This is a genomic window from Mesorhizobium sp. M1217, from assembly GCF_040318275.1.
Lineage (GTDB): Bacteria > Pseudomonadota > Alphaproteobacteria > Rhizobiales > Rhizobiaceae > Mesorhizobium.
Map to the genome: position 1 here is coordinate 1 of NZ_JAMYMA010000012.1, position 55532 is coordinate 55532.

Annotated in this window: 53 protein-coding genes and 1 pseudogene (1 of these 54 running past the window's edge); 31 read left to right on the top strand and 23 right to left on the bottom strand. The window is 63.4% G+C overall.

Going from position 1 to position 55532, the window contains the following annotated elements:
* Positions 1-135 precede the first annotated feature (135 nt).
* Positions 136-540 carry a Fur family transcriptional regulator gene (locus tag NKH37_RS20380; RefSeq protein WP_023721937.1) on the bottom strand — a complete coding sequence of 135 codons (405 nt, stop codon included), beginning with the start codon at positions 538-540 and terminating at the stop codon, positions 136-138.
* Positions 541-751: 211 nt separating this feature from the next.
* Between NKH37_RS20380 and NKH37_RS20385 the strand changes: the two genes are divergently transcribed.
* The 3 genes from NKH37_RS20385 (at position 752) to NKH37_RS20395 (ending at position 4137) form a co-directional block, all read left to right on the top strand.
* Positions 752-2953: a caspase family protein gene (locus NKH37_RS20385; RefSeq protein WP_353005910.1), complete on the top strand. Its 2202-nt coding sequence runs from the start codon at positions 752-754 to the stop codon at positions 2951-2953.
* 111 nt (positions 2954-3064) lie between these two features.
* Positions 3065-3436, top strand: coding sequence for a hypothetical protein (locus NKH37_RS20390; RefSeq protein ID WP_352483640.1), 372 nt, complete (start codon positions 3065-3067; stop codon positions 3434-3436).
* Complete coding sequence (locus NKH37_RS20395; protein WP_353005911.1) at positions 3433-4137, top strand: DUF4760 domain-containing protein; 705 nt, start codon at positions 3433-3435, stop codon at positions 4135-4137. The genes NKH37_RS20390 and NKH37_RS20395 overlap by 4 nt, the downstream gene beginning before the upstream one ends.
* 151 nt (positions 4138-4288) lie before the next feature.
* Here NKH37_RS20395 and NKH37_RS20400 read toward each other — a convergent pair whose 3' ends face one another.
* Positions 4289-5371: a trypsin-like serine peptidase gene (locus tag NKH37_RS20400; RefSeq protein WP_031194911.1), complete on the bottom strand. Its 1083-nt coding sequence runs from the start codon at positions 5369-5371 to the stop codon at positions 4289-4291.
* 350 nt (positions 5372-5721) lie between these two features.
* On the opposite strand from NKH37_RS20400, the gene NKH37_RS20405 reads away from it, so the two are divergent.
* Positions 5722-6855: a S1 family serine peptidase gene (locus tag NKH37_RS20405; protein ID WP_245278721.1), complete on the top strand. Its 1134-nt coding sequence runs from the start codon at positions 5722-5724 to the stop codon at positions 6853-6855.
* A 73-nt stretch (positions 6856-6928) separates the two neighbouring features.
* Here the strand turns inward: NKH37_RS20405 and NKH37_RS20410 are convergent, their stop codons facing one another.
* A complete protein-coding gene (locus NKH37_RS20410; protein ID WP_023721943.1) occupies positions 6929-7279 on the bottom strand; it encodes a hypothetical protein in 351 nt (116 codons plus the stop codon).
* Positions 7280-7470: 191 nt separating this feature from the next.
* Between NKH37_RS20410 and NKH37_RS20415 the strand changes: the two genes are divergently transcribed.
* Positions 7471-7770 (top strand): DUF2934 domain-containing protein, encoded by a 300-nt coding sequence (locus NKH37_RS20415; RefSeq protein WP_023721944.1) that lies wholly within the window; start codon positions 7471-7473, stop codon positions 7768-7770.
* 81 nt (positions 7771-7851) lie between these two features.
* Here the strand turns inward: NKH37_RS20415 and mgrA are convergent, their stop codons facing one another.
* From mgrA to NKH37_RS20450, 7 genes are all read right to left on the bottom strand, one after another.
* Complete coding sequence (mgrA, locus tag NKH37_RS20420; RefSeq protein WP_352495501.1) at positions 7852-8898, bottom strand: L-glyceraldehyde 3-phosphate reductase; 1047 nt, start codon at positions 8896-8898, stop codon at positions 7852-7854.
* A 129-nt stretch (positions 8899-9027) separates the two neighbouring features.
* The gene (locus tag NKH37_RS20425; protein WP_352816858.1) at positions 9028-10176 is read right to left on the bottom strand and encodes a Gfo/Idh/MocA family protein; all 1149 of its coding nucleotides are present in this window, start codon (positions 10174-10176) and stop codon (positions 9028-9030) included.
* A 12-nt stretch (positions 10177-10188) separates the two neighbouring features.
* The gene (locus NKH37_RS20430; RefSeq protein ID WP_353005912.1) at positions 10189-10935 is read right to left on the bottom strand and encodes a sugar phosphate isomerase/epimerase family protein; all 747 of its coding nucleotides are present in this window, start codon (positions 10933-10935) and stop codon (positions 10189-10191) included.
* 86 nt (positions 10936-11021) lie between these two features.
* The gene (locus tag NKH37_RS20435; protein ID WP_051409752.1) at positions 11022-12152 is read right to left on the bottom strand and encodes an ABC transporter ATP-binding protein; all 1131 of its coding nucleotides are present in this window, start codon (positions 12150-12152) and stop codon (positions 11022-11024) included.
* A 5-nt stretch (positions 12153-12157) separates the two neighbouring features.
* Positions 12158-13093, bottom strand: a complete 936-nt coding sequence (locus NKH37_RS20440; RefSeq protein ID WP_352483609.1) for a carbohydrate ABC transporter permease — start codon at positions 13091-13093, stop codon at positions 12158-12160.
* A complete protein-coding gene (locus NKH37_RS20445) occupies positions 13086-13979 on the bottom strand; it encodes a carbohydrate ABC transporter permease (protein ID WP_353005913.1) in 894 nt (297 codons plus the stop codon). Before NKH37_RS20445 ends, NKH37_RS20440 begins: the two co-directional genes overlap by 8 nt.
* Before the next feature lie 107 nt (positions 13980-14086).
* Positions 14087-15325, bottom strand: a complete 1239-nt coding sequence (locus tag NKH37_RS20450) for an ABC transporter substrate-binding protein (RefSeq protein WP_353041303.1) — start codon at positions 15323-15325, stop codon at positions 14087-14089.
* Between the two features lie 394 nt (positions 15326-15719).
* On the opposite strand from NKH37_RS20450, the gene NKH37_RS20455 reads away from it, so the two are divergent.
* Positions 15720-16769 carry a LacI family transcriptional regulator gene (locus NKH37_RS20455; protein ID WP_254816774.1) on the top strand — a complete coding sequence of 350 codons (1050 nt, stop codon included), beginning with the start codon at positions 15720-15722 and terminating at the stop codon, positions 16767-16769.
* Positions 16770-17099: 330 nt separating this feature from the next.
* Here NKH37_RS20455 and NKH37_RS20460 read toward each other — a convergent pair.
* A pseudogene (locus tag NKH37_RS20460) lies at positions 17100-17285 on the bottom strand (tyrosine-type recombinase/integrase); the annotation flags it as partial.
* Positions 17286-17460: 175 nt separating this feature from the next.
* Between NKH37_RS20460 and NKH37_RS20465 the strand changes: the two are divergent.
* From NKH37_RS20465 to NKH37_RS20475, 3 genes are all read left to right on the top strand, one after another.
* Positions 17461-18543, top strand: coding sequence for a type 1 glutamine amidotransferase family protein (locus tag NKH37_RS20465; protein WP_353005914.1), 1083 nt, complete (start codon positions 17461-17463; stop codon positions 18541-18543).
* Positions 18544-18665: 122 nt separating this feature from the next.
* A complete protein-coding gene (locus NKH37_RS20470; protein ID WP_352592771.1) occupies positions 18666-19688 on the top strand; it encodes an AraC family transcriptional regulator in 1023 nt (340 codons plus the stop codon).
* Between the two features lie 108 nt (positions 19689-19796).
* Complete coding sequence (locus NKH37_RS20475) at positions 19797-20624, top strand: SDR family NAD(P)-dependent oxidoreductase (protein WP_352642661.1); 828 nt, start codon at positions 19797-19799, stop codon at positions 20622-20624.
* Positions 20625-20937: 313 nt separating this feature from the next.
* On the opposite strand, the gene gnd is transcribed toward NKH37_RS20475, so the two are convergent.
* From gnd to NKH37_RS20505, 6 genes are all read right to left on the bottom strand, one after another.
* Positions 20938-22362, bottom strand: a complete 1425-nt coding sequence (gene gnd / locus NKH37_RS20480) for an NADP-dependent phosphogluconate dehydrogenase (RefSeq protein WP_353005915.1) — start codon at positions 22360-22362, stop codon at positions 20938-20940.
* Between the two features lie 140 nt (positions 22363-22502).
* Complete coding sequence (locus NKH37_RS20485) at positions 22503-24140, bottom strand: copper resistance CopC/CopD family protein (protein ID WP_502895928.1); 1638 nt, start codon at positions 24138-24140, stop codon at positions 22503-22505.
* Positions 24141-24192: 52 nt separating this feature from the next.
* The gene (locus NKH37_RS20490) at positions 24193-24711 is read right to left on the bottom strand and encodes a YcnI family copper-binding membrane protein (protein ID WP_023721958.1); all 519 of its coding nucleotides are present in this window, start codon (positions 24709-24711) and stop codon (positions 24193-24195) included.
* Between the two features lie 25 nt (positions 24712-24736).
* Positions 24737-25273 (bottom strand): copper chaperone PCu(A)C, encoded by a 537-nt coding sequence (locus tag NKH37_RS20495; RefSeq protein WP_353005917.1) that lies wholly within the window; start codon positions 25271-25273, stop codon positions 24737-24739.
* 99 nt (positions 25274-25372) lie between these two features.
* A complete protein-coding gene (locus tag NKH37_RS20500) occupies positions 25373-25729 on the bottom strand; it encodes a DUF2946 family protein (RefSeq protein ID WP_352483618.1) in 357 nt (118 codons plus the stop codon).
* A 119-nt stretch (positions 25730-25848) separates the two neighbouring features.
* The gene (locus NKH37_RS20505) at positions 25849-26751 is read right to left on the bottom strand and encodes a GntR family transcriptional regulator (RefSeq protein ID WP_352483619.1); all 903 of its coding nucleotides are present in this window, start codon (positions 26749-26751) and stop codon (positions 25849-25851) included.
* Positions 26752-27005: 254 nt separating this feature from the next.
* Between NKH37_RS20505 and NKH37_RS20510 the strand changes: the two genes are divergently transcribed.
* From NKH37_RS20510 to NKH37_RS20530, 5 genes are all read left to right on the top strand, one after another.
* Complete coding sequence (locus tag NKH37_RS20510) at positions 27006-28511, top strand: UxaA family hydrolase (RefSeq protein ID WP_352642651.1); 1506 nt, start codon at positions 27006-27008, stop codon at positions 28509-28511.
* 332 nt (positions 28512-28843) lie between these two features.
* Positions 28844-29839 (top strand): ABC transporter substrate-binding protein, encoded by a 996-nt coding sequence (locus tag NKH37_RS20515; RefSeq protein WP_023721963.1) that lies wholly within the window; start codon positions 28844-28846, stop codon positions 29837-29839.
* 103 nt (positions 29840-29942) lie between these two features.
* A complete protein-coding gene (locus tag NKH37_RS20520; RefSeq protein ID WP_352592779.1) occupies positions 29943-31496 on the top strand; it encodes a sugar ABC transporter ATP-binding protein in 1554 nt (517 codons plus the stop codon).
* A complete protein-coding gene (locus tag NKH37_RS20525; RefSeq protein ID WP_352483622.1) occupies positions 31493-32458 on the top strand; it encodes an ABC transporter permease in 966 nt (321 codons plus the stop codon). Before NKH37_RS20520 ends, NKH37_RS20525 begins: the two co-directional genes overlap by 4 nt.
* A gap of 69 nt (positions 32459-32527) precedes the next feature.
* Positions 32528-33544: a zinc-binding alcohol dehydrogenase family protein gene (locus tag NKH37_RS20530; RefSeq protein WP_353005918.1), complete on the top strand. Its 1017-nt coding sequence runs from the start codon at positions 32528-32530 to the stop codon at positions 33542-33544.
* Positions 33545-33562: 18 nt separating this feature from the next.
* On the opposite strand, the gene phnF is transcribed toward NKH37_RS20530, so the two are convergent.
* The gene (gene phnF / locus NKH37_RS20535; RefSeq protein ID WP_352918481.1) at positions 33563-34306 is read right to left on the bottom strand and encodes a phosphonate metabolism transcriptional regulator PhnF; all 744 of its coding nucleotides are present in this window, start codon (positions 34304-34306) and stop codon (positions 33563-33565) included.
* 134 nt (positions 34307-34440) lie between these two features.
* Between phnF and phnG the strand changes: the two genes are divergently transcribed.
* The 11 genes from phnG to phnE (NKH37_RS20590) all read left to right on the top strand — a co-directional run bounded on the left by phnG (position 34441) and on the right by phnE (NKH37_RS20590) (position 44301).
* Positions 34441-34902, top strand: coding sequence for a phosphonate C-P lyase system protein PhnG (gene phnG / locus NKH37_RS20540; protein ID WP_352789293.1), 462 nt, complete (start codon positions 34441-34443; stop codon positions 34900-34902).
* Entirely contained in the window at positions 34902-35513 is a 612-nt protein-coding gene (gene phnH / locus NKH37_RS20545; protein ID WP_352592790.1) for a phosphonate C-P lyase system protein PhnH, read from the top strand. Before phnG ends, phnH begins: the two co-directional genes overlap by 1 nt.
* 1 nt (position 35514) lies before the next feature.
* Positions 35515-36627, top strand: a complete 1113-nt coding sequence (locus NKH37_RS20550; RefSeq protein ID WP_353041305.1) for a carbon-phosphorus lyase complex subunit — start codon at positions 35515-35517, stop codon at positions 36625-36627.
* Positions 36624-37535, top strand: coding sequence for an alpha-D-ribose 1-methylphosphonate 5-phosphate C-P-lyase PhnJ (locus tag NKH37_RS20555; protein WP_352549395.1), 912 nt, complete (start codon positions 36624-36626; stop codon positions 37533-37535). The genes NKH37_RS20550 and NKH37_RS20555 overlap by 4 nt, the downstream gene beginning before the upstream one ends.
* Entirely contained in the window at positions 37532-38308 is a 777-nt protein-coding gene (gene phnK / locus NKH37_RS20560; RefSeq protein ID WP_023721972.1) for a phosphonate C-P lyase system protein PhnK, read from the top strand. The genes NKH37_RS20555 and phnK overlap by 4 nt, the downstream gene beginning before the upstream one ends.
* Positions 38309-38534: 226 nt before the next feature.
* A complete protein-coding gene (phnL, locus tag NKH37_RS20565; RefSeq protein WP_023721973.1) occupies positions 38535-39242 on the top strand; it encodes a phosphonate C-P lyase system protein PhnL in 708 nt (235 codons plus the stop codon).
* Positions 39239-39856 carry a DapH/DapD/GlmU-related protein gene (locus NKH37_RS20570; RefSeq protein WP_023721974.1) on the top strand — a complete coding sequence of 206 codons (618 nt, stop codon included), beginning with the start codon at positions 39239-39241 and terminating at the stop codon, positions 39854-39856. The genes phnL and NKH37_RS20570 overlap by 4 nt, the downstream gene beginning before the upstream one ends.
* A 221-nt stretch (positions 39857-40077) precedes the next feature.
* Positions 40078-40926 carry a phosphonate ABC transporter ATP-binding protein gene (gene phnC / locus NKH37_RS20575; RefSeq protein ID WP_352816900.1) on the top strand — a complete coding sequence of 283 codons (849 nt, stop codon included), beginning with the start codon at positions 40078-40080 and terminating at the stop codon, positions 40924-40926.
* Between the two features lie 87 nt (positions 40927-41013).
* Positions 41014-41922: a phosphonate ABC transporter substrate-binding protein gene (gene phnD, locus NKH37_RS20580; protein ID WP_353005919.1), complete on the top strand. Its 909-nt coding sequence runs from the start codon at positions 41014-41016 to the stop codon at positions 41920-41922.
* Positions 41923-41974: 52 nt separating this feature from the next.
* Positions 41975-42931: a phosphonate ABC transporter, permease protein PhnE gene (phnE, locus tag NKH37_RS20585; RefSeq protein WP_353041306.1), complete on the top strand. Its 957-nt coding sequence runs from the start codon at positions 41975-41977 to the stop codon at positions 42929-42931.
* A gap of 2 nt (positions 42932-42933) precedes the next feature.
* Positions 42934-44301, top strand: coding sequence for a phosphonate ABC transporter, permease protein PhnE (gene phnE, locus NKH37_RS20590; RefSeq protein ID WP_352964084.1), 1368 nt, complete (start codon positions 42934-42936; stop codon positions 44299-44301).
* Positions 44302-44324: 23 nt separating this feature from the next.
* Here phnE (NKH37_RS20590) and NKH37_RS20595 read toward each other — a convergent pair whose 3' ends face one another.
* The 3 genes from NKH37_RS20595 to NKH37_RS20605 form a co-directional block, all read right to left on the bottom strand.
* On the bottom strand, positions 44325-45176 hold the full coding sequence (locus tag NKH37_RS20595) for a sugar phosphate isomerase/epimerase family protein (RefSeq protein WP_353005920.1): 852 nt from the start codon (positions 45174-45176) through the stop codon (positions 44325-44327).
* A gap of 223 nt (positions 45177-45399) precedes the next feature.
* A complete protein-coding gene (locus tag NKH37_RS20600) occupies positions 45400-46587 on the bottom strand; it encodes a Gfo/Idh/MocA family protein (RefSeq protein ID WP_352789279.1) in 1188 nt (395 codons plus the stop codon).
* A gap of 154 nt (positions 46588-46741) precedes the next feature.
* Positions 46742-47797, bottom strand: coding sequence for a sugar phosphate isomerase/epimerase family protein (locus NKH37_RS20605; protein ID WP_031194931.1), 1056 nt, complete (start codon positions 47795-47797; stop codon positions 46742-46744).
* Between the two features lie 394 nt (positions 47798-48191).
* Here NKH37_RS20605 and NKH37_RS20610 point away from each other — a divergent pair, with 394 nt between their 5' ends.
* From NKH37_RS20610 to NKH37_RS20630, 5 genes are read left to right on the top strand one after another with little or no spacing between them, the layout of a single operon-like run.
* A complete protein-coding gene (locus tag NKH37_RS20610) occupies positions 48192-49079 on the top strand; it encodes a sugar phosphate isomerase/epimerase family protein (protein WP_023721982.1) in 888 nt (295 codons plus the stop codon).
* Between the two features lie 55 nt (positions 49080-49134).
* Entirely contained in the window at positions 49135-50304 is a 1170-nt protein-coding gene (locus NKH37_RS20615) for a mandelate racemase/muconate lactonizing enzyme family protein (RefSeq protein ID WP_352495521.1), read from the top strand.
* A gap of 1 nt (position 50305) precedes the next feature.
* On the top strand, positions 50306-51022 hold the full coding sequence (locus NKH37_RS20620; protein ID WP_352483633.1) for a FadR/GntR family transcriptional regulator: 717 nt from the start codon (positions 50306-50308) through the stop codon (positions 51020-51022).
* A gap of 1 nt (position 51023) precedes the next feature.
* Positions 51024-52004 carry a hydroxyacid dehydrogenase gene (locus tag NKH37_RS20625; RefSeq protein ID WP_353005921.1) on the top strand — a complete coding sequence of 327 codons (981 nt, stop codon included), beginning with the start codon at positions 51024-51026 and terminating at the stop codon, positions 52002-52004.
* A gap of 49 nt (positions 52005-52053) precedes the next feature.
* Positions 52054-52437 carry a hypothetical protein gene (locus tag NKH37_RS20630; RefSeq protein ID WP_023721986.1) on the top strand — a complete coding sequence of 128 codons (384 nt, stop codon included), beginning with the start codon at positions 52054-52056 and terminating at the stop codon, positions 52435-52437.
* 14 nt (positions 52438-52451) lie between these two features.
* On the opposite strand, the gene NKH37_RS20635 is transcribed toward NKH37_RS20630, so the two are convergent.
* A complete protein-coding gene (locus NKH37_RS20635; protein ID WP_352483635.1) occupies positions 52452-53747 on the bottom strand; it encodes an amidase in 1296 nt (431 codons plus the stop codon).
* Positions 53748-53866: 119 nt separating this feature from the next.
* Here NKH37_RS20635 and NKH37_RS20640 point away from each other — a divergent pair, with 119 nt between their 5' ends.
* Complete coding sequence (locus NKH37_RS20640; RefSeq protein ID WP_353005922.1) at positions 53867-54214, top strand: GFA family protein; 348 nt, start codon at positions 53867-53869, stop codon at positions 54212-54214.
* A gap of 99 nt (positions 54215-54313) precedes the next feature.
* Here NKH37_RS20640 and NKH37_RS20645 read toward each other — a convergent pair whose 3' ends face one another.
* A protein-coding gene (locus tag NKH37_RS20645) for an MFS transporter (protein WP_352483637.1) crosses the window boundary here: on the bottom strand, positions 54314-55532 show its 3' portion. Its footprint extends 5 nt past the window's final position; 1219 of the gene's 1224 nt are visible here — the last part of the coding sequence; its start codon lies off the right edge, out of view; the stop codon is at positions 54314-54316.

The following is a 55532-nucleotide window of genomic DNA, read 5'->3' on the forward strand; positions in this document are numbered from 1 at the left end:
GAATCGGTGATTGCAACGTCACCACCGTGCCATGGCCGCTCGCCCTTCAGAGCAAGCGCCGTTCTCTCTCCAAAACTTTTTGCAGAACCTTCAGGACACTATCGTCCCGCCAGCATCTCGCGGCTTAGTAAGCCCTCAAGCCGCCTCAGCCAAACACTTCGCACAGGTGCCGCGGAACTCGATCACCGCCTTCTTGGCGGCGAAGCCGGTCGAGCGCACCCATTCGTCGAGCCGGTGGCCGACATCGTGGTCGGAGAACTCGGTCACCTGGCCGCAGCTGTCGCAGATGGCAAACGCCGTCATCGAATGGCTGTGGTCGTGCGGCTCGGCACAGGCGACGAAGGAATTGAGGCTTTCGAGCCTGTGCACGAAGCCGGACTTCACCAGCGTGTCGAGCGCCCGATAGACCTGCAGCGGTGCACGAAAACCGCGCTCGCGCAATTGGTCGAGCAACGTATAGGCGCTGAGCGGCCCGCTGGCGGCCTCGAGTTTCTCGAGAACGCAAAGCTGGTTCTTCGTCAGTACATCCCTTGCCGCCATGATCCCGTTCCAAGCCGCTCCGTGCCGATCACTGCCAGTTCGCATGCAATTCGACCTCTTGCACTGAGATAGCGACGAACTGCTATTTTTGCTACTGTTTCTATTCGCAGCCGGTGGTCGGCTGGCCGGCGGCGCCATATTCAAAATACTGACAAAATCGTCAGCCAGGCTGGCTGTGCTTGGAAATTCGATCGGGCTTGGGGAAGCAACCATGATCAAAGTGACGCGGCGGACGCTGCTTGCCGGCACGTCTGCGCTGGCCGCTGCCGGCCTGGTGCCGTTTCGGGCATTCGCAGCGGCGCGCACCTACCATGCGCTGCTTGTTGCCTGCACCGATTACCCGAACCTGCCGAAGAAAAACTGGCTGATCGGACCGAAAAACGATGCCGGCCTGGTGCGCGATTACCTCCTGGGGAACACGCCCGCGCCGGTAAAATTCCTGGCCGAAAACGTCACGCTGCTCGCCAAGGATGTCGAAGGCGCCAACGGACCGCCGACACATGCGGCGATCAAGGCAGCACTCGCCGACCTTGCCGCCAAGGTCCAGCGTGATGATTTCGTCTATCTGCATTTGTCCGGTCACGGCGCGCAACAGCCCGCGGCGACCAAGGGCGACGAGACCGACGGCCTCGACGAAATTTTCTTGCCGTCCGACATCGACAAATGGGTCAACCGCGAACAGGGCGTGCCCAATGCGCTGGTCGACAACGAGATCGGCACCGCGCTCGACGCCATTCGCGACAAGGGCGCCTTTATCTGGGCCGTGTTCGACTGCTGCCATTCCGGCACGGCGACGCGCGCCGCCGAGGTCGACGACGAGCTGGAACGCAAGGTCGAGTTCGCCGATCTGGTCGGCGGCGACGATGCTGCCAGGGCGGCTGCGGTGAAAGCCTATGACGGGATTGCGTCGGCCGCGCCGCGCGGCTTTGACGAGGACGGGCAGCGCAAGCCGGCCTTCAAGCTGGCGCCGACCGGCGCCGAGCCGACCACCAAGGGTAGATTGGTCGCCTTCTACGCGGCGCAGACGGTGGAGACGACGCCTGAGATGCCGCTGCCCAGGGGCACGGCCGATGCGCCGCGTTTCGGGCTGTTCACCTTCACCATCCTGTCGAAACTGGCCGAGAACCCCAACATCACCTACCGCCAGCTCGGCCAGGCCGTGCTGCAGCAATATTCGGCGGACGGCCGCACCCGGCCAACGCCGCTGTTCGAGGGAGAACTCGACGCACGCGTCTTCGGCACCGACAAGACCGATGCGGTCATGCAATGGCCGATCGTCGTCAAGGACGACAAAGCCACCATCGGCGCCGGACTGCTGCATCGCCTCACCCCCGGCAGCAAGCTGGCAATCTTGCCGTCGGCGCTGTCGCCGCTGTCCGAGGCGCTTGGTTATCTCCAGGTGCGATCGGCAAAGAACCTGGAGAGCCGGGTCCAGCCGGTCGAGTTCGGCGGCAAGCCGGCGCTCAAGCTGGCTGACATCCCCGCCAATGCCTATGCCCGGCTCGCCGAGCTCGCCGTCGACTACAAGCTCGTGGTCGCGCGGCCGGCAGCGGCCAAAGGCCTCGAGAAAGAGGCTGCGCTGGCGAACTCGGTTCTCGACGATTTGGCGGCCAGGGAGAACTCAGGGTTCCACATCGCGCTGGTCGAGCCGGGCAAGAGCGCAGATCTGCGTCTCGCCGTGCTGCGCGAGAATGCCATTGCCGGCGCCGCAGAAGACGCCACCGACGCGCCGGCGCTGTGGTTCCTGCCAGCTTCGGGCGACATGACGCTCAAGGATGGCAGCAAGCCGCCGCTGATCGTCATTCATCCGGACGGCCGCGAAAAGCTGATCGACGCCGCGGCCAGGAACCTGACGAAAATCTTCCGCGCCATCGGCCTGTCGAGGCTGGCCGCCGCTTCGGATTATCGGCCGGAAGAGGTCGACGTCGAGTTCCGGATCAAGCGTCTGGACAGTGACGCGCTGCAGCCTATCGAGCCGTCGACGGTGCCGCGTGTTTCGCCCGACGATCAGGTGCATGTGCTGGTCTGGAACGGCTCGACCAACCTGGTTGACATCAACGTGCTCTATGTCGGCTCCGACTATTCCATCCAGCATTTTCTTGCCGAGCGCCTGACCGAGGGCGCCGTGCTCGAGGAAGGCCTGTTCAAATTCACCGACACCAGCTTCGGCATGGAGCAGATGATCGCCGTCTTGACCGAGGCGCCGCCGCAGAGCGAGAAGCAGGACCTGAGCTTCCTGGCGCAAGCGGGGGTTGTCTCGGTAACGCGCGGACTGGGACAGCCAAGTTTCTCCGATATGCTGGCCGATATCGGCATGGCGCCGGCGACGCGGTCGGCCATGCGGCTCACCGACGACAAGGCATCGAAGGGCGCCGTGATGATCTTCCCGATGGAGACGGTGCCGCGCGCCTGAGGCGGGATCAAGCGCCCGGCCAGGCCTCTTGCCTGATCGGCTGATAATGAACATTCTTCGACCGCCGCTGTCGGCGGCCGAACGGAACGGATGAGGGCGTTCGTGAACAGGATGGTATTTTCGTGGCGCGCAACAACCGCCGGCCTTGTCGCCGGGCTGTTGCTGGCCGCCAATGCCTCGGCGGACGAGATCTGCGGCCTTTGCGCCAAGGAGGTCGTCATCAACTCCGAACTGGCGAGTTGCTTTCTCGATCAGTACGACCAGATCGCCAAAACCGGCAACACCGCCGTCGTCGTCGATCTCAGCAGCTGCACCTCACGCGGCGTGGTCGAGCCGTTGCCGTCGCCTGGCAAGCCGCAGGTGGAGCCTGACGTGCAGTTCATCGTTTCGCGGGCGCAGCTGGATTGCCTGAAGAAGAAGCTGGAGACGCCGGGCATCGTGCTCGATCCGTCAGCTATCATCGAACTGGACAGCTGCGGATGACGAAAGCAGGGAGCGACGCAACGCAGCAGGCAGGGGCGGCGCCGGTACCGCAAAAGAAGCCGGCGTCACTGCCGGAAACCGTCGAAGGCCTGCCTTGGGTGAGCAATCACGAGGTCAAGAAGGAGGCGAACCCGTTCACCGATCGCGACTGGCGCATGCTTGTCTATGCCTGGTCCGGATTGCTGGTACGGCTGGCGATCATCTTCACCTTGATCTTTTCGGTCTACCAGTTCCTGGCAAACCAGGAGCAGAAGCGTGTCGAACAGACGATGTCGCTGGTCGAGCTCTGGGAAAGCAAGGATTACCAGCAGGCGCAACGGGCCCTCAAGCAACGCCTGGCGACGCTCAATGCCAAATACGGCAATCTGCTCAGCGCCAATCCCACGCCGACCGAGGAACAGGTCTATCGGCAACGCATCGGCATCGAGGCGACGAGCGCAACCGGCGGCGACATGCCGCTTGCCGAGTTCAGCGACAATTTCGACCGCATCGTCTATTTCCTCAACCGTCTTTCCTTCTGCGTCAAAGGCAGGCTTTGCTCGCGTCAGGTCGCCGACTCGTATTTCCGCGACTATGCCGCCTCGTTCTGGAGCTATTTTGCCGGCTATATCGACAAGGAGCGCAAGGCCGGTTCGCCGACCTTCGCCCTGCCAATCGAGAACTATGTCCGCCAGGCGCCACCCCCGGCCCAATCCAGATAATCCCCGAAAATGCGAAAGCCGGCGACGGAAATGCTCCGCCGCCGGCTTTGATTGGAGCATTTTGCAGCCAAGTGTGATCATATTTGGCGTCGCAGAAATGCCGCTAAAATAGATAACCCGCCCCGATGATCGCGGCGCGCACTCTGCAGGCCTATTTGTACAGGCTGTTGATCCACTGGACGTTGATGGCGTTCAGGCGCACGGCGGTATTGGCATCCGGGCTCTCGGCCACGTTCACGCCGGTGATGACGCGCTGCTTGGAGCCATTGTCATAGGCATAGACCGAGCTGCCGCTCGAACCTGGATACGTGTCGCAGTCGTACTGGAAATACTCGGTGGCGATGTTTTCGGCGTGCACTTCGCAGGTCGCCTTCCACATCGTGCCCATCGGCTTGTCGCCGGGATAGCCAATGATGTTGGCGGTGAAATCGCCGAGATCCACATAGTTGGCATAGCCCAGCCAGCCGAGATTGGTGCCGACATCCTGCTTGAGAGTGACGATGCCGAGATCCCACGGCACGACAGAGCCGTAAAAGCCTTGGTAATTGTCGATGAAGCCCTGGACGATATAGGCGCTTTCATAGGTGAAGGCGCCGAACGGAGCGTCGTCGGCGGTCTTGCCATTGAGAGCCGGCACGAACAGGATATCGTCGAGCCAGGCCTTGTCCTCGTGGCTGTAGAGGCAGTGCGCCGCGGTGAGCACCGTGCGCGGGCCGATCAGTGTCGCCGAGCAGCTGCCATAGCTGCCGCTCTTCGATTTGCCTTCGAGATAGCCGATCGCGGTGAACGGGTAGGTTTTGGTATTCTTGATCTGCTCGCGGTCGTCCGTCCCGAACACCTGGCGGCCGGCCTCTTCGCCTCCGCTTAGTCCGGAATTATCGGACTTCTGCCCGTCGGCGGGCGCGTTCATTTCCTTGATGACAAGGTCCTTCAGCGTCTCGTTCGGGTCGATCTTGATGTCCTTGCCATCGGCGGAGCGGCCGACGATGCCATAAGATTTGACTGCCGTTGCTTCGTCGGCGAGCGGCGCGGCGCGGTTGGCCTCGTCGTCGGTCAGTTTCGGCGGGGCGATCGGTTTCGCCCGGCCGGGCTTGTAATCGCCCGATGTCACGTCCCGCATGCTTTCGCCGTTGCCAGCATTGGCGGAGCCTGGATCGGCAGCCAAGGCAGGAACCGCCCACATTGCGGTGGAAAGCAACGCGGACGCAATAATGCTATGTGTCAGTTTTGTCATGGTGAGACTCTCCCAAAAGTCAGCAAGGACTGGATCAAGATAGAGAAATATTGTCGAGATCGTGGTGGTGACGAAAAATGAAATTGGTTGCCGGCGCCTTTACCGGGCCATTATTCAGTGCAGCCAGTTTAGGTCCCCGCCAAAAATGCCCGCAACGGTATACTGCCTAAATTAATCCAACATTGGCAATGACAAATTGCTTTCACATAGCCCGTGGGGGGCTATAGGATTTGGGCGGGCTTGGTTCGACAGCACGATTAGCAAAAGTGGTGCTCGGTTTTGTGACGGATCGCGCTCCGCCTTGGAGCATGATCTCACCGGCCGGTTCCATTTCAGTGGATCATGCGTCGGTGGCTGACCTGTCGGAATATTGTCTCAGGGGGTTCGAGGTGAAGATCATCCATAGGTTCAGACCGATTGCCGCCGCCGCGCTGCTCGGCATCGCGGCGGCCTTGCCGGTCGTTGATTCCGTTCATGCCACGGACGCGGCCGCCCGGCCGGAGGCGGCGATCTCGCCGATGAAACGCGTGGCCGAGGCCAGGGCAAAGGCCAGGGCGGAGAACCCCGACGGCGCCGATCGCGTCTACGGCGGCAAGCAGGCCGAGACGGGCGCCTACCCGTTCCAGGTGGCATTGCTGACCACGGGCAAGCTGGACAAAAGCCCGGCCTCGCAGGCGAATGCGCAGTTCTGCGGCGGCAGCCTGATCGCGCCGCAATGGGTGCTGACCGCGGCGCACTGCCTCAATGACGACGGCGAGCCGATTTCGCCTGATGTGGTCACCGTGCTCACCGGCGCCACCGATCTCAGCGAGGGCAAGCGCTACAAGGCGGTGGAGATCATCGTCAACGAGGGCTACAGCGAGCAGACGCTGGACAACGATCTCGGCCTGATCCGGCTGGCCGAGCCGGCCGATGCCCCGACCATCAAAATTGCCAGTGAGCCGACCCCCGACGCCGGCAAGACGACAGTCACCGGCTGGGGCAAGATGCAGGACGGAACATTTCCCACCGCGCTGATGGTCGCCGACCTGGACCTCCAGCCGAACGCAACCTGCAACAGCGGCATCAAGGCGATTTATGCGCATGATTTGAAAGCAGCGCTCGGCGAGCTCGCCCGCCGCATGCGTTATTCGGAAAGGGGCATCGAGGCGGCCGCCAACGCGATTGCTGCCGACATGGCGGATCCGCTGACCGGCAACATGATCTGCGCCGGAACGGCCAGCGGCGAGCGCGACGCCTGCAATGGCGACAGCGGCGGACCGCTGTTCATGACCGGCGCCGATGGTCCGGTGCAGGTCGGCGTCGTCAGCTGGGGCGAAGGTCCGGCCGACGGCGGCACCGCCTGCGGCCACAAGAACGCCTACGGCATCTACACGCGGCTGGCCAATTACACCGGCTGGATCGAGGAGAAGATGAAAAGGGCAGCGCCCGTGCCCGCAGCACCCAAAGCCCTCGGCACGGCGCAGAAGCCGGCGACCCCCTGACCGGCGTCACCCGCTGAACGAACGAACGGCGCGAGCAATCCCGCCGCTTCTGCCCGGAAACTTTTGGTCGGAACTAGAACCAGCGATCGCGGCGCTGGTCTGTGGCGGCCAAGGCGAGGCCCAGTAGCGCCCCTACGGCCGCTCCGAGTATGAATGCGGACGATACTGTGCCGGGATTCTCCTGGACGACCCCGGAAACCGTCTGCGCCCTGTTGCGCAGGGCTTGCGCCGTCCGGGACGCGCGGTCAGCAGCGCTGTCATACCAGTCGCCGGCCTCTTCGATCGCCTCTTCCGCGCGTTCGGCCAAGGTCCGATTGATCTTGCTGATCTCACGCCTCAGCTGCGCGACCTGCTTCTCCAGGGCTTCCTGAGCTTCACGTTGAGTCATCTTGGGTGCTGCGGATTCGTTCGGGTCGTCGGCCATGGTAATCTCCTTTGCGGAAGGCTCGGCTCAACGGTCGGCCCACTGTGCAGGTTCCTCGGCAAAACGATTCTGTCCGGTGTTTGTTCGGTGAGAACCCGGGATTTGTTCGGCATGTGTGCGAATTCGGCATCAACATCGGATCGTTCCAGCGCTCCCCGCGTTGGTGAAAACGCCACAAGGGAGGAACCGCCATGGATGACGATCGACATGAAAAAATTCGGCAGCGAGCCTATGAAATCTGGGTGCGCGAAGGCCGCCCGCACGGCGAACATGAGCGTCATTGGCAGCAGGCGAAGCGAGAGCTTGACCTCGACGACGCGGATCGCGGTCCGGCTGGAGTGATCGCCAGTTCCGACGTTCTGACGGTCGAGGCACTGGCGATGCGCACCGGGATAACCGGTGATCAGGCGCAAGAGCTGATCGACAGGCTCGGCAACGACAGAGCCGCACTCGAAGAAGCCGCGCGGAACCTCAAGGCAGCCGAAAGTTAGCCGCTGGCCACCGTGTCGAAGACAGCTATCAGTTTGCGCTGCCGCGTCTTTCGATGAAAACGGACCGCGGACCGTCTTCGCCTACTTCCTTGGCGGCCCCTTGCGCTCGGCCGACGTCGCCCAGAGATTGATGTCCGACTCGCGTGCAAAGGTGTCGATCTCGGCGAGCTCGGCATCGCTGAAGTCGAGCGTCTCGAGCGCGCCGACGCAATCCACGACCTGTTCCGGCCGGCTGGCGCCGATCAGCGCCGACGTCACCCTGCCCCGGCGCAACACCCAGGCCAGCGCCATCTGCGCCAGCGTCTGGCCGCGGCGACGGGCGATGACGTTCAGCGCCTCGATATTTGCGATCGATTTGTCGTTGATGAATGCCGGGCGCAGCGACTTGCCCTGGCTGGCGCGGCTGCCATCGGGGATGCCGCCGAGATATTTGTCGGTCAGCATGCCTTGTGCCAGCGGCGAGAACACGATGGAACCGACGCCAAGCCCCTCGAGTGTATCGAGCAGGCCGTCGTCCTCGACCCAGCGGTTAAGCATCGAATAGCTCGGCTGATGGATCACGCAAGGCGTGCCGAGCTGCTTCAAAATGTCGGCGGCTTCGCGGGTGCGCTGTGAATTATAGGAGGAAATGCCGGCATAGAGCGCCTTGCCCGAGCGCACCGCGTGATCGAGCGCGCCCATCGTCTCTTCCAGAGGGGTGTCGGGGTCGAAGCGATGGGAATAGAAGATGTCGACATAATCGAGCCCCATCCGCTTCAGGCTCTGGTCGAGGCTGGCCAGCACATATTTGCGGCCGCCCCATTCGCCGTAAGGTCCTGCCCACATTTCGTAGCCGGCCTTGGTCGAGATGATCAGCTCGTCGCGATAACCGGCAAAGTCCGTCCGCAGGATCTCGCCAAAGGCCCGCTCCGCCGAGCCGGGCGGCGGGCCGTAATTGTTGGCGAGATCGAAATGCGTGATGCCGAGATCGAAGGCCTTGCGCGTGATTGCCTGCTTGGTTCTATGCGGCGTGTCGTCGCCGAAATTGTGCCACAGCCCGAGCGAGATCGCCGGCAGCTTCAGGCCGGACCGCCCGCAGCGATTGTAGACCATCTTTTCGTAGCGGTTCTCGGCGGGAACATAGGGCATGGGAAATCCTCATATCGAAACGAGCCCGACGGCTGTCGCCGCGACGCACGGCAGCCGAGCCTTCCGCACCTTTAGCCTCTCCCCGCGCAAACGGGGAGAGGCTTTTACGGTGCTTGGGAGGTGCGCCGCCTACTTCGTTTTCTTCTTCGCCAGCAGCTCCTTCGCTGCCTTGACGCCGAGTGCCGCGGGCCGCTCGCAGCTGGTCTGCATGGCGACGAACTTTCCGGTCTCGCCAGAACGCAACAGGCCGGTCATGACATCGACGGCATGCAGCGCCAGTTCCATCGAGCAGCGGTGCGGCCGGCCTTCGGTAATCGCGATCGCCATGTCGGCAAGGCCGGCGGTGCGGTAGTTGGCCATCATGCCATGCGAATGCATCTCGTTGGGCACGCCGAACGGATGCCGCCATTTCGGCAGCTTCTTCACCGGCTTGGCGGCCTCGGTGTAGCGCACCTCGCCGCCGAAGAAATTCGGATCCGGCACGAACACCGTGCCTGCCTCGCCATAGAGCTCCATCGGCGCGTGGCCATGGCTCCAGACATCCCAGCTGGTGTTGAGCGTCACCACGGCGCCGTTCTCGAATTCCAGCACGCCATGGATCGTCGTCGGCGTGGAGACCGGGATCTTTTCGCCGGCGCGCGGCTTCGAGCTGATGATGCGTTCCGTCATCGGGATCGAAGCAAAAGCCGCGACCTGCTTCACCGGCCCGATCAGCTGGATCAGGTTGGTGATGTAATACGGTCCGATATCGAGCACCGGCCCGGCGCCCGGCTGGAAGAAGAAGTCCGGATTGGGGTGCCAATGTTCCATCCCATGGCTCATCACATGACAGGTGCCGCTGGTGATCCTGCCGAGCCTGCCGGTGTCGATCAGGTCGCGGACAAGCTGGTGCGCGCCGCCGAGGAAGGTGTCGGGCGCCGAACCGATGCGCAGCCCCTTGCTTTCGGCCCGTTTCTTCAGGTCGAGCCCTTCCTTGACCGAGAGCACGAAGGGCTTCTCCGAATAAACATGCTTGCCGGCGTCGAGAATCTGCTTCGACACCTCGTAATGCACCGCCGGAATGGTCAGGTTGACGATGATGTCGATATCGTCGGCCTTGAGTAGCCCCTCGACGGTCTCGGCGCGCAGCTTGAACTCTTTTGCCCGCGCTTTCGCCGCTTCCATGTTGATGTCGGCGCAGGCGCGCATCTCGATGCCACGGAACAGCGGCGCCAGCGAGAAATACGCCTTCGAGATGTTGCCGCAGCCGATGACGCCGATGCCAAGTTTTGTTGCCATGCTGGTGTGCTCCTAATAGGTCTTGGCGGCTGCGATCGAGCGGCGGGCGAAGCGCGCGATGTCGTTGGGGTTGTCCTGTTCCATGACGTAGTATTTTGCAGCGCTTTTGGCGCGCAGCGCCTTGATCAGGCCGGGCCAGTCGATGGTGCCGTGGCCGACGTCGGACCAGCCGTCCTCGTCGAGGCCCTCGCCCGCCTTGGCCATGTCCTTGACGTGGACGGCGACGATGCGCTTGCCGTGCTTCTCGATCCAGGGCAGCGGATCGACGCCGCCGCGCACCACCCAGGCGACATCCATCTCCCAGCCGACGTCGGGCGCGGAGGAAAGGATGTGGTCTTGCGGCACCGAGCCGTCGGCGAGCGCCTTGAACTCGAAATCATGGTTGTGCCAGGCAAAGCCATAGCCGGCTTTCTTGGCCGTCTCGCCGACCTTGGCCAGGCGTTCGCCGAAGCCGCGCCAGCCGGCTGTGTCAGCCGGCCTGAACTCGGCGTTCAGGAACGGGCAGATGAGCAGCGTGATGCCGAGCGCGTCGGCCGTCCTGCGCACGCCGTCGAAATCCTTCTCAAGCGCGTCGATCGAGAAGTGCCCGGTCGGCATGGCAAGGCCGTTCTTGTCGAGTTCGGCACGGAATGCCTTGGGATCGTCATAGACACCACCGAACCCTTCGACTTGGCTGTAACCAAGCTCGCCCAGCATCTTGAGCACGCCCTCCCAGGGCTGGAAATTGCGGGCACTGTAAAGTTGGAATGACCAGTTCATCGTCTCTGTCCGTTTTCTTGTGGATGGTTAGTTTTGGGGGATGAGTCTTGGGGGGAATGGAAGAGTCTTGGGTGGCTAGATCTGCTCTAGAGGCGGTTACCTGTGGCGGCGTCGAACAGCGAGGCGCGCATCGGATCAAAACCGATGCCGACCGCCTCGGCGTTGTTTGGCGTGCGCTCGGCTGTCACCCGTACCGTGAAATTCTGGCCGCCGAGCTTCAGCCAGACCAGCGTGTCGGAACCCATGGGCTCGACGACCTCGACACTTGCCGTGGCTGCGAATGGCCATCCCGTGCCGCTGTTGAACGCGACGTGCTCGGGGCGAATGCCGAACACGGCCGGCCCCGGCACCGGGTCCTTCTCGAAAGCATAGGTGGCAAGCGGAATCCGTACATCCTCGGCGACGAAGTGCCAGTCGCCGTCCGCCTGCTCCAGCCTGCCGTCGAGGAAGTTCATCGCCGGCGAGCCGAGGAAGCCGGCGACAAACCGGTTGACCGGCCGGTTATAGATGGTCTGCGGTGCATCGAGCTGCTGGATGACGCCGCCCTTCATCACCGCGATGCGGTCGGCCAGCGTCATCGCCTCGATCTGGTCGTGGGTGACGTAGATCATGGTGTTCTCGAGCTTGCGATGCAGCAGCTTTATCTCGACGCGCAATTCCGCGCGCAGCTTGGCGTCGAGGTTGGAGAGCGGCTCGTCGAACAGAAAGACATCGACGTCACGCACAAGTGCGCGCCCGATCGCCACGCGCTGGCGCTGGCCTCCGGACAGAGCCGCCGGCTTGCGATGCAAAAGCGGCTCGATCTGCAGGATCTCGGCGGCCCGGGCGATGCGCTTGGCGATCTCGTCCTTGGCGAGGCCGGCAACGCGCAGCCCAAACGACAGGTTCTTCTCCACCGTCATCTGCGGATAGAGCGCGTAGGACTGGAACACCATGCCGATGCCGCGATCCTTGGGCTCTTCCCAGGTGACGTTCTTGCCCTTGATGAAGATGCGGCCTTCGGAAACGTCCAGCAGCCCGGCAATGCAGTTGAGCAGGGTCGACTTGCCGCAGCCGGACGGGCCGAGCAGCACGATGAACTCGCCTTCTGCGACATCGAGGTTGAGCGTCTGCAGCACCGATATCGCGCCGAAATTCAGCGACAGGTTCTGGATCGAGACGCTGGTGCCGTTTGCCCCGCTGCTGCCGTTTACCTCAACACTGCCGTTTGCGTTCATCGCCATCATCCTTTCACCGCGCCGGCGGCGATGCCGCGCACAAACAATTTTCCGGACAGGAAATAGACGATCAGCGGCACCAGGCCGGTCAGGATGGTGGCTGCCATGTTGACGTTGTATTCCTTCACGCCTTGCACCGAGTTGACGATGTTGTTGAGCTGCACCGTCATCGGATAGGTGTCGGGGCGGGTGTAGACGACGCCGAACAGGAAGTCGTTCCAGATGCCGGTCACCTGCAGGATGATGGCGACGACGAAGATCGGCAGCGACATCGGCAGCATGATGCGGAAATAGATGCCCCAGAAGCCGGCGCCGTCGACACGCGCTGCCCGGAACAGCTCCTCCGGCATGGAGGTAAAATAGTTGCGGAACAAAAGTGTGAGGATCGGCATGCCGAAGATGGAATGGACGATCACCAGGCCGCTGAGGCTGCCGTAGAGGCCAACCTCGCGCAGGATGATGACGATCGGGTAGATCATCACCTGATAGGGGATGAAGGCGCCGACGATCAGGATGATGAAGAAAGTGTCGGCCCCTTTGAAGCGCCAATTGGCCAGCGCATAGCCGTTCACCGAGGCGAGCGCGATCGACAGGATCACCGACGGGATGGTGATGCGCACCGAATTCCAGAAACCACGCGACAGTCCGTCGCAGTTGAGCCCGGTGCAGGCGCTCGACCAGGCCTTGACCCAGGGCTCGAAGGTGATCTCCATCGGCGGCGAGAAGATGTTGCCGAGACGTATCTCGGGCATGCCTTTGAGCGATGTCACCACCATCACGTAGAGCGGCAAGAGATAATAGAGCGCGACCACGATCAGCGTGCCGTAGAGGAAGATGTTGCGGCGCGAGAACGTGTGGCGCGGCTTCGGTCCGCTCGGCCCGTAGGCTTCGAGCCCGCCGGCGCCGCCAATGGCAGGCAATGAAACGGCATGGTCAGACACGCTTCTTGCCTCCGAACTCGAGATAGGCCCACGGCACGATAACGATGATCACCGACAGCAGCATCATCGTCGAAGCGGCGAACCCTTGGCCGAGGTTCTGGGCGAAGAACATGTAATCATAGACATATTTGGCCGGGACTTCGGAGGCGATACCAGGCCCGCCGCTGGTCTGGGCGACGACAAGGTCATAGACGCGAACGATGTTGGAGGCGACGATGACCAGCGTGGTGATGAAGACCGGCCGCATCATCGGTATGATGATGAACAGATAGGTCTTCCAGGTCGGTATCCCGTCGACCCGCGCGGCTTTCCAGATATCCTCGTCGATGCCGCGCAGGCCGGCCAGCATCAGGCACATTATGAGCCCGGTGCCTTGCCAGAGAGCAGCGATCAATATGCCGTAGATGACGATGCTGGAATCATAGAGCGGATTGAAGCTGAAGCTCGTCCAGCCGAGGCTGCGCACCACTGCCTGGACACCGAACTCGGGGTTGAGCAGCCACTGCCAGACGAGACCGGTGACGATGAAGGACAGGGCGAAGGGATAGAGGAAAATGGTCCGGAATGTGTCCTCGAACCGGATCTTCTGGTCGAGCAGGGCAGCAAGCAGGAAACCGATCACCAGCGAGAACACCAGCGACAGCACGCCGTAGATCAGCAGGTTCTCGATCGAGATCAGCCAGCGCGGCGTCGCCCACAGCCGGTAATACTGGTCGAGACCGACGAAGTGCAGCCGCGGCAGCAACTTGGAATTGGTGAAGGAATACAGCACCGTCCAGACGGTGCCGCCGACAAAGATCACCAGCGCGGTGAAGATCATTGGGATCGAGGCGATTTTCGCATTGAGGTTGCGAAAGAGTTGGCTGGGGCGTTCGCTCTTGCTCATCTGCACAGCCGCGCTGGATCGGGTAAGGGCGGGAGGGTCAAGAGGTCTTGACCCGAGCTCCCGACCCTGCGCTCGCAGGGGCGGGAGTGAGGCGCTTGATCGATCGCTCAATCGGCCGAACCGACGATGGCGGCGAAGCGCTTCTGCGCATCTTCCACGGTCATGTCCTGCTTGGCGAAGAACTCGGAGAACAGATCCTCCTTTTGCTTCTGCGTATCCTGCGAAAGCAGCTGGTCCGTCCAAGGCATGACATTGCCCTTGGCGAGGATTTCGAGGCCCTTCTTCATGCAGTCGTTCGCCGCCTTGAGGTCGACGTCGCCGCGCACCGGCAGCGAACCCTTCTTGAGATTGAAGGCGACCTGCGTCTTGGGATCAAGCAGCGTGTGGGCCAGCACTTCCTGCGCCTTCGATTTTTCGGGATCCTTCAGCAGCGGGAAGTAAAAAGCGTCGCCGCCGGTGGCGATCATCTCGTTGAGGCCGAGGCCCGGAAGGCAAGTATAGTCCTTGCCGGCGGTCTGGCCGGCAAGCTGGAACTCGCCCTGCGCCCAGTCACCCATGATCTGGCCGCCGGCCTTGCCGGTGATGACCAGATTGGTGGCCTGGTTCCAGTCCTGCACATTGGTGTTCTTCGCCATCTTGCGGGCGTCGTCCGCCGCCTTGAAGACCTTGGCGACTTCGGGCCCGGCGGCGAATTCCGCGTCCTTGTCCTTGTAGACCTTGAGGAAGGCATCGGTGCCGCCGACCGCCGCGAGCAGCACGTCGAAAGCGCCGGAGGCTTGCCAGGGCTGGCCGCCGACCGCGAGCGGCTGGATGCCAGCCTTTTCAAGCGCGGGCGCCGCAGCCACATATTCATTCCAGTTCTTCGGCACCGGCACGCCGGCTTTTTCGAAGGCGGCGTTCGACAGCCACAGCCACTGCCAGGAGTGGATATTGACCGGCACGCAATAAATCTTGCCGTCGAGGGTACAGCCGTCGAGCAGGCTCTTCGGCTGCACGATTTCCGTCCACTTTTCCTTGGTGGCGAGATCGGTGAGGTCGCGCATCAACCCGGCCTGCACCAATTCTTCCGCCTGCCGGCCGTGATTGAACTGGGTCGCGCCCATCGGGTCGCCGCCGGTGATGCGGCTGATCATGATCGGCCGCGCCGTGCCGCCGGAACCGGCGATAGCGCCGTCCACCCAATGATTGCCGGTTGCGTCGAAAGCCTTGGCGAGTTCGGCGACCGCTGCCGCCTCGCCGCCGGAGGTCCACCAATGGGTGACTTCCAGATCCGTCGCGGCCGCCGGGCCGGCAAATTGCAGCGCGACCGTCGCTGCCAGCGCAGCAGTCATGAGTTGGTATCGCATTTCGTTCCTCCCAGAATCTGAAACGTTACAGATTTTCGATACGGCAATTGCTTGAGGCGCGCAACCCCTCAGGCGAAGGTGGCATCAAGTTTTTTCGAAGCACGAATAAAATCGCGCGGCTCGCTGGCCTACCGCATCGCAACCAGAGAGGTTGCACCGCAAAATGGAATGCTGCGACGCCAAAAAGATCGGAAAAGCCCGTTCCAATCGCTGTCTTGCGCCGATTGCAGCGCCGCTCGTTCTGCATCTGTCACCAGTGATGTGGCAATGGTCGTGACAATCTGTAACGTTTCAGTATATAGCGGTCCCATTCGGTGAAGGCCCGCGGCGTACTCGCGGCCCGCCGATTGCCGGCCTGCCCGGCAACTGCTATGCGCCTGACGGGGCGGGACGAATGAACAGGCATCAAAAAGAGAAGGCCGACGAAGCGTCGGGGCAGGGCCGGCCGACACTGAAGACGCTCGCCTTCATGACCGGGCTGGGCGTCACCACCGTGTCGCGCGCGCTGAAGGACGCGCCCGAGATCGGCGCCGAGACCAGGCGTCGCGTCCAGCTTGTCGCCAAACAAATCGGCTATCGGCCCAACCGTGCCGGCGTCCGCCTGCGCACCGGCAAGACCAATGTCATCAGCCTGGTGCTCAACACCGAGCACGAGATCATGAGCTTTGTCTCGGACATCATCTACGGTGTTTCGGAAGTCATTGCCGATACGCCCTATCACTTGATCGTGACGCCCTATTCACGCTCGCAGGATCCGCTCGACCCGATCCGTTACCTCGTGGAAACCGGTTCAGCCGACGGCGTCATCATTTCGCGCACGCAGCCGAACGACCCGAGGGCCCGTTATATGCTGGAGCGCGGCATCCCCTTTGCCACGCATGGCCGCACCGATATGGGGCTGATCCATCCCTACCATGATTTCGACAATTACGCTTTCGCAGCCGAGGCAGTGCGCCATCTGGCCGGCCTCGGCCGCCGCCGGCTGGCTCTGTTGGCGCCGCCGGTCGAGCTGACCTATCACGGCCACACGCTCGCCGGCTTTGCCGATGCGCTGAGCGAGGTCGGCGCCAGCGAGATTCCGTTCAACACCGTTTCAATCGATCATTCGATCGAGCAGATCAGAATGCGGACGGCGCAGCTGATGCGCCGCGAAAGCCGCCCGGACGGTTTCATCAGCAGCGCCGCCGCCGCGACGCTTGCCATCGTCGCCGGCATCGAAGACGCCGGCCTCAAGCTTGGCCGCGATGTCGATGTGGTGTCCAAACAATCGTCGGAGCTTCTGCACCTGTTTCGCAGCGAATTGCTGGTCGTCAACGAGAACTTCCGGCTGGCCGGCGCCGAACTCGCCCGCTCGGTGCTGGGCTGGATCGGCGGCGCCGCACCCGGCACCCTGCAAAGCCTGAGCGAACCGGGCGAAGTCCAGGCCTATCGCCGGCCCGACTAGGGCGGGATACGTTCAAATTGAACTGGGCTCCATCTATTTGTCTTAGCCGCATTTCTGCGACGCCAAGTGATTCCACTTGGCTGGAAAATGTGTGCTGCTGACTGGCAAGCTTGGAGCCGGTAGTTGACCGGCAGCTTCGAGGATCGGATCTTAAGAAGCGGACCTTCAGGAACCCGCGGCGCTCGAGACGGTTCGCGAAACGGGCGATCCGCAGATGCTTTTTCGTGTTATGATGCGGTTACAACACGCGTAGTCTCGACCTCGGCAATCTGGCAGGGGCCGGAAAGCTATATGTTGCCCGGCGCAGGAAAGTTTTGCGCCCGTCCGGCATCGAACTGTGTTCTCGATCTTGCTATGTCCGAGCAAAGTCTGAATCGCTCGTAGATTGCCGGTCGCCTTGTATATGAGCGACGCTTTCGTCCTGCGCAGCGAGTGAGTGCCGTACTCCTCAGGTGTCAGCCCAATCGCGGTCCCCCACTCGTCGACCAGCCGCGCGTACTGACGCGTGCTCAGGTGACAGGCGTCACCCCCGCACAGTGGCGCGAGCAAAACACCGAGAGATTGGCGGCCATCGCAAGTTTTCTGTCGCATCCTGTAAGTGAATGCGACAGGAGGCGTGCCTAAATCCGCCGATGAATGGCAGGGACGGCATGACCCTCACCCCGGCCGAAAGCATTGAAAGGAACAAGTCATGCCCACCACCAAGCGCCGCGCACTGATCCTCATCTCGTCCGGCCGCCAGCTGCCGCTGGCCGAACCGGCCGACGTCAAGTCGATCTCGACCGGGTTCTTCCTGGTCGAGATGGCTCAAGTGCTCAAGGAGTTCGAGAACGACTACGAGTTCACCTTCGCTACCCCCGACGGCAACGCCCCTCAACTCGACATCAACGGCATGGCCCTGTCCGTGCAATCCATCGAGAAGACCGGCGCCATGACCATCCCCCTCCGTATGCAGCAGCGCCGCCGCTCGTTCGACGTCAACAGCTTCCGGCAGCGCCACCCCGCGTTGGTCGCCCGCCGCGAGCAGGAAGTTCAGCTGCTGGAGCGGCACATCGGCCGGGTCCCGGTCTCCGAACTATTGCCTAACAGCGAGCCGGAGCTCGCCGAGTACCGCCCCGAACTGGTTCGCCGCCTCGACAAGCTGCCCGAGGGCACCTTCCACTCGCTACAGGAACTCGTCCAGCGTCACCGCGACTCGGCCGACCCGTTCACTTTCGCCGACTTTGACTTCATCCACACCCCCGGCGGTCACGCCCCCATGGTCGACTTCCGTGACAATCCGTGGCTCGGCGAAACCCTCCACATAGCCCGGGAGAACGGCGTCATCATCTCGCTGATCTGCCACGCGCCTGTGGCGGCGACCTCCACCCGGCAGCGCATCGACGCTCAGGGCCACCCCTACCTCGTCAGCGACAACCCGTTCCTCGCCGCCACCATCTCGACCGTCCCCACGATCGGCGAGCTGTTCGCGCTGCGGTTCCTCTACCCACGCGTCCCCGGCAAAAAGACCCGAACCTCCTACTTCGTCGACGCGGCCATCAAGGAAGCTGGCTTCACACTCGCGACCTCCCTCAACATCGCCGCCCCGCTACTGGCCTACGAGCCGTCCGTGCGGCTGCTCACCGGCAACGGCCCGCAGGCCATCGACCAGCAGGCCGCTAAGCTGCGCAGTGTCCTCACCAGCACTCGCGCCGCCCGACGCGCTAGCGCCACGCAGTTGAGCATACAACCGTTACGGTCCACCCTGCCGGTCACACAGTGGACGACCCGGTAGGGCAGATGGATGACTGGATCGGTGGCGGATTCGGGTACGCTGTGATCGAACTGGGGCCGGGCTAGACGACGATAGGACAGCGGCGCTCATATGCCGCCATTACGGGTGAGTGAAAGACTGCCATGACACGGCTACCAATCGACAGATGCAAAGTCCCACAGGCCTTTTGGCGCGCTGTAGAGCGGGCTGGCATCTCACCAGCGGCATTGTTGAGGCAAGCTCGGTTGCCTGCGACCCTCCACATTTCCGAAGACGCTTGGGTCAATACCGCCCAATACTTCGAACTCTGGCAAGCACTGGAGGAGCTATCGGGCGACCCTGCGATCGGGCTGCATATCACAGTTGCGGCAGATACATCGGTCCATCCCCCCGCGACCATGTCGGCCTTCTTCGCCAAGGATTTCCGTGACGGCCTCAACCGTCTTGCCAGGTTCAAGCGGCTTTGCACCCCGGAAGAGCTGCACGTGATAGAACGTGATGGTGAGGCTTTTGTCAGCTTCGACTGGATCCACGCCGTTGGCACGGAGCCTGACGTAGCGGTCGATGTGACGTTTGCAGCAATCCTTGAACTGGGACGACGCGGAACAGGTCGTCACATCGTCCCGCTGCGAGTGGACATGACCCGAAAAGGCCCGACGACCCGAGCGCACAAGGAGTACCTCGGAGCGCCAATAACCTTCGGGGCGCCCAAGAACCAGCTGGTGCTGCGTGCCGATGATCTGGATCGACCGTTCGCTGGGCACAACCCCGAGCTGCTCGCCATCCTTACACCGGCACTGTTGGCCTCGCTCGACGAGATCGATGCGCAAAGCTCGTTGCCAGAACAAGTGAAGATTGTCCTGAAGCGGCGGTTGGCCAGCGGCAAGCCCGAACTATCGGACGTGGCCAACGTCCTGGGGATGAGCGAACGCACGCTGCAGCGCCGTATTTCGGAATCTGGGACAAGTTTCAGGCTGCTACTGGAGGCTTCCCGCCAGGAACTCGGTCGCGAAATGCTGGCCAGCGGCGCGAACGCGGCTGATGAGATTGCCTATCTATTAGGGTATCAGGATACCAGCTCGTTCTATCGCGCCTTCCGCGAATGGGAAGGTGTCACCCCCGCACGGTGGCGCGAGCAGAACACCGAGGCCTCTCGCCTAAACTAGAGATTGGCGCCCATCGCCAGTTTTCTGTCGCAACCTGCAAATGAATTCGACAGGGGCCGGCCTACCTCAAGAGAAGTGCCTAATGGCACGCAACCATGAGGTAGATCGATGTCGAAAGTCTGGTTCATTACAGGCGCCAACCGTGGCTTTGGTCGAGTGTGGGCGGAAGCCGCACTCAAGCGCGGCGACAGGGTTGCCGCGACGAGCCGGCAGCCTGAGGCCTTGCAGGATCTCGTCACTCAATTCCGCGATGCGGTCCTGCCCCTGCGGCTGGATGTGACCGATCGCGCCGCCGCAATTGCCGCTGTCGGACAGGCTGCCAAAACATTTGGTGGTCTCGACGTTGTCGTCAACAATGCGGGCTACGGCCTTTTCGGTGCGGTCGAAGAAGTCACGGAGCAGCAGGTGCGCGATCAGCTCGAAGTGAATTTCTTCGGTGTGCTGAACGTCACGCAGGCTGTCTTGCCCATCCTGCGCAAGCAGGGGCATGGCCATATCATCCAGGTGTCCAGCATCGGTGGCCTGATGTCCTACCCCAATCTGGGGGCCTATCACGCCTCCAAGTGGGCGGTCGAAGGCCTCACCGAGTCGCTGGCGCAGGAGGTTGCCCCGTTCGGCATCAAAGTGACCTTGGTGGAACCGGGCGGCTATGCCACCGACTGGGGCAGGGGCTCGGCCGTCCACGCCAACCCGGCGCCGCAGTATGACCCTCTGCGCCGTGGCCAGGCAGACATCTGGGCCAACCTGCCCGCGGAGTTCATTGGCGAACCGACGGCGACGGGTCCGGCGATCCTGCAGGTCGTCGATGCCGCCGAGCCCCCGACCCGGATCTTTTTCGGGCTCACCCCAACCAAGACCATCGTGGATATCTACGCCAAGCGCCTCCAGACCTGGAAGGATTGGGAGGCGGTTTCGATAGCGGCGAACGGCCACTGAGGCAGCAGCCTGCGGGGCCTGCCGATTGACGGCCCCGCGCAGGTCAAACGACCGCCACTGACCGCTTCCAATCGGGCATTGAGGTAGCTCCAACGTTCGCCTCCGCTTCGTTTCGTCCTGCGCGGGTCACGCTTTTTTCGTGGTCGGATAGCGGCGCGCGCCGAAGCTGCCACAAGCATTGGTCGGATCGGCTCGGGGTGCCTTGCTTTTGGACGCGCTATGATGCGCAGCAGACAGTTGCGGCGTTGCCCCGGCGAAAGAACGGCAGCTATTGGGAAGTCGCCGAGGCGGCTTGGACGGCCGAAATAGGGCGCTAACCCGCCGCTCCACTCCCCCACGGGCCATGAAACGCGCCCTGCCCATCGATGCGCTCGAAGCCGTGCGCGCCGAAGAAATCGCGCTGCGCCTGGATCAGGTTCGAAGTGCCGCGGCCCTGCCGGTAACTGTCGAAATAGGCAAGTGCCGATGACAGGGCCGGCACCGGCGAGCCGGCTTCGGCTGCCCTTGCCACGACACGGCGAAGCGACGGATGTGCCTCCTGCATCAATGAAACGAAAGCCGGCGCCATCAACAGGTTGGTGGCTGCGCCGCCGGCGCCGAAGGCCTCCGCCATTGTATCCAGCAATTGCGAGCGGATGATGCAGCCGGCCCGCCAGATCTTGGCGATGACCGGCATCGGCAGGTTCCAGTTGAATTCCTTCGACGCGCCGCTCATCACCGCGAAGCCTTGCGCGTACGCGGCGATCTTGCCGGCAAACAGCGCCAGCTCGAGATCGCCGAGCAGGGCGTCCCTGTCTCCGGAAATCTTGCTCACGCCGCCGCCATAGACCTTTTCGGCGGCCAGCCGCTCGTCCTTGATCGACGACAGCACGCGTGCCGCCACAGCCGCCTCGATTGCGGTGGCCGGGATGCCGAGCTGCTGCGCCTCGATCACCGACCATTTGCCGGTGCCTTTCTGGCCGGCGCGGTCGAGAATGATGTCGACCACCGGTTTGCCGGTCTTGGGATCGTCGGCGGCCAGCACCTTGGCGGTGATCTCGATCAGGTACGAGTTGAGCCTGCCCGTGTTCCACTGGGAAAACACCTCAGCGATCTCTTTCGGCCCCATGCCGAGCCCGTTGCGCAATATGCCGTAGATCTCGGCGATCATCTGCATGTCGGCGTATTCGATGCCGTTGTGGATGGTCTTGACGAAATGGCCGGCGCCGTCGGTGCCAAGCCACGCCGCGCAAGGCTCGCCCTTGAACTTGGCCGAGATGGCGGTCAGCACCTTTTCGACGCGCTTCCAGGACTCTTCGGTGCCGCCGACCATGATCGAGGGACCGTGGCGTGCGCCCTCCTCGCCGCCGGACACGCCCATGCCGATGAAGGTCAGGCCCGAATCGGTAAGCTCGGAGAAGCGCCGCATCGTATCGCGGAAATTGGCATTGCCAGCGTCGATGACGATGTCGTTGGCCGACAGCACGCCGCGCAATGCCGTGATCTGCTCGTCGACCGGCTTGCCGGCCAGCACCATGATGATGATCGGCCGCGGCGGCCGGATCGCGGCGGCCAGTTCCTCGAGGCTGTAGCAAGGCACCACCCTGTCCCTGAGCGCGCCGGCATTTTCGACAAAGGCATCGGTGCGCGCCGCGGTGCGGTTGAAGACGGCGATGCGGTGCCCCTTCTCGGCGATATTGAGCGCGAGGTTGGAGCCCATCGTGCCAAGGCCGATCAGGCCGATTTCGGCTTTTTCCATCGTTTCTTCCCTGCTTTCGGATCTTGTTGGTTTGAGCCCGCGATTGGGTTGGATGCCCATTCTTGATGACGATGATTGACGGGCCTTCAAGGCCGCGTCAACCGTCTCGCCGAATTGTGTTGCGCAGACCAGCGCCGTCTTCATGGCCGGATATCGATCGGCGCTTCGATCTTCACCATCTCGAAATCCGAGACCAGGATATCGAGCCGCGCTGTCCACCGGCCGGCGACCGGAATGACGAGATCGTCGACGCGCCAGGTGCCGTCGCCGGGCTTCGTCGCAGGGCGTTTTATCGGCTCGATGCCGGAATCGGGCTTTGACAGCACCAGCGTCACCTGCTTGGCGTCGAGCGGGCCGAAATCGCCGCTCATGATGAAGATCGAAGCAGCAACAGGTCCGGTGTGGCCGGGCGCAATGCTGAGATCGGCCATCGCTTGCTGCGTGTGGATATGCACCGATGCCGGCTGTGCCGCGGCGATTGCCAGCGCCCGCGGCGGCGGCGTGAAGCGCCAGCCGGCGCCAACTCCGAAGATCGCCACCACGATCAGCACCTCGATGCCGATCGAGCGGGCCAGCCGCCGCTGGACTTCCGTATTTCCTGCCTCGGCCGAGGCCGTGAGCTTGAAGCGGTTGACGGCGGCGAGCGTGAACAGAAAGACGAGCAGCACGAGCTTGAGCAGCAGCAGCCGGCCATAAGCGGTGTGGACCAGCGCCGACGGCGTTTGCACCTGGATGACGGCGAGCACGATGCCGGCTGCCGCAAGCACGGCCACGACGAACAGGATCGCTCGCGAAAACCGTCGCAGCAACGGCCCGGCTTTGGCCGGCTGCCGTTTCAAGGCAAGACCAAGCGGCGCCAGCGCCCCGGCCCAGACGGCGATACCAGTTCCGTGCAGAAACACCATCGGCCTGGTCAGCCATTGCGGCTCGGCGGCACTGGCATGCCCGCTGGCGGCAAGTGCTGCGCCGACGCCAGCCAGTCCGGCCAAGGCGAGCGGCCTTGCGTCGGCGGGCGGCACGACCAGCGATAATAGGCTGAGGCCGAGCGCCATCAGCGCGATCAGCACCGTCCAGCCGAAGCTGGTGCCCAGCCCGGTCTGCCAGATGACCGGCTGCGCCAGCCGGGCAAGCGGCGCGCCAAGCGCATCCAGCCCCTGCAGGCCGAGCGACAGCGGTGCGGCGGCCAGCCCGCACAGGATTGCCGCGACGATCAGGCGCTGGCCGGATCGCCCGCCTTGCGCCAGCCAGGCCAGCGCAAAGGCACCCCCGACGCCGAAAAACAGGCCGATATATAGAAAAATCTTGCCGATCCAGATCGCCGTTCGAAGCACCCGGTCGACGGCTTCGGAGGCGGCCGGCGCAGCACTCGGTGCGCCGACCGAGAACAGCACCGAGCCGCCGACCGGATGCCCGTCGGCGGAGATCACTCGCCAGCTCAGCACATGCGTGCCGGATGTCAGCGCCTGCGGATTGTCGATCTCGACGGTCTGGCCGCTGAGCTGGAAAGAGCTCAGCGGGACCGCCGTGCCGTCGGGCCGCACCAGCGTCAGCACCAGCGGCGAAACCGGCTCGCTGAAGGTCAGCGACATCTGCGACGGGCTCTGCGCCAGCACCGCACCGTCAGCCGGCTCGGCCTTGATCAGCGCCGCATGGGCGAAGGCCGGATCAGGCATGGCAATTACGGCGAGCAGCACGATGGCGGCGAGCAGGCCAGCCACAAGCCGGCCAGAATGGTTGCCGGCCATGCAAGCTCGCCGCAGGAAGGATGCCGCGCTCATCTCACCGCCAAGAGCAGCGGCGCGCTCATCCGCCAAAGCGCGCCGCTGGAGCTCACTTCTTCGGCAGCAGCTTGAGGCCGGGCGCCGGAAATTCCAGCGCGTCCTCAGCCTGCCCGACCGCCGGAATTTCAATCCAGCGATCGGCGACGCCGTCACATTCCTGCACCACCGGGAAATGCAGCGTCTGGCCTGCCGGCAGGTCGGACGCCAGTGTCGTGCGAAAGACGAATTCGTCGTAGAATTCGTCCGGCAGGCTGCCGGCGCTCCAGTCGACCTCCTTGACGCCGCTGGTCACTGCCTGGCCGTAGAGCTGGTAGGACTTCTCGTATTTGCCGTTCTTGACCTGCAGCGTCCAGCCCGGCTTCGGCATCGGTTTGACCGAGAGCACCCCTTCCGGGATCTGCACGCGCAAGGCGGTCGTTGCCTTGCCCTCGCAGCCATGCGGCACCCGAAGAACCGCCTTGTAGGTCGAGCCGACCGCCGCCTCCGGCGTTTCGAGCGTGATGTGGGCGAAGGCCGCGCTGGTCCCGAGAACAAGAAGCACGCAGCCGGGCAAAAGAGATTTCTTCATGATGGTACCTCTCGAAGCGGCCAAGTCAGTCGTCGTCCTGGGGTGCCGCACTGCCGATGCCTTGCACGGCGAATTCAATCTGCACGGGCCCGGCTTTCTCGAAGGTCAGCGTGGCGGAGAACATTTCGCCCTCCTTGGGCCGCCGCTTCAAATCCATGAACATCAAATGATAGCCCTTAGGCGCCAGCGCGACCTTGCCGCCGGCCGGGATTTCGAGGCCGCCGGTGACCGGCCGCATGGTCATGACGCCATTGCTGACGCACATCTCGTGCAGTTCGGCCTTAACCGAAATGTCGGAGGTGATCGACAGCAGGCGATCCGGCGCACTGCCGGTGTTGGTGATGGTGAAGTAGCCGCCGGCTACCTTGGCGCCGGCTGGCGTGGCGCGCGACCAGGGGTGCCCGATCTCGAGACCGCCAAGCTTGAACTCATGTGCCAACACCGTCTGGGCGTTGGCGAACAGGAGGGCAAGAACGCAAAGGGCGACGCCGAGACGCTGCTCGAAACTACCCAGTGAGAAGCGCCTGCGGCTGGATGCGGCAGCGCGAAAAGAGTGAGACATGATTGCTCCGTGGATTTTAAGAGATCGCGCCGATGCCGGTCGCGAACGATGTCGATAAACGCGCCGGCCAAGGGTGTGCGCGGCGCAAACCAGAACGGATCAGGCCGTCGCCGGTGGTGCGCGCGGATTGGACGGAGTGCGGGCGCGGGCGAAATCGCGATGCCGGAAGGCCGGCAGGAAAAAGGCGATGGTTTCGACGGAAGGGCTGCGAGACAGGCTCCCGGTGGCATCGGGCGGCGCGTAGACCGCCGAAACGAGGTTGCAGCCAAGCATGCAGCAAGCCGGCATGTGCTGCTGATGCGGATCCCCGGCCGGAAGTTGCGCCGCACCGTCATGGGTGCAGATCGTGTTGCCGAAAGCATCGAATTGCGAGGCGTTCGGCTCGATGCCGGAAGCAAACGCGCCGAACATCGACTGGAGCACGAAAAGCCAGGCCGCGGCGAACGCGACCGGCATGCTCCATCGTCTCCGGCGTATGGTCAAGAACCAGCCTCTTCACGCAGCAACGTCAGCTCTCTAGCACGGAGCCGGCGGCCGGAAAATCGCCAAAACGTTGCTGCGGCAACGCAACACAATCACGCGCGCAGCGGCTGCCTGCCCTCCGGGATCGACGTCAGCAGCGTGTGGCGGGCCGATTTCAGGTGCTTGCGGCAGGCGGCGTCGACCTTGGCGAGATCGCGCGATTTGAGCGCGGCGATATAGGCGAGATGCTCCTGGACCGCGACTTCGTTGCGCTCGCGCTCCTGCGCCTTGTTCCACTGGTAGTGGTAGTGGAAGATCATGGCGATGACGTCGTAGAAATCGACGATGAAGCGGTTGTGCGAGGCGCGGTGGATCAGCCGGTGAAAGCGCTCGTCGAGCTCGGAGAACGCGTTGAAGCGTACAGCGATCTCGCGCGCCAGCAGGCGATGCTCGTCTTCCAGGCTGTCGAGGTCGGCCCAGACCGGGCTGTCCTCGGGCAGAGCGGCAAAGGCGGCGGCCGAGCGCAGTTCGAACATCTCGCGGATTTCGGTCAGCTCCAGCGCGAAGGCGCGGGTAAAGCCTTTCAGCACCCAATGACTGTTGCGGCGCTTCTCGATCAGGCCGAAGCGCGAGAAGCGGATCAGGAATTCGCGCACGCTGGTGGTGCCGACGCCGATCTCGCGCGCCAGTTCGAGTTCGTTGATCTGCATGCCGGCCTCGGCGCCACCGGCAAGCAGCCGCCGCATGAAGGAGCGTTCGATGATCTCGGCCAGCGTGTCGGTCTCTTCCTCGGGAAAAAAATCGTCCGGCCGCGGCTCGCGCAGAACCGTCTTGCTGCGCTTGTTCCAATCGATCAGCCCGGTCTCTTCCATGCGGGCAAGGATGGTGCGGACGGTCGTGCGGCTGACGCCGAGCAGCGTGCCCAGCTCCGGCTCCGAAGGCAGGCTCCTGGTTTCGTCGAGCAGCCTAAGACCGCGATTATAGGCGTCCTTGTATACGTTGTTGCTCTTCGACATCCCCTGCCCCGTGGCGCGCCGGCGTTTGCGGCCGGCGTGAAGCTTTTCTCGCGCATGAAATCGGAATCGCTTCGGAAAACATCATGCGCAACGCTAGTTTTGGTTGTAGAGCCTACGTCGCGCATCCAAAAGACGCGTCGCGCTCTGGCGAAAAAACAATTGACGCAAAAATGTTTTTTCACGATAAAAGACATTATATGTTAAGAGCCGCGTGTCAATCCGCGCGCACCCAGGAACATACCCAGGAAGCTCCCGTGAACGCCGCAAACAGCATTCTTCTGTCTCCCGCCGACAATGTCGCGGTCGCCAATGGCCGCATCGAGATCGGCACCGTACTGCCGGGCGGCGCCGCCGCCGCCGCGCTGATCGAGCCGGGCCACAAGGTGGCGATCAAGCCGATTGCCGCCGGCGAAGCCGTGGTCAAATACGCCCAGGCAATCGGCCGTGCCACGCAGGATATCGCGCCCGGCGAGCATGTCCATTCGCACAATCTGGTCTTCGAAAGCGGGCGTTTGCCGGTGGTGCCGCCGAGCGAGGCCGTGCACGCGACCGAGGCCGACCGCGCCCGCACCTTCATGGGCTACCGCCGTGCCGACGGCCGTGCCGGCACGCGCAACTTCATCGGCATTCTCGCCAGCGTCAATTGCTCGGCCACCGTCTGCCATGCCATCGCCGACGCGGCGAACCGCACGCTTCTGCCGCAATATCCCGGCATCGACGGCTTCGTCCCGATCGTCCACGGCCAGGGCTGCGGCATGAGCGCCACCGGCGATGGCATGATGGTGCTGCACCGTACGCTGGCCGGCTATGCACGTCATCCGAATTTCGGCGGCGTGCTGATGGTCGGGCTCGGCTGCGAGGTCAACCAGCTCACCCTCTATGGCCAGAAGGGCGTCGCCGCGGGAAAACGCCATTTCAACATCCAGGAAGCCGGCGGCTCGCGCAAATCGGTCGAGAAGGCGCTGGTCGTGCTGGCCGAGATCGCCGAAGAGGTCGGCAAGCTTCAGCGTGAGCCGATCCCGGTCAGCGAGATCGTCGTCGGCCTGCAATGCGGCGGCTCCGACGGCATGTCCGGCATCACTGCCAACCCGGCGCTGGGTGCGGCCGTCGACATTTTGGCCGGCGTCGGCGGCGTCGGCATCCTCTCCGAAACGACGGAGATCTACGGCGCCGAGCACCTGCTTGCCTATCGCGCCGCAACTCCCGAGATCGCCGCCAAGCTCGACGGCTACGTGAAATGGTGGGAAGACCATGTCGCCAAGCATGGCGCATCCATCGACAACAATCCCTCGCCGGGCAACAAGCGCGGCGGCCTGACCACCATCCTGGAAAAGTCGCTCGGCGCGGTCGCCAAGGGCGGCCAGACGCCGCTCAACGGCGTCTTCGGCTATGCCGAAAAGGTCACCGGGCACGGGCTGGTGTTCATGGACACGCCCGGCTACGACCCGGTCTCGGCCACCGGCCAGGTGGCGGGTGGCGCGAACGTCATCGTCTTCACCACCGGCCGCGGCTCCTGCTTCGGCTGCCGGCCGACGCCGTCGATCAAGGTCGCCAGCAACTCGACCATGTACCACACCATGGAAGAGGACATGGACGTGAATTGCGGCGTCATCGCCTCGGGCGAAAAGACCATTGCCGGCATGGGCCGCGAGATCTTCGAACTGATCGTCGAGACAGCTTCGGGCCGCAAGACCAAGAGCGAGGAATTCGGCTACGGCGACAACGAGTTCGTGCCTTGGCACCTCGGCGCGACGCTCTAAGCCGGACCGCTCGCGACAGTCGCGAACACCTGACGTGATCGCCAGGTGTCGCAGTTCGTACACTCCCAAAAAAAGAATGAACATTCCATATTGACTGAGTGATGGAATTAATATTCCATGCGGGATATTGGAGGAGATTGGCAGCGGAGTTCCGACAGAAAGAACTCTTCCGCCCAGCCATCCGAGGCAGGCATCAAACAGCGCTTGCGCCGACTGAGTTGATGCACTATCAAAATGCGGTAAATGTTTTTTATTGATAAAGTTCCGTTTCGGCCGCGCCATCCGAATGGAGCTTCCATAACATTCACCGGGCGACTTAGGGAGGACTCCTAATGAAATTCGTGACCAGCATTCTCAATCGCCGCGCCTTCGTGGCACTCACAGCCGCCTCGATGCTTGCCGGCGTGATGCATTCGGCCCCGGCATCCGCGGCCGACGTGACCATTCCGATCATCGTCAAGGACACCACGTCCTTCTACTGGCAGATCGTTCTGGCCGGCGCCCGCAAGGCCGGCAAGGACCTGGGCGTCAACGTGCCGGAGCTCGGCGCCCAGGCCGAGACCGACGTCAACGGCCAGATCTCGATCCTCGAAAATGCCGTCGCCGGCAACCCGGCCGCCGTCGTCATCGCGCCGACCGAAGCCAAGGCGCTCGGCAAGCCGATCGACGAGGCCGCCACCAAGGTCAAGATCATCGGTATCGACTCCGGTGCCGACTCCAAGGCCTTCACCTCGTTCCTGACCACCGACAACATTCAGGGCGGCCGCGTCGCCGCTGACGGCCTTGCCGCAGCCATCGGCGAAGCCAATGGCGGCAAGGTCGAGGGCGACGTCGCCCTGATCACCGCGCTTCCGGGCGCCGGCTCGCTCGAACAGCGCGCCCAGGGTTTTAAGGAACAGCTCGCCGCCAAATATCCCGGCCTCAAGCTGGTCGCCGACAAATACGCCGACGGCCAGGCCACCACCGGCCTCAACATCGCCACCGACCTGATCACCGCCAACCCCAACCTCAAGGGCATCTTCGCCTCCAACCTGATCATGGCGCAGGGCGTCGGTCAGGCGATCGCCGAGAACAGCCTCGCAGGCAAGGTCGGGCTGGTCGGCTTCGACAGCGACGAGAAGCTGATCAAGTTCCTCAATGACGGCGTCATTTCGGCGCTCGTCGTCCAGGATCCGTACCGGATGGGCTATGACGGCATCAAGACGGCGCTTGCCGCCTCGAAGGGCGAGAAGGTCGAAGCCAATGTCGACACCGGCGCCAACCTGGTTACCAAGGCCAACATGAAGGATCCGAAGATCGACGCGCTGCTCAACCCGAAGCTCGACTGAGCATCGCCGCTGTGAACTGTTTCCGGGGCCTTTTCGCCCCGGAAACATCCCACTCGTGCCAATCGCGAGGCCAATCTTTGGGGGCCAATCTGGGAGGATTGTCATGATGTCGACGGCGCAGGAACTCCATCCGGCTCCAACGCTTGAACCGGGCAGGACCATCCTCGAACTCCGCGGGCTGGAAAAGCGCTATCCCGGCACTCACGCGCTGAAGCCGGTCGACCTCGCCTTCAAGGCCGGCGAAATCCACGCCATCGTCGGCGAGAACGGCGCCGGCAAATCCACCCTGATCAAGCTTCTGACCGGCGTCATGCCGCGCACCTCCGGCGACGTCATCTGGGAGGGCAAGCCTGCCGCATTGGCGACGCCGCATGAGGCGATGGCGCTCGGCATCAATGCCGTGCATCAGGAAGTCGTCCTGTGCCGCCATCTCACCGTCGCCGCCAACATGTTCCTCGGCGAGGAGGATTCCCGTTTCGGCATCCTGCAGCAGCGGGCTATGGTCAGGCAGGCGCAGAAGATCATCGACGATCTCGGCTTCGACCTGCCGGCGCATGTCATGCTGGGTGACCTGACCATCGGTCAGCAGCAGTTGATCGCCGCCGCCCGCGCCACCGTGCGCGGCACCAAATTCCTGATTTTCGACGAACCGACCGCCTACCTCACCCGCAAGGAGGCCGACCAGCTGTTCACGCTGATCCGCCGGCTGAAGGGCGAAGGCGTCACCATCATCTACATCAGCCATCGCATGGAAGAAGTGTTCGAGCTCGCCGACCGCGTCTCGGTGCTGCGCGACGGCACGCTGGTCGGCACCAGGAATATCGCCGAGACCAATGACGCCGAGCTGGTCAAGATGATGATCAACCGCTCGATCGAGCAGGTCTACCACAAGGAGCATTTCACCCCGGGCGCGATGCTTGTAGAAACCAGGAACCTCTCCGGCAAGGGTTTCGAAAATGTCTCGATGTCCGTCCGCGCCGGCGAGATCGTCGGCCTCTACGGCCTGATCGGCGCCGGCCGCAGCGAGTTCGTCACCACGCTCTATGGCCGACACCGCAAATCGGGCGGCCAGATCCTCTGGGAGGGCAAGGAGGTCAAGGTCAATTCAGAACACGACGCGATCAGGCTCGGCATGGCGCTGGCCCCGGAAAGCCGCCGCGACCAGGGCCTCTGCCTCAACCTGCCGGTCGGGCTCAACCTCAATCTGCCGATCTACAAGCGCATCTCGAGCAATCTGCTGATCTCCCGTGCGCAAGAAAAAGCCCAGGCCGATCGCCAGATCGCCGACCTGCGCATCAAGACGCCGACGCGAAGTGCGCTGGCCTCCAGCCTGTCCGGCGGCAATCAGCAGAAGATCGTCATCGGCAAATGGCTCGCGCACGGCGCCAAGCTGTTCATCTTCGACGAGCCGACCGTCGGCGTCGATGTCGGCACCAAGGCCGAGATCTACCGCCTGTTTGGCGCGCTGCTATCCAAGGGCGCCGGCATCATCCTGATCTCGTCCTACCTGCCCGAGGTCTATGAGCTCGCCGACACGCTGCATGTGTTCCGGCGCGGCAAGCTAGTGGCCACTCATGGGTTTCGTACCGCTGACCACGAGGAGATCCTCACCCAGGCGCTGGCCGAGAAACAAGAAAGACCGGGAGGACGGATATGAGCACCGAGGCGATCGCTGCCGAAAGGCCGAAACGCAACTACAACGCCCTGTTCGGGCTGACACTGCTGGCACTGCTGGTTCTTTTGTGGATCATCTTGTCGGTGGCGACGCCGAGCTTCGCCTCGGCCAACAACATCTCGAACCTGTTGCGGCAAGGGTCGATGATCGCCATCCTGGCGGTCGGCCAGACCTTCGTCATCATCACCGGCGGCATCGACCTTTCCGTCGGCGCCGTTGTCGGCTTCGCCACCGTCATCGTCGCGATGCTGATCAACGCCGGCACACCGGTTTTCCTAGCCATCCTGATTACCTTGCTGGTCGGCGTCGCCATTGGCATGTTCCATGGCTTCGGCATCGTCAAGATGGGCTTGCCACCCTTCATCATCACCCTGGCGACGCTGACCTCGCTGCGTGGCATCGGCCTGTTGATGACCAACGGCAACTCGATCTCGATCAACAACGACGCCTTCCAGACGTTCTCGCGCAGTTCCTTCGTCGGCGTCCCCAATCTGTTCTGGATGGTGATCCTGGTCGGCATTCCGGCCTACATCTTCCTGCACCACAGCCGCTGGGGCCGCTACCTGTTCTCGGTCGGCTCCAACGCCGAGGCATCGCGTCTGTCGGGCGTCAACGTCCAGCGCACAATCTACATGGCCTATACATTGTCGGGGCTGTGTGCGGCCTTCGTCGGCGTGCTGCTCGCGTCGCGCATCGGCATCGGCAATCCGACGCAGGCCGAGGGCTGGGAATTGCAGGCGATCGCTTCTTCGGTGATCGGCGGCACGTCGCTGTTCGGCGCTGTCGGCTCCGTGCACGGGCCGCTGCTCGGCGCCTTCATCCTTGCCACCATCAACAACGGCGCCAATCTGCTCAACGTCAACGCCTTCTGGCAGCGCATCATCACCGGCGTGCTGATCATCGTCATCGTCTATTTCGACGGGCTGCGCCGCCGCGGCAAATAGATCGCCCCTAACAGCCGCCGGCCTCGCAACAGCAGAGCCGGCGGTGCCATGAACCGACTGGATTGAAGCATGAAAGCCGTCGTCTGCCGCTCGCCCGGCGAACTTGTGCTCGAAGATCGCCCGGCGCCTGGCGCGCCGCCCTCGGGCTGGGCGCTGGTCGCGGTCAGTCATGTCGGCATCTGCGGCACCGATTATCACATTTTTGAAGGCAAGCACCCGTTCCTCGCCTATCCCCGCATCATGGGCCATGAAGTCTCGGGGACCGTGCTGGAGACCGGCCAAGGCGTCGATCTGGCAATAGGCGAAGCGGTGATCGTCAATCCCTATCTCGCCTGCGGCAAATGCATCGCCTGCCGGCAAGGCAAGCCGAATTGCTGCGTCAGGATCGAGGTGCTCGGCGTCCATCGCGACGGCGCCATGTGCGAGCAGATCCTGGTGCCGGAGCAAAATCTTTATCCGGCAAACGGCCTGTCGCTGGCCGATGCGGCCGCCGTCGAATTCCTGGCGATCGGGGCGCATGCGGTGCGGCGCTCGCTGGCTCAATCGGGCGCGCGTACCCTGGTCATCGGCGCCGGCCCGATCGGGCTCGGCACGGCGCTGTTCGCCCGCATCGCCGGGCTCGACGTGACGCTGCTCGACATGAGTGCCGAGAGGCTGGGTTTCGCCGAAAGCGAACTCGGCTTCGCGACCCTCAACGGCTCGCAGGGCGCCGCCGCTGATCTGGTGCGGCAGGCGACCGACGGCGATGGTTTTGACGCGGTCTTCGACGCCACCGGCAACACCCAGTCGGTGCAGTCGGCCTTCGCCCATGTCGCGCATGGCGGCACGCTGGTGCTGGTCAGCGTCGTCAAGGACGACATCGCCTTTTCCGATCCCGAATTCCACAAGCGCGAGATGATGCTGATCGGCAGCCGCAACGCTCTGCGCGCCGATTTCGACCATGTCGCCGCTTCAATCCGCAACGGTGCGGTGCCGCTGGCAAAGCTAGTCACCCACCGCACCATGCTTGGCGAGACGCCGCGCGACCTCGCCCGCTGGGCACATGAGAAATCCGGGCTGATCAAGGCGGTCATCCAGGTCGGATGACACAACGATAGCCGCGTCTCAAAGCGCCGACAGTTTGAGTTCGATCCGCTCGGCCGGGAAGCGCGACTCCGAAAACTGGATCGGCTGACCGTCGGGCGTGACGTTGACGGCGACCGTCACCAGCACGATGGCGCCGGGCTGCAGGTCGAGGTCGGCAAGGTCGGCGGCATCGGCATGGCGCGCCGACAGCACGGTCGATTGCCGGAGATAGTCGTCGATGCCGAAACGTGCCAGCGATGCCGTGATCGAACCGGTTTCTGCCATAGCGGCATCGATGCCGGCAAAGCGCCTGGCATCGAACCAGCCGGCAGCGCGGGACACCGGCATTCCATCGGCTTCGCCGCGCGTTTCCAGGCGTATCACATCAGCCCCCTTCGCAAGGCCTAAGCCCTCTGCGACACGACGGTTGGCCGGCTCCACCGACGACGCGAGCAAGGTGATATGCCGCTCTGACGCCTGTCCTTGCAATCCCTCGGAAAAGCGGGTGCGGGCGCCGATCGGATAGGACAGCCGCTTTCGCGACAGCACGAAGGTGCCACGCCCTTGCTCCGCCTTGAGCACACCCTCCTGCACCAGCGCTGCGATAGCGCTGCGCACCGTATGGCGGTTGACGCCATAGCGTTCGGCAAGTGCCACCTCCGGCGGCAGCGCGGCATTCTCGGGAAAATCGCCGACGGCGATCGAGTGCAGGATCTGGTCGGCGATCTGCCGCCATAGCGCGACACCGCTGCGCCGCTCGATGCTGTTGGCTTGCCCGATCATTTCCCGCCCCAATCTTTGCGCCGACCTTTTGGCCCGTGTCACGTACACGTCATAGACACGCGCTAGATAATAGATATCATTTGTATAGTTGTCTATATCAATAGACAAATGCACGCGAACGAGGAGCACCGGCCATGCGAGGACAGGAAGCGCGAGAGCAGGCCGAGCGCAAGGCCGTAATGGCGACGCTGGCGCAATCGGCCGGCGACGACATTGTCCGCCTCTGGGACGAAGCCGGCCTGCCTTGCGAAGCAGAACTTCTACGTGGCCCCGAAGCCGGCCTGGTGACCGTGCGCGGCCGCATTGGCGGTGGCGGCGCGCCGTTCAATGTCGGCGAGGCGACGGTCACCCGCGCCACGGTGCGGCTTGCGTCCGGCCATGTCGGCCACTGCTACGCGCTTGGTCGCGACAAGCAGAAGGCAAGGCTGGCGGCAATCGCCGACGCGCTCTGGCAGGATCCGGCCCACCGCAACGAGGTCGAGACCAGGATCGTCGCGCCCTTGCAAGCCGCACTGGCCAAGGCGCGTGACCAGCGCCGCGCAGAGACGGCGGCGACCAAGGTCGATTTCTTCACCATGGTACGCGGGGAAGACTGATGGACATCGCCACTCAATCCATTGAGGGCGGCTTCGCCGATCCGGTATTCAACGCGCAGACCGTATTCCGCGCCGTCATGGACGCGATGGCGCGGCCGGGCAGCGTGCAGCCGCTGCCGGCCCTCGCCCACCCCCCGGCGCCGCTGTCGGCCATCGCCGGCGCCATTGCTCTGGCGCTGTGCGACAACGACACGCCGCTCTGGCTCGACCCGGCTTTGCAGGGGTCGGCGGCGGTGAAATCCTGGCTTGGCTTCCATACCGGCGCGCCGCTGGCCAACACCCCGGCCGACGCGCATTTCGCGCTGATTGCCACGCCGGCCGAGATGATGGCGCTCGACGGGTTTTCGCAAGGCACCCAGGATTATCCCGATCGTTCGACGACGCTGATCCTTGAGGTCGGCGATCTCGTCTCCGGCGCTCCGCTGCTGCTCGAAGGCCCGGGCATCGAGAAGACGGCGACGATCGCGCCGGCGCAAATGCCGCGTCATTTCGTCGAGCAATGGAAGCAGAACAATCAGCGCTTTCCGCGGGGTGTCGACATCATCCTCGCCACGTCCGACGCAATTGCCTGCCTGCCGCGCACGACGCGCATTAAGACGATGGAGGCGTAGGATGTATGTCGCGGTAAAAGGCGGTGAAGCAGCCATCCGCAACGCCCACAAATTGCTCGCCGACCGCCGGCGCGGCGATCGCTCGGTGCCCGCACTTCGGCTCGACCAGATCGTCGAGCAGCTGGCGCTCGGCGTCGACCGGGTGATGAGCGAAGGTTCGCTCTACGACAGGGAATTGGCGGCACTCGCCATCGTCCAGGCGCGCGGCGACATGATCGAGGCGATCTTCCTGGTTCGCGCCTATCGCACGACGCTGCCGCGTTTCGGCTATACCAGGGCGATCGAAACCGGCTCGATGCTGGTCGAACGGCGCGTGTCGGCGACCTACAAGGACCTGCCCGGCGGGCAGTTGCTCGGCCCGACTTTCGACTACACCCACCGGTTGCTCGATCCCGAGCTTGCCGCCGGCGGCGAAGTCGCCGAACCGGAGCAGCGTGCAGGCGAAGCGGAGGCGATGCCGCGCGTCGCGGCCATCCTCGCTCGCGAAGGCCTGATCGAGCCCGACGGCGACATGCCCGTGGATCATGTCCCCGGCGACATCACCCGCGAGCCGCTCGAATTCCCGATGGCGCGTGATATCCGCCTGCAGGCGCTGTCGCGCGGTGACGAGGGGTTTCTGCTGGCGCTCGGCTATTCCACCCAGCGCGGCTATGCGCGCAACCATCCTTTCGTCGGCGAGGTTCGTATCGGCGAGGTCGAACTGGAACTGGACGTGCCGGAACTGCCCTTTGCCGTGCCGCTCGGCAGCATCCGCGTCACCGAATGCCAGATGGTCAACCAGTTCAAGGGCTCGGCCAAGGCGCCGCCGCAATTCACCCGCGGGTACGGCCTCGTCTTCGGCCAGAGCGAGCGCAAGGCGATGGCCATGGCGCTATGCGACCGCGCTCTTCGTGCAACCGAATTCGGCGAAGATGTCGTCGCCGCCGCGCAAGACGAAGAGTTCGTCATCTCGCATTCCGACAATGTCCAGGCGACCGGCTTCGTCGAGCATTTGAAGCTGCCACACTATGTTGATTTTCAGGCCGAGCTCGACCTCGTGCGCCGCATGCGCGCCGCGCACGACGCCCGCGAAAACGCCGGCAAGGCCGACGAGAAAAGGCAGGCCGCGGAATGACCGGACAACCGACCGACATCGCCACCTACAACTTCGCCTATCTCGACGAGCAGACCAAGCGGATGATCCGCCGCGCCATCCTCAAGGGCATCGCCATCCCCGGCTATCAGGTGCCGTTCGCCTCGCGCGAGATGCCGATGCCCTATGGCTGGGGCACCGGCGGCGTCCAGGTCACGGCGTCGATCATCGGACCGGACGATGTTCTCAAGGTCATCGACCAGGGCGCCGACGACACCACCAATGCCGTCTCGATCCGCGCCTTCTTCAAGAAGGTCGCCAATGTCGCGGTCACCACCGAGACGGCCAAGGCGACCATCATCCAGACGCGCCACCGCATCCCTGAATATCCGCTTAGTGCCGGTCAGGTGCTGGTCTATCAGGTGCCGATCCCCGAGCCGCTGCGCTTCCTCGAGCCGCGCGAGACCGAGACGCGCAAAATGCATGCGCTGGAGGAATACGGCCTCATGCATGTGAAGCTCTACGAGGACATCGCCAAGCACGGCCGCATCGCCACCACCTACGCCTACCCGGTCAAGGTCGAGGGCCGCTATGTCATGGACCCCTCGCCGACGCCGAAATTCGATAATCCGAAGATGCATCGTTCGCCGGCTTTGCAATTGTTCGGCGCCGGCCGCGAAAAGCGCATCTATGCACTGCCGCCCTTTACCGAGGTGGTCAGCCTCGACTTCGAGGATCATCCCTTCGAAGTGCAGACCTTCGACCAGCCCTGCGCGCTGTGCGCGGCCGAGAACGTCTATCTCGACGAGGTCATCCTCGACGACCATGGCGGCCACATGTTCGTCTGCTCCGATACCGATCATTGCGAGAAGCGGCGCGCCGAAGGCCATCGCGGCCACCTCGCGCCCGAGACCCATCTTGCCCCAGGAAAAATGGAGCCAGCTGAATGACCGACGCACCGCTGCTGCGCGTTTCGGCGCTGTCCAAATTCTACGGCGCGCGCGTCGGCTGCGAGAACGTCACCTTTGACCTGTGGCCGGGCGAGGTGCTGGCGGTGGTTGGCGAATCGGGTTCCGGCAAGACGACTTTGCTCAACTGCCTGTCGACTCGGCTGCTGCCCAGCTCCGGCACCGCCAGCTACCGCATGCGCGACGGCCAGTTCCGTGAGCTGTACCGCATGAGCGAGGCCGAGCGCCGCTTCCTGATGCGCACCGACTGGGGCTTTGTCCATCAGAACCCCGCCGACGGGCTGCGCATGACGGTGTCGGCCGGCGCCAATGTCGGCGAACGGCTGATGGCGGTCGGCGACCGTCACTATGGAAAAATCCGCGCGACGGCCGTCGACTGGCTGTCGCGTGTCGAGATCGACGAGGACCGCATCGACGACGAGCCGCGCGCCTTCTCCGGCGGCATGCGCCAGCGCCTGCAGATCGCCCGCAACCTGGTCACAGGGCCGCGGCTGGTGTTCATGGACGAGCCGACCGGTGGCCTCGACGTTTCGGTACAGGCACGCCTGCTCGATCTGCTGCGGGGGCTGGTCACCGATCTCGGCCTGGCGGCCATCGTCGTCACCCACGATCTCGCCGTGGCGCGGCTGTTGTCGCAGCGCATGATGGTGATGAAGGACGGCCGTGTTGTCGAAAGCGGCCTCACCGACCGCGTCCTCGACGATCCGCGCGCGCCCTACACCCAGTTGCTTGTCTCCTCGATTCTGCAGGTGTGACGATGATTGCTCCGGCGTACCCCCCTCTGGCCTGCCCTCTTTGGCATCGCTTGGCATCTCCCCCTCAAGGGGAGAGATTGGCTATCACTCCCGGTTTCGCCATCCTACAACGTTGCAGAACGAGCGAGATAGTCAGGCTGCCCATCTCCCCCCTTGAGGGGGAGATGGCCGGCAGGCCAGAGGGGGGTGTTGGCCCGCAAACGAATGGCGATTGGAGGACCTTCTGATGGCAACCCCGCTCGTCGTCTCCGATGTTGCCAAGAGCTTCACCATGCATCTGCGCGACGGCATCAAACTGCCTGTCGTCGCCGGTGTCTCTTTCGCGATCAGGGCCGGCGAATGCTCCGTGCTCGGCGGCCCGTCCGGCGCCGGCAAGAGCTCGATCCTGAAAATGCTTTACGGCAATTATGCCGTCGACGCAGGCCAGATCATCGTCCAGCACGAGGACGGGCTCATCGATCTCGCCACGGCCAGCCCGCGCACCGTGCTAGCCGTGCGCCGGCTCACGATCGGCTATGTCAGCCAGTTCCTGCGCACCGTGCCGCGCGTCTCGGCGCTCGATGTCGTCGCCGAACCGCTGGTCGAGCGCGGCGAGGAGCGCGAAGCCGCGCGCGGCAAGGCACGCGACTTGCTGGCCCAATTGAACCTGCCGGAAAAACTCTGGGCGCTGCCGCCGGCGACGTTCTCCGGCGGCGAACAGCAGCGCGTCAACATCGCGCGCGGCTTCATCACCGAGCATCCGATCCTGCTGCTCGACGAGCCGACCGCTTCGCTTGATGCGAAGAACCGGGACGTGGTGATTTCCCTGATCGCCGCCAAGAAGGCGGCGGGCGTCGCTTTGCTCGGCATCTTCCACGATTACGACGTGCGCGAAGCCGTCGCCGATCGCATCATAGACGTGACCGCCTTCGCCGCTGGGAAAATCGCCGCATGACCAGGAAATTGTCGGAGGCCCCGCTGGTCCACGAGACGGCGGAGATCGAGAACTCGACGCTCGGCCGCTGGACCGAGATCGCCGACCGAAGCCGGGTTTCGGAAAGCATGATCGGCGACTATTCCTACATGATGCAGGACTGCAGCGTCTGGTGCGCGACAATCGGCAAATTCGCCAACATCGCCGCCAGCGTCCGCATCAATGCCACCAATCATCCGACCTGGCGGCCGACGCTGCACCATTTCACCTATCGCGCCTCCGACTATTGGGACGACGCCGAGCACGAGAGCGAATTCTTCGCTCAGCGCCGCGCCAAACGCGTCACCATCGGCCACGACACCTGGCTCGGCCATGGCTCGACCGTCCTGCCCGGCGTCACCGTTGGCGACGGTGCGGCGGTCGGTGCCGGCGCAGTGGTATCGAAGGACGTCACTCCCTACACCATCGTCGGCGGCGTACCGGCCAAGCCGATCCGCGAGCGCTTCGACCGCCGCACCGCGGAGCGCTATCAGGCGCTCGCCTGGTGGGATTGGGATCATGCAAGGCTGCGCGCCGCGCTCGACGATTTCCGGGAGCTGTCGGCGGAGGCTTTTCTGGAGAAGTATGGTGGCTAAGGATCGTGAATGGTAATGGCGGGCAGCGAATAAATTTCGAGGCTCAGGAAAGCCTTTCTTATCACCATTCACCATTCGAGCTTCTCGCGCCGAGTTGATCCCGCCCCGCTCCAGGCTGTGGGCGGTAACAAAACTGACATCAATCAGACACCGCAGGTTCACGTAGCTGCGCTAGCGAGGGTTAACAGACCTTCAATTGCGATTGGACTGGAGCCTGCACCATGTCAGCTACGCTCGAAATCCGCGGCGTCACCCGCCGGTTCGGCAAGAACACCGCCGTTAGCAATGTTCACATCTCGATCCCGCAAGGACAGATGGTCGGCGTCATCGGCCGCTCCGGCGCCGGCAAATCGACCCTTCTGCGCATGATCAACCGCCTCATCGATCCCAGCCAGGGATCCATCCTGTTCGACGGCGTCGAGGTTTCCGGGTTGCGCGGCTCGCCGCTCCGGCGTTGGCAACGCGACTGTGCCATGATCTTCCAGCAGTTCAATCTGGTGCCGCGCCTCGATGTGCTGACCAATGTGCTGCTCGGCCGGCTCAACCACCGCTCGACCCTGTCCAACCTGTTCGGCATGTTCTCCCGCAACGAATGCGCCGAGGCGGTTGCAGCCCTCGAGCGCCTGGACATCGCCCGCACCGCGCTGCAGCCCGCCGGCACGCTTTCCGGCGGCCAGCAGCAGCGCGTTGCGATCGCGCGTGCCATGATGCAGCAGCCGAAGGTGTTGCTCGCCGACGAGCCGATTGCCTCGCTCGATCCGCTCAACGCCAAAGTGGTGATGGATTCGCTGCAGGATATCAATTTGCGCGAGGGTATCATCGTCATCACCAATCTGCATACGCTGGATACGGCGCGCAACTATTGCAACCGCATCATCGGCATGGCCGCCGGCAAGGTCGTCTTCGACGGCCCGCCCGAAGACCTCAATCGCGAGGCGGTGCGCATGGTCTATGGCGCCGACAGCAATGGCGGCGAAATCTCCGAGGCCATCACCTCGACCAGTGTCGCCATCAAACAGAAAATCGCTGCATCCGCCGGACCGCTCGAGCCAGCGTTTCCTGGTTATTGAGAACGGCCTGATCGCCGCCCGCGTCAAAGGCACTCGTCAAAATTCGATCGCAACCGGCGCGAGGCCGGATCAAAGGAGAGAGACCCAATGTTCAGGAAGATGGTTTTTGGCGCGGTTTCATTGCTCGCCATCGCGGCCAGTGCCGCTCACGCCCAGGATATCAAGGAATTCCGCATCGGTATCCTTGGCGGTGAAAATGAAGCGGACCGGCTGCGCAATTTTCAGTGCCTCGCCGATCACCTGACGTCCGAATTCGGCTTCGAGAAGGTCTCGCTGTTCCCGGCCGCCGACTACGACGGCGTCATCCAGGGCCTGCTCGGCGGCACGCTCGATTTCGCCGAGCTTGGTGCGTCGGGCTATGCCAGCGTCTACCTCAAGGATCCGAACGCGGTGACCCCGATCCTCACCACCCAGCAGACCGACGGTGCGACCGGTTATTATTCGATAGGCTTGGCGCTGAAGTCGTTCGGCATCACCGACATCAAATCGGCCAAGGGCAAGAAGCTCGGTTATGCCGACCCGGATTCGACGTCGGGCTATCTGATCCCGCTGACCCAGATCCCGAAGGACACCGGCGCTTCGAACGAAACCTTCTTCGCCTCGACCCAGTTCAATGGCGGCCACGAGAACAACCTTCTCGCCGTCCGCGACGGCAAGGTCGACGTGGCGGTTGACGACTCCTCGGGCATCGGCGACTTCAAGAACGGTTACACGTCCGGCACCTTCCACAAGGAAGTCGCCAAGGGCGCCGTCGACCCCAACGACTTCGTCGAAGTCTGGCGCTCCGGCCTGATCCCGAATGGCCCGCTGGTCGTGCGCACCGCGCTCGGCGGCGATATGAGCGCCAAGCTCGCCAACTTCTTCACCACCTTGCCGGCCAAGGACAAGCCTTGCTTCGAAGCCATCGAAGGCGGCGATTTCACTGGCTACGTTCCAGTGAAGCCGGACTTCTACAGCGTCATCGTCGAAGCCCGCAAAGCCGCGATCGGCGGGTGAATGCAATTGAAAAGGGCGGCCTTACCAGCGCCGCCCTTTTTGCATGCCGATCATGACCATCTCAGCCACGATCCGTTCAGACGCGACCCGGCGGACGGCCGACACCTGGCGACGCCAGACGTCCTTGCGCCGGTTCTACACCGCGCTCGGCATCGGCTTGCTGCTTGTTGCCATGTGCACAGCCATGTGGTTCGCCGACGAGGCCAATGCCGGACATTTCTTCGATCGGCTGCCGCACATACTGGATTTCCTTAGCTGGCTTGTTCCCAAGGACTGGAATGACGTCTGGCGCGCGCTGTTCGACATCGCATCGCCGCACGACAAAGGCAGCCAGGAGTTCAACTTCCCGCTTGGCCGCATCTATCTCTGGGGCGGCTTTTATCTACCCGAATATTTCGAGCTGATGCTCACCACGCTCAACGTGGCGCTGGTTTCCACTTTCATCGGCTTCGTCTTTGCGGTGCCCTTTTCCTTCATCGCCGCGCGCAACTTGACGCCCAGTCCGGTGCTCAGGCTCGTCGTCAAGCGCTTCATGGAACTGCTTCGCGCCTTCCCGGAGATCGTCATTGCCGGCCTTTTCGCAGCCATCCTCTCGACCGGCCCGGTCGCGGCCATCATCGCCATCGGCCTGCATTCCATCGGCGCCCTCGGCAAGCTCTTCTACGAGATCAACGAAAACATCGACATGCGCGCCGAAGAAGGCCTGCGCGCGGTCGGCGCCAACTGGTTCGAGCGCGTGCGCTTTGCCGGCCTGCCGCAAGTGCTGCCCAATTTCACGTCCTACACGCTGCTCAGGATCGAGATCAATGTCCGCATCTCGACCATCATCGGCGCGGTCGGGGGTGGTGGCATCGGCGAGGAACTGAAGCTCTCCATCTCGCGCGGCTTCGGCGCCAAAACGCTGGCACTGGTGCTGCTGCTGTTCACGACGATCTTCCTCGTCGACCAGTTCTCTGCCTGGCTAAGGCTCAAGCTCGTCGGTGAGCAGGCATTCATGATGGGCGCCTGAGCATGGCCGCAATGACCGCCGATGAGATGCAGTCGATCGAAGAGCGCTTTCCCCAAGTGTTCCGGCGGCCCCTGTACAAACGCTTCGGCCCGCTGGTCCTGTTCACCGGCATCCTGCTCTACCTCCTCTACGCCTTGTGGTTCTTCAACCTGCCGCAAGTGCTGAGGGAATCGCACTGGGAACGCCTGCCGCTCTTTCTGACGCAATGGATCAGCTACGATCTGCAGCCGGAATTCCGTCTCGATCAGCCTCAGATCACGCCCAAATACCCGCGTTTTTCCGCGCTCGGCGAAGATCCTCATCCCGACTGGGTCATCACCAGTGCGAACGGCTCCTACACCATTCTGATCGACGGCCGGGCCAAATCGGTTACCTTCGACAAGACCGAGGCGATGCTGGTCGCCAATGGCCAGACGGTGCCGGTGTCCTTGGCCAGCGGCAAGCCGGTGATATCCGGCCTGGTGCCGGACTGGATCACCGCACACGACGACGAAATCGTCGCCAGGATGGGCTTTGCCGGCGAGGTCCGCATAACCGTCGATCGCGTCAAGGTCCGCAAGCGCTTCCTCGGCTGGGCGAATTTCGTCTTCGACACACGCTCGCCCTTCTTCGGCAAGTCGCCCGGCGAGGTGGTCTCGTTGCTGATGTCCGGACCCCAGCTCAAGCCGGGCACATCTAACATCACGCTGGCCGCCGACAATATCTGGTACAACGCCCAGTGGCAGCATGGCGATGTCTGGACGAAGCTGTTCCAGACCATCGTCATGGCATTTCTCGGCACCTTGCTCGGCGGCATCGTCGCCTTCCCGCTCGCCTTCTTTGCCGCCCGCAACATCACCCCGAGCGGCGTGATCAGTCAGGTGCTCAAGCGCTTCTTCGATTTCATGCGTTCGGTCGACATGCTGATCTGGGCGCTGTTCTTCACCCGCGCCTTCGGCCCGGGCCCGCTTGCCGGCAGCGCCGCGATCTTCTTCACCGAGATCGGCACGCTCGGCAAAGTCTATTCGGAAGGCCTTGAGAACATCGACGACAAGCCGCGCGAGGGCATCCAGTCGACCGGCGCCAACGGCTTGCTGGTGCAGCGCTATGGCGTGCTGCCGGAAGTGATTCCGGTCTTCATCAGCCAGACGCTCTACCAGTGGGAATCCAACACCAGGGGCGCAACGATCATCGGCGCTGTCGGTGCCGGCGGTATCGGCCTGAAGCTTTGGGAAGCGATGCGCACCAACTCCAACTGGGCCAATGTCTTCTACATGGTGCTCTTGGTCCTGCTCGTCGTTTTCATCTTCGACAACATTTCCAATTTCCTGCGCCGCCGCTTGAGCAGGACGATCCACGACTACAACAGGATCCAGGCCGACCAGGGGTGACGGCCGCGTTGCGCCGGCGGCAGTTAGGCCGCCTTACTCCACCCGCTCCTGATATGCCTGTAGCCGTCGCGGTAGACAGCTTCCGGGCCTTCGGAAAAGTCGCGCCACACCTTGGTGGCCGCGGCCAAATCCTTCAGCGAACGCCCGAACGCCTCGATCGTCAGCCAATCGTCGTAGCCGCTCTTGCGGATGGCGGAGAACGTCTCCTTCCAGGGAATGTGACCGCGGCCCGGCACGCCGCGATCGTTCTCCGAAATATGGATATGGACGACGTTCTTGCGGTTGCGCGAATAGGCGCCGATCGGGTCGGCCTCTTCGATGTTGGCATGGAAGGTGTCGTACATCGCCTTGATGTGCGGCCGGTCGATCGCGTCGATATGCTCCGACAAATCGTCCATCGTGTTGAGCAGATAGCATTCGAAGCGGTTGAGCGCCTCCAGCCCGATGGTGACGCTCTTGTTGCCGGCATGGTCGCCAATGGCGCGTTGCGAAGCGATCGAACGTTTTTTCTCGGCCGCCGTCGGCCCGCTGCCGGAGAAGGCCCCGAGCGTCGAATGGAGCGGGCCGCTCAACGTGTTCGCGCCAAGCGCCTGAGCGCAGTCGATCGCCGATTTCATGTAGTCGATACCGGCCTTGCGCGTCGAGGCATCCGGCGAGATCAAATTCATCGCCGGATCGCCCATCGCCGAGACGGCGGTGCGTTGCAGCCCGATTCGGTCGAGCAGATCACCGAGCTTCTTGTAGCCGTCCGGCGCGCCGGAGAAGACCGGTATTTCGACGCCGTCGAAGCCGGTCGTCTTGATGTCTCTCAACAGCCGCTCGTGTTTTTTCGACACGGCCGTCGTCCACAACAGCATGCACATGCCGATCTTCATCGACGCCCCTCCCCTTTGACGGCCGGCTGGCTCCTCCGCCGACTTCGCTATAAGCCCCTCATCCGGCCGCTTCGCGGCCACCTTCTCCCCGCTGGGGAGAAGAGTCAGACGCAGCGCTGGCGATCTCCTCTCCCCTGGGGGAGAAGTCGGATTGCCCCGAATTGCCCTTGCAATTCGGCTGGCAATCCGAGTGAGGGGGGACACCCTTAACCGGGCGCAGCGATTAGAGTTTCGTCCACGCCCCGTTCTTCTTCGACGACTTCACGCAGGCTTCGATGAAGGCCATGCCTTCGACGCCGTCTTGCACGGTTGGGAAGACGACATCCTTAGCCGGCTTGCCGCCCGTCCGGCGCGCCGCACGAATAGCCCGCGCGGCTTCCTGGTAGATGTTGGCGAAACCTTCGAGATAGCCTTCCGGATGCCCTGGCGGGACGCGGCTGACGCGCCCCGCGACGGGGAGCGCGCCGGCGCCATTTCGGGTAATCAACTGCTTCGGCTCGCCGAACGGCGTGTACCAGAGATAGTTCGGGTCGGCCTGCACCCATTCGAGCCCGCCCTTCGAGCCGTAGATACGCAATTTCAGCCCGTTCTCGTGGCCGGGCGCCACCTGGCTGGCCCAGACCATGCCCTTGGCCGGGTGCGACCCGCCGACCGGCTTGAAGCGCAGCAGCACATTGATGTTGTCGTCGAGCAGCCTCCCCGGCACGAAGGCATCGAGATCGGCCGACAACGAATCGAGCTCCAGCCCGGAGACGAAACGGGCAAGGTTGTAGGCATGGGTGCCGATATCACCCAGCGCACCGCCCGCACCCGCCTGCTTGGGGTCTGAGCGCCACGCAGCCTGCTTCTGGCCGGTGGCGGCCAGGTCCTCGGTCAGCCAGTCCTGCGGATATTCCGACTGCACGATGCGGATATCGCCGAGCTGCCCCTTGGCCACCATCTCGCGTGCCTGCCGCACCATCGGATAGGCGGTGTAGTTATGCGTCAGCACGAACACTTTGCCGGTCTTTTCGACCAGCGCCGCCAGCTTCTTTGCCTCGGCCAGCGTCGTCGCCAGCGGCTTGTCGCAGATGACGTGGATGCCGGCCTCGAGAAAAGCCTTGGCAGCCGGCACGTGCACATTGTTCGGCGTGACGATGGCGACCACCTCGATGCCGTCCGGCCGCTTGGCCTCGGCCTTGGCCATGTCGGCATAGGAGCCGTAGCTGCGTGCCGGATCGAGCCCGAGCTCGGCCGCCGAGGCCTTGGCACGCTCCGGATTCGACGACAGAGCGCCGGCGACCAGCACGAACTCGTTGTCCATGCGCGCCGCGATGCGGTGCACCGCGCCGATAAAGGCGCCTTGTCCGCCGCCAACCATGCCGTAGCGGATCGGACCGCCCCCGGTTTCCGCCTTCGATGCGCCGACCATGATTTTCTCCCTCGTTGTCTGAGATACCCCTCCCCCTTGAGGGAGGGTGGCCCGAAAGGCCGGGAGGGTCGGTCAATGCCGAGCTCAACCCAGCGACCCCACCCCGATCCGCTGCGCGGATCGACCCTCCCCTCAAGGGGGAGGGAAAGCTGTGTTAGATCCCCATCATCCCGCGCAGCACCTTTTTGTCGGTCGTGCCGCCGGCGAAATCGTCGAATGCCTTTTCCGTAACCCTGATGATATGATGCTGGATGAAGGGAGCGCCCTCGGCAGCACCATCCTCCGGGTGCTTCAGGCAGCATTCCCATTCCAGCACCGCCCATGAATCATAGTTGTATTGGGTAAGCTTGGAGAAGATGCCGCCGAAATCCACCTGTCCGTCGCCGAGCGAGCGGAACCGCCCGGCACGGTTGGTCCAGCTCTGGTAGCCGGAATAGACGCCTTGCCGCCCGGTCGGATTGAACTCGGCATCCTTCACGTGGAACGCCTTGATCCGCTCGTGGTAGATGTCGATGAATTCGAGATAATCGAGCTGCTGCAGCAGGAAGTGCGACGGGTCGTAGTTGATGTTGCAGCGCTTGTGGCCGCCGACCGCATCGAGGAACATCTCGAATGTCGCGCCGTCGAACACGTCCTCGCCCGGATGGATTTCGTAGCCGACATCGACGCCGTTCTCGTCATAGACGTCGAGGATCGGCTTCCAGCGCTTGCCGAGTTCGGCAAATGCTTCCTCGATCAATCCCGCCGGCCGCTGCGGCCACGGGTAGAGGTAAGGGAAGGCCAACGCCCCGCAAAACGACACCGACGCCTTGAGCCCGAGATTCTTCGACGCCTTGGCGCCGAACTTCATCTGCTCGACCGCCCATTGCTGCCTGGCTTTTGGATTGTTGTGCACCGCAGGTGGAGCGAAGCCGTCGAATTGTGCGTCGTAGGCCGGATGCACCGCCACCAGCTGACCCTGCAGATGCGTCGACAGTTCAGTGATCTCGACGCCGGCATCGGCGCAGATGCCCTTCACCTCGTCGCAATAGGCCTTCGACGACGCTGCCTTCTCGAGATCGAACAGCCGGGCGTCCCATGTCGGGATCTGCACGCCCTTGTAGCCCAGACCGGCCGCCCATTTGGTGATCGAGGCCAGCGAGTTGAACGGAGCGGCGTCGCCCGCAAACTGCGCCAGGAACAGACCAGGCCCCTTCATCGTCGTCGGCATCGGCATCTCCCTATGTTTCGCGACCAAGCATAGCGCCGATTGAAAACAGGGCCAGCCTCTTTGGTCTCTTTGCACAGCGCGCTCGGCGCCGCTATTCTGGTATTACCAAATGCCGAAATCTGGTCAAGCCATTTGACGCGCGGCCGCAGTCCTGCAACCATGCCGAGCTGCCCAACATAATTCAACGTAATCAATGCTGTAAGCAAGAGACGGCGCTTGATGGTAGCACTTCTTGCCGTCCAGATGAAATTACTGTAGATCTCCCATCAAGCCCAATTGGTCGAACCAGTTTGCCAAAAAAATGCTGGGAGGCCTTGGGGAGGAATCATGCAGCGCACTTCGGCAGAGTGCGTCGCAGGCGAACTGGTACAGGCGATTCTGGGAAGGATAGACCATGCATCTTTCGACGCACAATTGGATGCGGGCGGAGCCGCTGGAAACGACGCTCAAGCGCATCAAGAAATTCGGCTATGAGTCGATCGAGATTTCCGGCGAACCCGAACAGTACAAGACCAAGGAAACACGCGCGCTGCTGAACGAGTACGGCATCCGTTGCTGGGGAGCGGTGACGCTGATGCTGGGCGAGCGCAATCTCGCCGCCAAGGACCAGGGCCAGCGCGAGCGCTCGGTGCAATATGTCAAGGACGTGCTGACCATGGTCAGCGAGCTCGACGGCGAGATCATCACGCTGGTTCCCGCCACCGTCGGCAAGGTCGTGCCGGACGGCACCGAGGAAGAGGAATGGAAATGGGTGGTCGACGCCACCCGGGAATGCTTCACCCACGCCAAGAAGGTCGGCGTCAAGATCGCGGTCGAGCCGCTCAACCGCTTCGAAACCTACCTGTTCAACCGCGGCGCCCAGGCACTGGCCCTTGCCGATGCGGTCAGCCCCGAATGCGGCGTCTGCCTCGACGCCTACCACATCCACATGGAAGAATTTAACGTCTATGACGCCATCCGGCAGGTCGGCAAGCGCCTGTACGACTTCCATGTCGCCGACAACAACCGCTTCGCTGCCGGCCTCGGGCAGATCGACTGGCCGAAGATTGTCGGCACGCTGAAGGAGATCGGCTATGACGGCGCGCTGACCAATGAATTCGTCGCCCCAGTCGACCGCACGCCGGCAGCCCCCTATCCCGACATGGTCGAACGCAATCCGGTCGACATCTCGCCAGAGCAGCTGAAATTCATTCAGGACCACGGCTCCAGCGTGCTCACGGAAAAATTCTACACTGACCAGATGCGCATCAATGCGGAAACGCTGCTGCCGCTGATCAAGTAGCCAAGCCGTTTGGAAAAAGCCCTTCCGCCTCACAGCGGCCGGGCCGAGGATGAACATGCGCATCAAGACGGTCCAAGCCTGGTGGGTTCGCATACCGATCGAAGCCGCGAAGCAGCACCGCAGCGACTTCGGTCAGGTGGCGACGTTCGACGCCGCCATCCTGCGCATCGAAACCGACGACGGGCTTGTCGGCTGGGGCGAAGGCAAGAACGCCGCCGGCAGCGCCGGCAGCTACGGCGCCCTTGTCCATTTGCTGAACCATGAGGTCGGGCCGCAGCTGGTCGGCCTCGACCCGGCCGACATCGGCGTCATCTGGGAGATGCTCTACAATGGCGCGCGTCACGACAGCGCCGCCCGCGCCGGCCACGCCATGCCGCAATTGGCGCGACGCGGCATGAGCATCGCCGCTATCAGCGCCGTCGACATCGCATTGTGGGACATTCTCGGCAAATCACTCGGCGTTCCGGTCTGGCGACTGCTCGGCGGCCGCAAGCTGGACCGCATGCCGGCCTATGCTTCCGGCGGCTGGGCCACTGCGGAAGCCATCGGCGATCAGCTGCAATCCTACGTCGCCAAGGGCGGCTTCAAGGCGCTGAAGATGCGCGTCGGCGCCATGGACGGCGCCCCGCACGTCTCCGCCGCCCGCGTCCGCGCTGCAAGACAGGCGCTCGGTCCCGACATCGACCTGATGGTCGACGCGCACGGCACCTACACGGTGGCCGAAGCCAAGCGCTTCATCCATCTCGCCGGCGACCTCGATCTCGCCTGGTTCGAGGAGCCGGTGATCGCCGACGACAAGCGCGGCATGGCTGAGGTGCGCGCCTGCGGCTCGATCCCGATTGCCACCGGCGAGAGTGAGGCGACGCGCTACGCCTTCCGCGATCTCGCCGTACTCAAATCCGCCGATATCTTCCAGCCGGATCCGGCCTTTTGCGGCGGCATCAGCGAGGCGATGAAGATCGGAACCATCGCCAGCGCCTTCAATCTGCGCTTTGCGCCGCACCTTTGGGCGGGCGCGCCCTGCTTTTTTGCCGGGCTGCATGTTTGCGCCGCTTCGCCGGCGAGCTTCACCGTCGAATATTCACTCGGGGCCAACCCGATGATCCACGATCTGATCGAAGAGACTGTCGAAGCAAAGGACGGTATGGTAGCGATCCCTGATAGACCCGGGCTGGGATTCACTATTTCGGAGCGGTTCCTGGAGGCGCACGCGCAACACGGCTGACATGAAAGAAAAGAACCTTCTCGCGGAACTCGCCGCCTACCTGTTCTCCCATTCGGACAAGGAGACGGGCCGCACGCCGTCGGAGCGCGAACTGGCAGAGCATTTCAGCGTCAGCCGCGGTCAGATCCGCGAGGCGCTGGCCATTCTCGAGGCCATGCGCATCGTCGAACGACGGGCGAAGTCCGGCATCTACATCGATACAAAGCAGGCGAGCGTCGAGGCTATGGCGCTGTTCGCCCGCGCCGGCCTGCCGCTCGATCCTGTCCAGATCTACGAGACGGTCGAGTTGCGCAAGATCCACGAGATCAAGGCCGCCGAACTTGCCTGTTCCCGCGCCACCGAGGAGAATTTCGAGCGGCTGCGCGAGATCCTGAAGGCCTCAGAGGATCGCATAGCGGCCGGCGAAGGCCTTGCCAGGGAAGACCGCGAGTTCCACCTCGAGATCGTGCGGGCGACCAAGAACAGTGTGTTCCACAATGTCTGCAGCGTCTACTACATGATGGGCGAGATGCGCCTGCCGATCTATTTCAACGATCCCGAACGCAGCGTGCGCTCGCATGCCGAGCACATCCAGATCTACGAGGCGCTGCTGCGCCGCGACGGCAACCTCGCCCAGGCGCTGATGAGCGCTCATCTGCAAGGCGCCGAAAGCTATTGGAAGGGGCTGATCGAGGGGCGTGAGGCGGAACCGCAAAGCCCAGCGCTCGAAAAGGCCTGAAATGCCCAAGATCCTGTCGACACACAGACTGCACCCCCGTGCCTCTTCCATGCTGACAGGGGCCGGCGAACTCGTCGTTGCTTCCGCCCTCGACGCGCACACGCTGGCCGCCGAGGCAAGGGACGCCGATGTCATCATCGTTCGCGCTCCTTTGCCTGCGGCGCTTTTCGAAGGCGCGACCAGGCTCAGGGCCGCGATCCGCCACGGCGCCGGGCTGGACATGGTACCGATGGAAGCGGCCAACGCGGCGGGCGTGCTGGTGGCGAACGTTCCGGGAGTGAACGCGCGCTCGGTCGCCGAATATGTGATGTTCGCGGCACTGGCGCTGCTTCGGCGCTTTCGTGTGTTGGACCGCGACTTGCGGGCGAAGGGCTGGCTGGCCGGCCGCGAACACACCGTCATGGCCAATGAGCTTGCCGGCAAGACGATCGGCATTGTCGGCCTCGGCGCAATTGGCCAGGCGGTCGGCCACATCGCCGCCCATGGTTTCGATCTGAATGTGGTGGCAACGACGCGCAGCATGCGGCCGGCGCCGGACAGCGTCGGCTTCTTGTCGATCGATGCGCTCATCGAGCAGAGCGACATCATCGTTCTGTGCTGCCCGCTGACGCCCGAAACGCGGGGGCTGATCAGCCGGGAACGTATCGACCGGATGAAGCCGGATGCGCTGCTGATCAATGTTTCGCGCGGGCCGGTGATCGACGACGACGCGCTGATCGAGGCCCTGCAGAAGGGCCGCATCGGCGGCGCCGCGCTTGACGTTTTTGCGACACAACCGCTGCCGCCCAACCATCCCTACTTCGGCTTTGACAACGTCATCGTCACCCCGCACATGGCCGGGATCACCGAACAGTCGATGATGCGCATGGGCGTCGGCGCGGCTGGCGAAGCCTTGCTGGTGCTGGCCAACAGATTGCCGGTTAATCTGCGCAATCCCGAAGTGGTCGAGCACTACCGGCGGCGGTTCCCTGCCGATTTCTAAGCAAAGGCTACGCCTCAATTTTCCCGAATTCGCCAGCGACGTTGCCGGTATGGGAAACACCACAAAATTCCTGCTGACCGCCAGTGTCTGCATGGCGGCGGCGCATGCCTTGGCCAACGGACAGGGCAGCTACGTGTTCTGCGACAACGGCTTGCGCTGCGTGATGGCACCCTGTCCATCGAACAGCGCGCTCGACCTCGACACCGGCAAGTTCGTCAAAGGCGTTTCGATCGACATCGATCGCCTGCCGCAGCAAGACAAGGGCCTCGATCTTTCGGACAAGCTCTATGCCGGCAAGGTCGTTGTTGTCGGCTCGATCGAGAACCGCACCCGGACCTTCAACGGCAAGCGATACACCCTGCCTTGGCTGGTTGCCACCAGCATCGAGCGCACCGCCAAGGACAACGAGCGCGGCCACTGCTCGTCGCGCTGACACGCGCTATCGGATCAATTTGCAAGCAGTGCCTCGACCGCAGCGGCGATCCGCAGCAGGTGGTGGTCATGGCCATTGCGCGCCACCAGCATCAGCCCGGCCGGACGCATCATTCCGGGCATCGGCAGCGAGATGGCTGAAAGATCGAACTGGTTGGCGACCTGCGTGTTGCGCAGCAGAAGGCCTTCCGTCCTGTCGCACAGGGCCTCGTCGCCGGTCATCGAGACGATCGTCGGCGCGGTCATCGGCGTGGTCGGCAGGGCCAGCACGTCGACCGACGCCAGCCGGTCATCCATCGCGGCGGCAAGTGCTGCGCGACGGCGCATTGCTCTGATATAGACCGTGGCCGGAATGGCGGCGGCGCGCGACAATGGCCCGCTTACCCGCGGGTCGACCGGCATCGTCGCTCCCGTCGCCAGCCAGTCGGCATGGATCTCCGCCCCTTCCATTGCCGCGATCGAGGCGCGTTTGGTTGCCGCGCGCAGATCGACAAGCAGGTCGTCGATCGACAACTCCACAAGCCGTGCGCCGCTAAGCTCCATCTTGCGAAGACACCGGTCGAACGTCGTCGCGACCTCTTCCTCCGTATCATCGAACAGCACGCCGCGCGGAATACCGATGCGCAGGCCGTCCAGCGGAAGCGGCAACAGTGCCGCCAGGTTTTCGCCCGCCATCACTGCGTCGGCCGCCGCACATTCGGCGACGGTGCGGGCCAGCGGACCGATCGAGTCCAGCGTGGCCGACAGCGGAAACGCACCCGCGAGCGGCACGCGCCGCGCCGTCGGCTTGAAACCGACGACGCCATTCAACGATGCCGGAATGCGCACCGATCCGCCGGTATCGGAACCGATGGAGATTTCGCTGGTGCCTTCGCCGACCGAAACCGCGGCGCCTGAGGACGAGCCGCCCGGAATACGGCGGGCATCACTTGCATTGCCGGGCGTGCCGTAATGCGGATTGACGCCGATCGCGGTGAAGGCGAACTCGGTCATGTTGGTCTTGCCGAGGATGACTGCACCGGCCTGGCGCAACCGTTCCACGACAATGGCATCCCGCAACGCCGGCGCTGCCGTGGCGAGCAGCAGCGAGCCCGCCGTCGTCGGCTCGCCGGCGACATCGAACAGATCCTTGATCGAGGTGATCGCCCCATCGAGCGGCCCGAGCGTGACGCCGGCTTTTCGCCGCGCATCGGCGGCGTCGGCCGCCGCCCGTGCTGCTTCAGGATAGAGCTTTGCGAAAACGCTCTCATCGCCCACGCGAGCAGCAAGACGCGAAACAATTGCTTCGAGGCGATCACGGGCTGATTGCATTTTCGGTGTCGGACTCCGCACGCTTGCAACGTCTTAATGTGGCAGCCACAAACTGGCCGCAGGAGACATAGCCCGGCACGGTCGGGTTTGCACCTGTCGAACCGAAGGAGGAAGGCCCGATGCTCTACAAAAGCAGCTGCCACTGCGGCAAGGTCGCGTTCGAGGTCGAAGGCGAGCTGACCGGAGCCGTACGGTGCAATTGCTCGATCTGCTCGCGCAAGGGTGCACTGCTATGGGCAGTGCCGCATGAGAGCATGCGGGTGCTTGCCTGGGGCGATGATCTCGGCCGCTACAGCTTCGGCAACCATGTCATCGCCCACCGCTTCTGCCGCAGCTGCGGCATCCACCCCTTCGCCGAGGATGTCGGCGAAGGGAGCGGCCGAAGTGCCTATATCAATATCCATTGCATCGAGGCGTTGGACGTCGCCGCGGTGCCGGTCTTCGACTTCGACGGCCGTTCCGTCTAATGCATGTCGCGCAAAAGTGTGCAGCGGTTTTGTGATAACGACATGCATAAAAAAAGAATCTAAAGCGCGTCGCATAAGGCCGATCGAGTGCGACGCGCTTTAGGCCTTGGGACCGTCGATCGCCTTGGGGCCAAGTAAGAACGCCGCCAGTGCCGCAAGCAACGTCGCCGCCGCGCAATAGGCGAAGGCGCTGGCAACGCCGGTATTGTCGACCAGCAGGCCGCCGAAGACGGCGCCCAACGCGATGGCGACCTGGAACGTCATGACCATCAGCCCGCCGGCGCTTTCCGCCTGATCGGGGGCGGCTCGCACCAGCCAGGTCTGCAGCCCGACTGGGACGGCGCCGAAGGCAAAGCCCCAGCTGGCCACCGCTATTGCAGCCACGACGGGTGAGCCTCCGACCACCAGCAGCAGGAGCGCCGAAAACGCGATCAGCAGAGGCGCCAGGCTGACGGCTGCCTTGAGGCTGCGTTCCGCCATGAAGCCGCCGGCAAAATTGCCGAAGAAGCCACCAATGCCGTAGGCGAGCAGCACAAGCGAGATCGTCTCGATGTCCAGAGCGGGCACCTTCTCGAGAAACGGGCGGACATAGGTGAAGCCGGCAAAGTGTCCCGAGGCGACCAGCAGGACCACCAGCAGTGCCACCCTGATCATCGGCCGCTTCATCACCTCCAGCAGCGTGCGAAAACCTGCCGTACCTGCCGGTGGCAGCTTCGGAATGGTAGCCACCTGCACGAGCAGCGCTAGCGCGCCGACCACGGCGGCGATCATGAAGGCCGTCCGCCATCCCCAGATGTCGCCGACATAGGCGCCGACCGGAGCCGCACAGACCGTCGCCACCGAAACGCCGGTGAGGATGATCGACATGGCGCGCGGCATCAGCCGCATCGGAACGAGCCGCATCGCCATGGCTGCTGACATCGACCAGAAGCCACCGAGACTAATGCCAAGCATGATACGGGCGATCAGAAGAACGGGAAGCGACGACGCAAACGCGGCTACCAGATTTGACAGCACAAGCAGCACCGTCAGCGCCCACATGACCAGCCTGCGGTCCAGCCGCTTGGTGACAATGGCCATTGTCGGCGCCGCAATCGCGCCAATGACGGCGGTGGCCGTTACCGCCTGCCCTGCGGCGCCTTCGGTGATGCCGAGATCCTGCGCAAGCGGCGTCAGCAGGCTGGCAGGCAGAAATTCCGCGGTCACCAGGCCGAAGACTCCGAGCGCCAAGGAGACCACCGCCCCCCATGCGGGCTCGGATCGTTCGCCGGTTTCCGTCAGGTCGAGAACGGCGTCCATGACGCCTGTCGCGGGTTCG

Excerpts from the sequence above, each read along its gene's own strand:
- NKH37_RS20605 (WP_031194931.1), bottom strand. The coding sequence starts at position 47,797 with ATGCCGACGACGATGAAGGGGCCTGGTCTGTTCCTGGCGCAGTTTGCG.
- NKH37_RS20595 (WP_353005920.1), bottom strand. The coding sequence starts at position 45,176 with ATGAAGATCGGCATGTGCATGCTGTTGTGGACGACGGCCGTGTCGAAA.
- NKH37_RS20390 (WP_352483640.1), top strand. The coding sequence starts at position 3,065 with ATGGTATTTTCGTGGCGCGCAACAACCGCCGGCCTTGTCGCCGGGCTG.
- phnC (WP_352816900.1), top strand. The coding sequence starts at position 40,078 with ATGTCAGCTACGCTCGAAATCCGCGGCGTCACCCGCCGGTTCGGCAAG.
- mgrA (WP_352495501.1), bottom strand. The coding sequence starts at position 8,898 with ATGCCCTATGTTCCCGCCGAGAACCGCTACGAAAAGATGGTCTACAAT.
- NKH37_RS20410 (WP_023721943.1), bottom strand. The coding sequence starts at position 7,279 with ATGGCCGACGACCCGAACGAATCCGCAGCACCCAAGATGACTCAACGT.
- phnF (WP_352918481.1), bottom strand. The coding sequence starts at position 34,306 with ATGATCGGGCAAGCCAACAGCATCGAGCGGCGCAGCGGTGTCGCGCTA.
- NKH37_RS20475 (WP_352642661.1), top strand. The coding sequence starts at position 19,797 with ATGTCGAAAGTCTGGTTCATTACAGGCGCCAACCGTGGCTTTGGTCGA.
- NKH37_RS20485 (WP_502895928.1), bottom strand. The coding sequence starts at position 24,140 with ATGAGCGCGGCATCCTTCCTGCGGCGAGCTTGCATGGCCGGCAACCAT.
- NKH37_RS20415 (WP_023721944.1), top strand. The coding sequence starts at position 7,471 with ATGGATGACGATCGACATGAAAAAATTCGGCAGCGAGCCTATGAAATC.
- NKH37_RS20615 (WP_352495521.1), top strand. The coding sequence starts at position 49,135 with ATGCGCATCAAGACGGTCCAAGCCTGGTGGGTTCGCATACCGATCGAA.
- NKH37_RS20625 (WP_353005921.1), top strand. The coding sequence starts at position 51,024 with ATGCCCAAGATCCTGTCGACACACAGACTGCACCCCCGTGCCTCTTCC.
- NKH37_RS20450 (WP_353041303.1), bottom strand. The coding sequence starts at position 15,325 with ATGCGATACCAACTCATGACTGCTGCGCTGGCAGCGACGGTCGCGCTG.
- NKH37_RS20550 (WP_353041305.1), top strand. The coding sequence starts at position 35,515 with ATGTATGTCGCGGTAAAAGGCGGTGAAGCAGCCATCCGCAACGCCCAC.
- NKH37_RS20465 (WP_353005914.1), top strand. The coding sequence starts at position 17,461 with ATGCCCACCACCAAGCGCCGCGCACTGATCCTCATCTCGTCCGGCCGC.
- NKH37_RS20525 (WP_352483622.1), top strand. The coding sequence starts at position 31,493 with ATGAGCACCGAGGCGATCGCTGCCGAAAGGCCGAAACGCAACTACAAC.
- phnL (WP_023721973.1), top strand. The coding sequence starts at position 38,535 with ATGGCAACCCCGCTCGTCGTCTCCGATGTTGCCAAGAGCTTCACCATG.
- NKH37_RS20430 (WP_353005912.1), bottom strand. The coding sequence starts at position 10,935 with ATGAACTGGTCATTCCAACTTTACAGTGCCCGCAATTTCCAGCCCTGG.
- phnD (WP_353005919.1), top strand. The coding sequence starts at position 41,014 with ATGTTCAGGAAGATGGTTTTTGGCGCGGTTTCATTGCTCGCCATCGCG.
- NKH37_RS20520 (WP_352592779.1), top strand. The coding sequence starts at position 29,943 with ATGATGTCGACGGCGCAGGAACTCCATCCGGCTCCAACGCTTGAACCG.
- phnG (WP_352789293.1), top strand. The coding sequence starts at position 34,441 with ATGCGAGGACAGGAAGCGCGAGAGCAGGCCGAGCGCAAGGCCGTAATG.
- NKH37_RS20455 (WP_254816774.1), top strand. The coding sequence starts at position 15,720 with ATGAACAGGCATCAAAAAGAGAAGGCCGACGAAGCGTCGGGGCAGGGC.
- gnd (WP_353005915.1), bottom strand. The coding sequence starts at position 22,362 with ATGGAAAAAGCCGAAATCGGCCTGATCGGCCTTGGCACGATGGGCTCC.
- phnE (WP_352964084.1), top strand. The coding sequence starts at position 42,934 with ATGGCCGCAATGACCGCCGATGAGATGCAGTCGATCGAAGAGCGCTTT.
- NKH37_RS20610 (WP_023721982.1), top strand. The coding sequence starts at position 48,192 with ATGCATCTTTCGACGCACAATTGGATGCGGGCGGAGCCGCTGGAAACG.
- NKH37_RS20505 (WP_352483619.1), bottom strand. The coding sequence starts at position 26,751 with ATGTCGAAGAGCAACAACGTATACAAGGACGCCTATAATCGCGGTCTT.
- phnH (WP_352592790.1), top strand. The coding sequence starts at position 34,902 with ATGGACATCGCCACTCAATCCATTGAGGGCGGCTTCGCCGATCCGGTA.
- NKH37_RS20385 (WP_353005910.1), top strand. The coding sequence starts at position 752 with ATGATCAAAGTGACGCGGCGGACGCTGCTTGCCGGCACGTCTGCGCTG.
- NKH37_RS20635 (WP_352483635.1), bottom strand. The coding sequence starts at position 53,747 with ATGCAATCAGCCCGTGATCGCCTCGAAGCAATTGTTTCGCGTCTTGCT.
- NKH37_RS20445 (WP_353005913.1), bottom strand. The coding sequence starts at position 13,979 with ATGAGCAAGAGCGAACGCCCCAGCCAACTCTTTCGCAACCTCAATGCG.
- NKH37_RS20395 (WP_353005911.1), top strand. The coding sequence starts at position 3,433 with ATGACGAAAGCAGGGAGCGACGCAACGCAGCAGGCAGGGGCGGCGCCG.
- NKH37_RS20425 (WP_352816858.1), bottom strand. The coding sequence starts at position 10,176 with ATGGCAACAAAACTTGGCATCGGCGTCATCGGCTGCGGCAACATCTCG.
- phnK (WP_023721972.1), top strand. The coding sequence starts at position 37,532 with ATGACCGACGCACCGCTGCTGCGCGTTTCGGCGCTGTCCAAATTCTAC.
- NKH37_RS20500 (WP_352483618.1), bottom strand. The coding sequence starts at position 25,729 with ATGCCGGTCGCGTTCGCCGCGGCCTGGCTTTTCGTGCTCCAGTCGATG.
- phnE (WP_353041306.1), top strand. The coding sequence starts at position 41,975 with ATGACCATCTCAGCCACGATCCGTTCAGACGCGACCCGGCGGACGGCC.
- NKH37_RS20620 (WP_352483633.1), top strand. The coding sequence starts at position 50,306 with ATGAAAGAAAAGAACCTTCTCGCGGAACTCGCCGCCTACCTGTTCTCC.
- NKH37_RS20470 (WP_352592771.1), top strand. The coding sequence starts at position 18,666 with ATGACACGGCTACCAATCGACAGATGCAAAGTCCCACAGGCCTTTTGG.
- NKH37_RS20400 (WP_031194911.1), bottom strand. The coding sequence starts at position 5,371 with ATGACAAAACTGACACATAGCATTATTGCGTCCGCGTTGCTTTCCACC.
- NKH37_RS20515 (WP_023721963.1), top strand. The coding sequence starts at position 28,844 with ATGAAATTCGTGACCAGCATTCTCAATCGCCGCGCCTTCGTGGCACTC.
- NKH37_RS20570 (WP_023721974.1), top strand. The coding sequence starts at position 39,239 with ATGACCAGGAAATTGTCGGAGGCCCCGCTGGTCCACGAGACGGCGGAG.
- NKH37_RS20555 (WP_352549395.1), top strand. The coding sequence starts at position 36,624 with ATGACCGGACAACCGACCGACATCGCCACCTACAACTTCGCCTATCTC.
- NKH37_RS20600 (WP_352789279.1), bottom strand. The coding sequence starts at position 46,587 with ATGGTCGGCGCATCGAAGGCGGAAACCGGGGGCGGTCCGATCCGCTAC.
- NKH37_RS20435 (WP_051409752.1), bottom strand. The coding sequence starts at position 12,152 with ATGAACGCAAACGGCAGTGTTGAGGTAAACGGCAGCAGCGGGGCAAAC.
- NKH37_RS20380 (WP_023721937.1), bottom strand. The coding sequence starts at position 540 with ATGGCGGCAAGGGATGTACTGACGAAGAACCAGCTTTGCGTTCTCGAG.
- NKH37_RS20630 (WP_023721986.1), top strand. The coding sequence starts at position 52,054 with ATGGGAAACACCACAAAATTCCTGCTGACCGCCAGTGTCTGCATGGCG.
- NKH37_RS20495 (WP_353005917.1), bottom strand. The coding sequence starts at position 25,273 with ATGTCTCACTCTTTTCGCGCTGCCGCATCCAGCCGCAGGCGCTTCTCA.
- NKH37_RS20490 (WP_023721958.1), bottom strand. The coding sequence starts at position 24,711 with ATGAAGAAATCTCTTTTGCCCGGCTGCGTGCTTCTTGTTCTCGGGACC.
- NKH37_RS20530 (WP_353005918.1), top strand. The coding sequence starts at position 32,528 with ATGAAAGCCGTCGTCTGCCGCTCGCCCGGCGAACTTGTGCTCGAAGAT.
- NKH37_RS20640 (WP_353005922.1), top strand. The coding sequence starts at position 53,867 with ATGCTCTACAAAAGCAGCTGCCACTGCGGCAAGGTCGCGTTCGAGGTC.